Annotated in this window: 52 protein-coding genes, 2 tRNA genes and 3 pseudogenes (1 of these 57 running past the window's edge); 27 read left to right on the top strand and 30 right to left on the bottom strand. The window is 35.7% G+C overall.

What is annotated here, in order from left to right; translation table 11 throughout:
- Positions 1-127: 127 nt before the first annotated feature.
- The 4 genes from ACFILY_RS05120 to ACFILY_RS05135 form a co-directional block, all read right to left on the bottom strand.
- Positions 128-203 (bottom strand) — tRNA-Thr (locus tag ACFILY_RS05120).
- A gap of 203 nt (positions 204-406) precedes the next feature.
- A complete protein-coding gene (accC, locus tag ACFILY_RS05125) occupies positions 407-1,765 on the bottom strand; it encodes an acetyl-CoA carboxylase biotin carboxylase subunit (protein WP_273791007.1) in 1,359 nt (452 codons plus the stop codon).
- A gap of 14 nt (positions 1,766-1,779) precedes the next feature.
- Positions 1,780-2,277: an acetyl-CoA carboxylase biotin carboxyl carrier protein gene (accB, locus tag ACFILY_RS05130; protein ID WP_375631109.1), complete on the bottom strand. Its 498-nt coding sequence runs from the start codon at positions 2,275-2,277 to the stop codon at positions 1,780-1,782.
- A 242-nt stretch (positions 2,278-2,519) separates the two neighbouring features.
- Positions 2,520-3,392 carry a DsbA family protein gene (locus tag ACFILY_RS05135; RefSeq protein WP_273791009.1) on the bottom strand — a complete coding sequence of 291 codons (873 nt, stop codon included), beginning with the start codon at positions 3,390-3,392 and terminating at the stop codon, positions 2,520-2,522.
- Between the two features lie 344 nt (positions 3,393-3,736).
- On the opposite strand from ACFILY_RS05135, the gene glpD reads away from it, so the two are divergent.
- From glpD to cobT, 3 genes are all read left to right on the top strand, one after another.
- Positions 3,737-5,266, top strand: coding sequence for a glycerol-3-phosphate dehydrogenase (gene glpD, locus ACFILY_RS05140; RefSeq protein ID WP_273791010.1), 1,530 nt, complete (start codon positions 3,737-3,739; stop codon positions 5,264-5,266).
- A 700-nt stretch (positions 5,267-5,966) separates the two neighbouring features.
- The gene (gene dusA, locus ACFILY_RS05145; protein ID WP_375637611.1) at positions 5,967-6,947 is read left to right on the top strand and encodes a tRNA dihydrouridine(20/20a) synthase DusA; all 981 of its coding nucleotides are present in this window, start codon (positions 5,967-5,969) and stop codon (positions 6,945-6,947) included.
- A 395-nt stretch (positions 6,948-7,342) separates the two neighbouring features.
- The gene (cobT, locus tag ACFILY_RS05150; RefSeq protein ID WP_375637612.1) at positions 7,343-8,350 is read left to right on the top strand and encodes a nicotinate-nucleotide--dimethylbenzimidazole phosphoribosyltransferase; all 1,008 of its coding nucleotides are present in this window, start codon (positions 7,343-7,345) and stop codon (positions 8,348-8,350) included.
- Between the two features lie 26 nt (positions 8,351-8,376).
- Here cobT and ACFILY_RS05155 read toward each other — a convergent pair whose 3' ends face one another.
- The 7 genes from ACFILY_RS05155 to topA all read right to left on the bottom strand — a co-directional run bounded on the left by ACFILY_RS05155 (position 8,377) and on the right by topA (position 17,005).
- Positions 8,377-8,868, bottom strand: coding sequence for an Lrp/AsnC family transcriptional regulator (locus ACFILY_RS05155; protein ID WP_015856433.1), 492 nt, complete (start codon positions 8,866-8,868; stop codon positions 8,377-8,379).
- A 21-nt stretch (positions 8,869-8,889) separates the two neighbouring features.
- Complete coding sequence (locus ACFILY_RS05160) at positions 8,890-9,519, bottom strand: uracil-DNA glycosylase family protein (RefSeq protein WP_375637613.1); 630 nt, start codon at positions 9,517-9,519, stop codon at positions 8,890-8,892.
- Positions 9,520-9,547: 28 nt separating this feature from the next.
- Positions 9,548-10,111 (bottom strand): thermonuclease family protein, encoded by a 564-nt coding sequence (locus ACFILY_RS05165; protein WP_375611942.1) that lies wholly within the window; start codon positions 10,109-10,111, stop codon positions 9,548-9,550.
- A gap of 331 nt (positions 10,112-10,442) precedes the next feature.
- On the bottom strand, positions 10,443-10,610 hold the full coding sequence (rpmG, locus tag ACFILY_RS05170; RefSeq protein ID WP_004864083.1) for a 50S ribosomal protein L33: 168 nt from the start codon (positions 10,608-10,610) through the stop codon (positions 10,443-10,445).
- Positions 10,611-10,712: 102 nt separating this feature from the next.
- Entirely contained in the window at positions 10,713-11,885 is a 1,173-nt protein-coding gene (locus ACFILY_RS05175; protein ID WP_375637614.1) for an MFS transporter, read from the bottom strand.
- 266 nt (positions 11,886-12,151) lie between these two features.
- Entirely contained in the window at positions 12,152-14,428 is a 2,277-nt protein-coding gene (rnr, locus tag ACFILY_RS05180; protein ID WP_375631115.1) for a ribonuclease R, read from the bottom strand.
- A 3-nt stretch (positions 14,429-14,431) separates the two neighbouring features.
- Complete coding sequence (gene topA, locus ACFILY_RS05185; RefSeq protein WP_273791017.1) at positions 14,432-17,005, bottom strand: type I DNA topoisomerase; 2,574 nt, start codon at positions 17,003-17,005, stop codon at positions 14,432-14,434.
- A 261-nt stretch (positions 17,006-17,266) separates the two neighbouring features.
- Here topA and ACFILY_RS05190 point away from each other — a divergent pair, with 261 nt between their 5' ends.
- Positions 17,267-17,473, top strand: a complete 207-nt coding sequence (locus ACFILY_RS05190) for a hypothetical protein (RefSeq protein ID WP_005773510.1) — start codon at positions 17,267-17,269, stop codon at positions 17,471-17,473.
- Here the strand turns inward: ACFILY_RS05190 and dprA are convergent.
- From dprA to ACFILY_RS05210, 4 genes are read right to left on the bottom strand one after another with little or no spacing between them, the layout of a single operon-like run.
- Positions 17,403-18,635, bottom strand: a complete 1,233-nt coding sequence (gene dprA / locus ACFILY_RS05195; RefSeq protein ID WP_375637615.1) for a DNA-processing protein DprA — start codon at positions 18,633-18,635, stop codon at positions 17,403-17,405. The two genes, ACFILY_RS05190 and dprA, sit on opposite strands and share 71 nt — an antisense overlap.
- Positions 18,592-19,224 carry a glycerol-3-phosphate 1-O-acyltransferase PlsY gene (gene plsY / locus ACFILY_RS05200; protein ID WP_273791019.1) on the bottom strand — a complete coding sequence of 211 codons (633 nt, stop codon included), beginning with the start codon at positions 19,222-19,224 and terminating at the stop codon, positions 18,592-18,594. Before plsY ends, dprA begins: the two co-directional genes overlap by 44 nt.
- Before the next feature lie 11 nt (positions 19,225-19,235).
- The gene (locus ACFILY_RS05205; protein ID WP_375637616.1) at positions 19,236-20,537 is read right to left on the bottom strand and encodes a dihydroorotase; all 1,302 of its coding nucleotides are present in this window, start codon (positions 20,535-20,537) and stop codon (positions 19,236-19,238) included.
- The gene (locus ACFILY_RS05210) at positions 20,534-21,499 is read right to left on the bottom strand and encodes an aspartate carbamoyltransferase catalytic subunit (protein ID WP_375631119.1); all 966 of its coding nucleotides are present in this window, start codon (positions 21,497-21,499) and stop codon (positions 20,534-20,536) included. Before ACFILY_RS05210 ends, ACFILY_RS05205 begins: the two co-directional genes overlap by 4 nt.
- 125 nt (positions 21,500-21,624) lie before the next feature.
- Between ACFILY_RS05210 and ACFILY_RS05215 the strand changes: the two genes are divergently transcribed.
- A complete protein-coding gene (locus ACFILY_RS05215) occupies positions 21,625-23,244 on the top strand; it encodes an acyl-CoA dehydrogenase family protein (RefSeq protein ID WP_375631120.1) in 1,620 nt (539 codons plus the stop codon).
- Here ACFILY_RS05215 and ruvX read toward each other — a convergent pair.
- Positions 23,229-23,708 (bottom strand): Holliday junction resolvase RuvX, encoded by a 480-nt coding sequence (gene ruvX / locus ACFILY_RS05220; protein WP_273791023.1) that lies wholly within the window; start codon positions 23,706-23,708, stop codon positions 23,229-23,231. The genes ACFILY_RS05215 and ruvX overlap by 16 nt on opposite strands.
- A gap of 147 nt (positions 23,709-23,855) precedes the next feature.
- Between ruvX and gatC the strand changes: the two genes are divergently transcribed.
- Positions 23,856-24,143 carry an Asp-tRNA(Asn)/Glu-tRNA(Gln) amidotransferase subunit GatC gene (gene gatC, locus ACFILY_RS05225; RefSeq protein WP_273791024.1) on the top strand — a complete coding sequence of 96 codons (288 nt, stop codon included), beginning with the start codon at positions 23,856-23,858 and terminating at the stop codon, positions 24,141-24,143.
- Between the two features lie 31 nt (positions 24,144-24,174).
- Complete coding sequence (gene gatA / locus ACFILY_RS05230; protein WP_375631121.1) at positions 24,175-25,659, top strand: Asp-tRNA(Asn)/Glu-tRNA(Gln) amidotransferase subunit GatA; 1,485 nt, start codon at positions 24,175-24,177, stop codon at positions 25,657-25,659.
- Positions 25,660-25,754: 95 nt separating this feature from the next.
- Here gatA and ACFILY_RS05235 read toward each other — a convergent pair whose 3' ends face one another.
- From ACFILY_RS05235 to ACFILY_RS05255, 5 genes are all read right to left on the bottom strand, one after another.
- Positions 25,755-26,465, bottom strand: coding sequence for an ABC transporter ATP-binding protein (locus ACFILY_RS05235; RefSeq protein ID WP_273791026.1), 711 nt, complete (start codon positions 26,463-26,465; stop codon positions 25,755-25,757).
- On the bottom strand, positions 26,452-27,234 hold the full coding sequence (locus ACFILY_RS05240; RefSeq protein WP_273791027.1) for an ABC transporter ATP-binding protein: 783 nt from the start codon (positions 27,232-27,234) through the stop codon (positions 26,452-26,454). The genes ACFILY_RS05235 and ACFILY_RS05240 overlap by 14 nt, the downstream gene beginning before the upstream one ends.
- Complete coding sequence (locus ACFILY_RS05245) at positions 27,231-28,289, bottom strand: branched-chain amino acid ABC transporter permease (RefSeq protein ID WP_375631122.1); 1,059 nt, start codon at positions 28,287-28,289, stop codon at positions 27,231-27,233. Before ACFILY_RS05245 ends, ACFILY_RS05240 begins: the two co-directional genes overlap by 4 nt.
- Positions 28,289-29,365 (bottom strand): branched-chain amino acid ABC transporter permease, encoded by a 1,077-nt coding sequence (locus ACFILY_RS05250; protein ID WP_273791029.1) that lies wholly within the window; start codon positions 29,363-29,365, stop codon positions 28,289-28,291. Before ACFILY_RS05250 ends, ACFILY_RS05245 begins: the two co-directional genes overlap by 1 nt.
- A 114-nt stretch (positions 29,366-29,479) precedes the next feature.
- Positions 29,480-30,613: an ABC transporter substrate-binding protein gene (locus ACFILY_RS05255; protein ID WP_273791030.1), complete on the bottom strand. Its 1,134-nt coding sequence runs from the start codon at positions 30,611-30,613 to the stop codon at positions 29,480-29,482.
- A 324-nt stretch (positions 30,614-30,937) separates the two neighbouring features.
- Here ACFILY_RS05255 and ACFILY_RS05260 point away from each other — a divergent pair, with 324 nt between their 5' ends.
- The 4 genes from ACFILY_RS05260 to ACFILY_RS05275 all read left to right on the top strand — a co-directional run bounded on the left by ACFILY_RS05260 (position 30,938) and on the right by ACFILY_RS05275 (position 33,876).
- Positions 30,938-31,513, top strand: coding sequence for a cold-shock protein (locus ACFILY_RS05260; protein WP_273791031.1), 576 nt, complete (start codon positions 30,938-30,940; stop codon positions 31,511-31,513).
- A gap of 251 nt (positions 31,514-31,764) precedes the next feature.
- Entirely contained in the window at positions 31,765-32,277 is a 513-nt protein-coding gene (locus ACFILY_RS05265; protein WP_375637617.1) for a DUF192 domain-containing protein, read from the top strand.
- Positions 32,274-33,047 carry an alpha/beta fold hydrolase gene (locus tag ACFILY_RS05270; protein WP_375637618.1) on the top strand — a complete coding sequence of 258 codons (774 nt, stop codon included), beginning with the start codon at positions 32,274-32,276 and terminating at the stop codon, positions 33,045-33,047. The genes ACFILY_RS05265 and ACFILY_RS05270 overlap by 4 nt, the downstream gene beginning before the upstream one ends.
- Positions 33,048-33,663: 616 nt before the next feature.
- Entirely contained in the window at positions 33,664-33,876 is a 213-nt protein-coding gene (locus ACFILY_RS05275) for a DUF3126 family protein (RefSeq protein WP_375637619.1), read from the top strand.
- A gap of 43 nt (positions 33,877-33,919) precedes the next feature.
- On the opposite strand, the gene radC is transcribed toward ACFILY_RS05275, so the two are convergent.
- The 3 genes from radC to sfsA are packed head-to-tail and all read right to left on the bottom strand — an operon-like array spanning position 33,920 to position 36,271.
- Entirely contained in the window at positions 33,920-34,714 is a 795-nt protein-coding gene (gene radC / locus ACFILY_RS05280; RefSeq protein WP_273791035.1) for a DNA repair protein RadC, read from the bottom strand.
- A 17-nt stretch (positions 34,715-34,731) separates the two neighbouring features.
- Complete coding sequence (gene map, locus ACFILY_RS05285; RefSeq protein ID WP_375637620.1) at positions 34,732-35,562, bottom strand: type I methionyl aminopeptidase; 831 nt, start codon at positions 35,560-35,562, stop codon at positions 34,732-34,734.
- Positions 35,555-36,271 carry a DNA/RNA nuclease SfsA gene (sfsA, locus tag ACFILY_RS05290; RefSeq protein WP_273791037.1) on the bottom strand — a complete coding sequence of 239 codons (717 nt, stop codon included), beginning with the start codon at positions 36,269-36,271 and terminating at the stop codon, positions 35,555-35,557. The genes map and sfsA overlap by 8 nt, the downstream gene beginning before the upstream one ends.
- A gap of 278 nt (positions 36,272-36,549) precedes the next feature.
- On the opposite strand from sfsA, the pseudogene ACFILY_RS05295 reads away from it, so the two are divergent.
- The 4 genes and pseudogenes from ACFILY_RS05295 (at position 36,550) to ttcA (ending at position 40,136) form a co-directional block, all read left to right on the top strand.
- Positions 36,550-37,387: pseudogene (locus ACFILY_RS05295) on the top strand (RNA methyltransferase).
- The gene (murI, locus tag ACFILY_RS05300; protein WP_273791039.1) at positions 37,380-38,207 is read left to right on the top strand and encodes a glutamate racemase; all 828 of its coding nucleotides are present in this window, start codon (positions 37,380-37,382) and stop codon (positions 38,205-38,207) included. Before ACFILY_RS05295 ends, murI begins: the two are co-directional and overlap by 8 nt.
- Before the next feature lie 170 nt (positions 38,208-38,377).
- Complete coding sequence (rpsD, locus tag ACFILY_RS05305; RefSeq protein WP_273722651.1) at positions 38,378-38,995, top strand: 30S ribosomal protein S4; 618 nt, start codon at positions 38,378-38,380, stop codon at positions 38,993-38,995.
- 265 nt (positions 38,996-39,260) lie between these two features.
- Positions 39,261-40,136, top strand: coding sequence for a tRNA 2-thiocytidine(32) synthetase TtcA (gene ttcA / locus ACFILY_RS05310; protein ID WP_273791040.1), 876 nt, complete (start codon positions 39,261-39,263; stop codon positions 40,134-40,136).
- Positions 40,137-40,668: 532 nt separating this feature from the next.
- On the opposite strand, the gene rimO is transcribed toward ttcA, so the two are convergent.
- Together rimO and lexA are read right to left on the bottom strand one after the other, a co-directional pair.
- Entirely contained in the window at positions 40,669-41,982 is a 1,314-nt protein-coding gene (gene rimO / locus ACFILY_RS05315) for a 30S ribosomal protein S12 methylthiotransferase RimO (RefSeq protein WP_375637621.1), read from the bottom strand.
- A gap of 461 nt (positions 41,983-42,443) precedes the next feature.
- On the bottom strand, positions 42,444-43,148 hold the full coding sequence (lexA, locus tag ACFILY_RS05320; RefSeq protein ID WP_273791042.1) for a transcriptional repressor LexA: 705 nt from the start codon (positions 43,146-43,148) through the stop codon (positions 42,444-42,446).
- Between the two features lie 1,215 nt (positions 43,149-44,363).
- On the opposite strand from lexA, the gene ACFILY_RS05325 reads away from it, so the two are divergent.
- A tRNA-Lys gene (locus ACFILY_RS05325) sits at positions 44,364-44,439 on the top strand.
- Positions 44,440-44,529: 90 nt separating this feature from the next.
- Here ACFILY_RS05325 and ACFILY_RS05330 read toward each other — a convergent pair.
- A pseudogene (locus ACFILY_RS05330) lies at positions 44,530-44,716 on the bottom strand (hypothetical protein); the annotation flags it as partial.
- 277 nt (positions 44,717-44,993) lie between these two features.
- Between ACFILY_RS05330 and ACFILY_RS05335 the strand changes: the two are divergent.
- The 10 genes and pseudogenes from ACFILY_RS05335 (at position 44,994) to ACFILY_RS05380 (ending at position 54,354) form a co-directional block, all read left to right on the top strand.
- Positions 44,994-45,893: a septal ring lytic transglycosylase RlpA family protein gene (locus tag ACFILY_RS05335; protein WP_375631127.1), complete on the top strand. Its 900-nt coding sequence runs from the start codon at positions 44,994-44,996 to the stop codon at positions 45,891-45,893.
- Positions 45,894-46,976: 1,083 nt separating this feature from the next.
- Positions 46,977-48,140, top strand: coding sequence for a D-alanyl-D-alanine carboxypeptidase family protein (locus tag ACFILY_RS05340; protein ID WP_375637622.1), 1,164 nt, complete (start codon positions 46,977-46,979; stop codon positions 48,138-48,140).
- A gap of 28 nt (positions 48,141-48,168) precedes the next feature.
- Positions 48,169-48,813 (top strand): dTMP kinase, encoded by a 645-nt coding sequence (gene tmk / locus ACFILY_RS05345; protein ID WP_273791046.1) that lies wholly within the window; start codon positions 48,169-48,171, stop codon positions 48,811-48,813.
- The gene (locus tag ACFILY_RS05350; protein WP_375637623.1) at positions 48,810-49,853 is read left to right on the top strand and encodes a DNA polymerase III subunit delta'; all 1,044 of its coding nucleotides are present in this window, start codon (positions 48,810-48,812) and stop codon (positions 49,851-49,853) included. The genes tmk and ACFILY_RS05350 overlap by 4 nt, the downstream gene beginning before the upstream one ends.
- 76 nt (positions 49,854-49,929) lie before the next feature.
- On the top strand, positions 49,930-51,489 hold the full coding sequence (gene metG, locus ACFILY_RS05355; protein ID WP_375637624.1) for a methionine--tRNA ligase: 1,560 nt from the start codon (positions 49,930-49,932) through the stop codon (positions 51,487-51,489).
- A complete protein-coding gene (locus tag ACFILY_RS05360; RefSeq protein WP_273791049.1) occupies positions 51,479-52,252 on the top strand; it encodes a TatD family hydrolase in 774 nt (257 codons plus the stop codon). The genes metG and ACFILY_RS05360 overlap by 11 nt, the downstream gene beginning before the upstream one ends.
- A gap of 10 nt (positions 52,253-52,262) precedes the next feature.
- Positions 52,263-53,072: an MBL fold metallo-hydrolase gene (locus ACFILY_RS05365; protein WP_375631133.1), complete on the top strand. Its 810-nt coding sequence runs from the start codon at positions 52,263-52,265 to the stop codon at positions 53,070-53,072.
- Positions 53,073-53,182: 110 nt separating this feature from the next.
- The gene (locus ACFILY_RS05370) at positions 53,183-53,542 is read left to right on the top strand and encodes a hypothetical protein (protein ID WP_375613428.1); all 360 of its coding nucleotides are present in this window, start codon (positions 53,183-53,185) and stop codon (positions 53,540-53,542) included.
- A 74-nt stretch (positions 53,543-53,616) separates the two neighbouring features.
- Positions 53,617-53,868, top strand: a pseudogene (locus tag ACFILY_RS05375) (MBL fold metallo-hydrolase); the annotation flags it as partial.
- A 123-nt stretch (positions 53,869-53,991) separates the two neighbouring features.
- On the top strand, positions 53,992-54,354 hold the full coding sequence (locus ACFILY_RS05380; protein WP_375637625.1) for a hypothetical protein: 363 nt from the start codon (positions 53,992-53,994) through the stop codon (positions 54,352-54,354).
- A gap of 301 nt (positions 54,355-54,655) precedes the next feature.
- Here the strand turns inward: ACFILY_RS05380 and ACFILY_RS05385 are convergent, their stop codons facing one another.
- Genes ACFILY_RS05385 through pcsA form a run of 3 tightly spaced genes read right to left on the bottom strand, consistent with a single transcriptional unit; the run spans position 54,656 to position 56,951 of the window.
- Positions 54,656-55,069, bottom strand: a complete 414-nt coding sequence (locus ACFILY_RS05385) for a DUF6163 family protein (RefSeq protein WP_375631134.1) — start codon at positions 55,067-55,069, stop codon at positions 54,656-54,658.
- Complete coding sequence (locus ACFILY_RS05390; protein ID WP_375637626.1) at positions 55,066-56,112, bottom strand: enoyl-CoA hydratase/isomerase family protein; 1,047 nt, start codon at positions 56,110-56,112, stop codon at positions 55,066-55,068. Before ACFILY_RS05390 ends, ACFILY_RS05385 begins: the two co-directional genes overlap by 4 nt.
- Before the next feature lie 26 nt (positions 56,113-56,138).
- A complete protein-coding gene (pcsA, locus tag ACFILY_RS05395) occupies positions 56,139-56,951 on the bottom strand; it encodes a phosphatidylcholine synthase (RefSeq protein WP_375637627.1) in 813 nt (270 codons plus the stop codon).
- A gap of 182 nt (positions 56,952-57,133) precedes the next feature.
- Here pcsA and ACFILY_RS05400 point away from each other — a divergent pair, with 182 nt between their 5' ends.
- Positions 57,134-57,671, top strand: partial view of a UbiH/UbiF family hydroxylase gene (locus tag ACFILY_RS05400; protein ID WP_375637628.1) — the 5' portion only. 689 nt of this gene lie beyond the right edge of the window; 538 of the gene's 1,227 nt are visible here — the first part of the coding sequence; it begins with the start codon at positions 57,134-57,136; its stop codon lies off the right edge, out of view.

The following is a 57,671-nucleotide window of genomic DNA, read 5'->3' on the forward strand; positions in this document are numbered from 1 at the left end:
AAATAAGGAGCAAATAAGAACAAATTAGGTAAAATTATATAAACTGTAGAAGGTGGTCTAAAAGGTGGTCTGAAAATGGCTATTTAAAGAAAAAATCTATATATTTCAATATGTTTAAGAAATAAAATGGTGCCCCCAGAGAGACTCGAACTCCCGACCCCCTGATTACAAATCAGGTGCTCTACCAACTGAGCTATAAGGGCGTAACCATGTAGGGATTAGCACAAACTCACAAAAAGGAAAACAGAAAATTATCAAATTTTGTGCATATTAAGTGAAAACTATATAATAAATAAAAATAACTAACTTATTTCCTCTTTTACCACTTTTTACAGCAAGGTTGGCACTATCCTTATGTTGATATCTTATAGAATCTTTTATAAGAATGCACTATTTTGCTATCAAATTACGAATCTGAAGACTTTGATTGATGAGAAAGGTATTTTTCAAGCCAGTGAATATTATAATTACCATCAGCAACATCTTGATTATTAATAAGATCGCGAAAAAGAGGTAGTGTAGTTTTTATCCCATCGACGACAAATTCATCTAAAGCACGCCGTAAACGCATCATACATTCTAAACGGGTACGTCCATGAACAATCAGCTTTCCAATCATGCTATCATAGTAAGGAGGGATACGATAACCTGAATAAGCGCCTGAATCAACACGAATCCCTAAACCTCCAGGTGTATGAAAATGTGTAATGGTTCCAGGTGATGGCGTAAAGTTAATAGGATCTTCTGCATTAATACGGCATTCAATGGCATGACCAGAAAAACAGACTTCATCTTGTGTCACTGAAAGCTTACAGCCTGATGCAATATGGATTTGTTCATGGACTAAATCTATACCTGTAATTGCTTCAGTTACAGGATGTTCTACTTGTAAACGTGTATTCATTTCAATAAAATAAAATTCGCCATTTTCATAAAGAAATTCAATAGTACCAGCTCCACGATATCCAAGTTTGGCACAGGCATTTGCAACAATACTTCCAATTTTTTTCCGTTCTGTTTCATTAAGTGCAGGTGATGTAGCTTCTTCCCATACTTTTTGATGCCGTCGTTGAAGTGAACAATCGCGTTCTCCTAAATGAATAGCATTTCCCGCACCATCACCTATGACTTGAATTTCAATATGACGGGGTTTTTCTAAATATTTTTCTATGTAAACAGCGTCATCACCAAAAGCAGCTTTCGCTTCTGAACGTGTTGTTTTGAGAGCTATAGAAAATTCTTGTTCAGAATGAACAACCTTCATACCACGTCCACCACCACCGGCAGAAGCTTTGATAATAACTGGATAACCAATTTCACGAGCCGTGCGTAAAGCATCTGATTCTTCAGTGACGGCCCCATCTGAACCGGGAACTACAGGAATACCAAGTTTTTGGGCGGTTTTCTTTGCTTCGATTTTATCGCCCATGATTCGGATATGAGTAGCTGTTGGACCGATGAATGTAATATCATGGGCTTCTAGAACATCCGCAAATTTTGCATTTTCAGAAAGAAAGCCATAACCTGGATGAACAGCATCAGCTCCTGTAATTTCACAAGCAGCAATAATTTGCTGAATACTCAAATAAGAATCGCGAGCGGGAGGAGGTCCAATACAAACACTTTCGTCAGCAAGACGAACATGCATTGCATCTGCATCAGCGGTAGAGTGAACAGCCACGGTTTTTATGCCAAGTTCTTTACATGCACGTAAAACGCGAAGAGCAATTTCTCCCCGATTAGCAATGAGGATTTTTCGAATCATGGTTGCCCCTCGCTTTATTCAACAATAATAAGTGGTTCACCAAATTCAACAGGTTGACCATCTTTGACAAGAACAGTGGTTACTGTGCCTGAGCGTGGTGATGAAATTTGATTCATTGTTTTCATGGCTTCAATAATAAGTAATGTCTCCCCTTCAGAAACATTTTGTCCTACTTCTACAAAAGGTTGCGCGCCTGGTGAAGGTGCAAGATAAGCTGTTCCAACCATGGGAGAGGTTATTGTGTTTTTTGATTTATCTTCTTGGATAGATTGTATAGGAGATTCAACTGTTGGAACTGGAGAAGATGTTACAGAAAAAGTAGGAGTAGAAACAGGAGCATAGATTGCTTGCTCAGAAGAAATTAAGGTATTTTGGCGTGAGACACAAATACGAAGCTCCCCTTGTTCAACTTCAATGTTCGTTAAATTTGTATCATTCAAAATTTCAGCAAGATCACGAATAATTTTCGTATCAATTGCGGTTTTTGCCGAATCCATTTTTTTTGTTGTCATTTTATTTCTAACTCCTTGATCAATGAAGATCGTCATTATCTCATTTTATGACCGAATATCTCTAGATTAGGGATGACATCTTTTGAGGCTTTAAAGATTTTTATTTCCTTTAAATTATTATACTTTGCAATTTAAAACTCGTATCTGCTTTACGCAAAATTGCACTTATAAGCCTGTTGTCAAAAAAGAGAAAGCATAAAATTACCTCATTTACAGTATTCTTTCTAAAATGGATCAGGAATTCACTGTGTATTGTCTATCGCTTGTTTTAGAATATCTTGTTTGGCTGCGCCAATGAATATTTTATTACCAATGATGTAAGAAGGTGTTCCCGTAATATGAAGTGTAGAGGCAATTTGAATATTTTCTTTAAAAGCGTTTTGCAGAGTGGGATCTTTTATTGCATTACGTAGTTTTTTTTCATCTGCTCCTAATGAAACAGCTACTTTAATAGCTTTAGCTTCATTTGCACGACCCTGATACATTAAAAGCGTTTTGTGAAACTGAGGATATTTCTCTGGAAATTGTTTTCGAAATGCGTAGGCAACAGTATGGGCTGCCATAGAATCAGAGCTTAAAATTGGTAAATCCTTGATAATAACCTTTAAATCTGGGTATTCTTTTATCAAGTCTTCTATATTTGAATAGGAAATTTTACAATATCCACAGTTGTAATCAAAAAAATTGACAAGCACTCTTTTACCATTTGGGTTTCCCAAAACAGCGTCATGAGGAGAATGAAAAATTTCTTTTTCTAATAAATGAATGACAGAAGTTTGTTTTTGGTTTTCGTATTCATTCTGTTTTTCCAGCTTATCTTGAAGAATAAGCTGCATTTCAATCATAATTTCTGGATGAGTAAGAAGGTACTCTCTGACAATTTGTTGAATATGATGAGAATCAGTATGTGGTATCATTTTTTCTTTAAGCTTAGATAAAAAGCTAGAATCTTCCAAAAGTTGTGTTTTAAGCTTTTCTAAGCTTAAATTATTTGCTGTTTTTGAGTGTGATGTTGCGTTTGATAAAGAAGGTAAAAAGATTAAAATACTCGACATAACTGGGACTAAAATTTTTGAAAGAAGTGTTATTTTCGAGTTTTGAGAGTGATAATTCATCTGTATACCTTCACATTTTCTAGGGTGTCATTGAGTGAACTATATGAAAAGCGCTCTCTATGTGCAATAAGCATTTAGCTATAGTGTGTCTTTAAGAATGAGAAAAAACATCAATTTTTCTCTAAAAAGATTTCATATCGATGAACCTTGGTTTGGCGAGGATTATGTTTTGTAAAAGATAAAAAAAATCTCTTTAATTTGTCAAATGTTGTTTTGATGTATAAGGGTATCAAAAGCTTTTTGTGCGTGTTTATTTTAGGGAAAAGTACGTTGATAATACAATGAAGAACACTTGTATTATTTTTTCCTGTTGCTTTATTGAGTACTGAGAAAAAAATTAAATAATGAAAAGTGAAATTATGAAAACCACAACACATTATGAGCTGTTTATCATTGGGGGAGGGATAAACGGGTGTGGATTGGCAAGAGATGCAGCAGGACGCGGTTTTAAAGTGGGATTGGCTGAAATGAACGATCTTGCATCTGGGACCTCAAGTGCGTCAACAAAGCTTATTCATGGTGGGCTTCGTTATCTTGAACACTATGAGTTCAAACTTGTTCGTGAAGCATTGAAAGAACGCGAGATCATTTTACGCATGGCTCCACATATTGTGCGTCCTTTGCGTTTTCTCCTTCCTTATCATAAAGAATTGCGCCCTGCTTGGATGTTGCGTTTTGGACTTTTTATTTATGATTATTTAGGGAATTGGAATCAGAAATTGTGGCGCAGTAAAACGATTAATTTTTCACAAAAATTTTGCTCTACACTGAAGAAAGAATATCAGAGAGGTTTTGAATATTCTGATGCAAGAGTAGATGATGCGCGTTTAGTTATTGGCAATGCGCGTGATGCAGAAAAGAGGGGAGCTGATATAAAAGTACGAACAGAAGTTCTCTCTTTAAAAAAAGAAGACAATAAATGGCGTATCTTTCTTCAAGACAAGTTAAGTAGCAAAGAATATAGTGTCACAGCTTCTTATGTCGCGAATATGACAGGACCTTGGATTGATCATGTTTTGGCAAGCATATTAGATTGTAAAGAACATCCACCAGTACGGCTTGTTAGAGGTTCTCATATTTTGGTTCCCAAGCTTTATACTCATGATCGTGCTTATATTTTTCAAAATGGTGATGGGCGTATTATATTTGCTATTCCGTATCAAGAAGAGTTTACCTTGCTTGGAACAACAGATTGTAATTATCAAGGAGATCCGGCTGACGTTCATATTACTGATACAGAAATTGATTATATTTGTGCAGCAGCCAGTGAATATTTCATACAACCAGTGTTGCCTGAAACGATTGTCTGGTCTTACTCTGGAGTTCGTCCACTCTATGATGATGGAGCTTCAAAAGCACAAGAAATTACGCGCGATTATGTTTTAAAAGAAATGGGAACAGGAACAACACCAAAGATTCTTAATCTTTATGGTGGAAAGATTACAACTTATCGTAAGTTGGCTGAAGATGCGATGAAATTTGTTGAAAAAGAGCTTGGTAAAAAGGGAGCATCATGGACGGCTAAGGCAGTGCTTCCTGGGGGTGATTTTCCCTATAACAAATTAGATACAATCGAAAATAGGATTGCTCTTTTGATGCCAGATTTAGATGCTTTTACACATCGCAGGCTTGCACGCTCCTACGGTACGGAAGCATTGGTGATCTTTGCACATGGTAAGGCAAATAAAGGAAAAAATTTTGGACATGGGCTTTATGAAGTAGAAGTAAAATGGTTGATGGAAAAAGAATGGGCTAAAGTATGTGAAGATGTGTTATGGCGTCGTTCAAAACTGGGTCTCCTATTTAATGAACAAGAGGTTGATACTCTTTCTTCCTATATGCAAAGCCAACAAGAGATTGAACAACTTTTATGATCATTTCATTTTACAGATTTTATCTGCAATATTGTAAAATATTTTTCTTAAAGAGGTACTGATATCAGTCATAGATATTAAAAAGGCAATGGCTGTCTATACCCTGATTTTAGTTTTTTTTGCAAGAATCATAAAATGGCAAAATTAGATAGAATATTTAGGATGAAATTTGTCTATCTTATAAAGTAAAATTCAAGAATGTTACCAAGAATAACTCATTGAAAAAAAATGATTTATAATTAGATTCATGTGAAATAAGGATTTTTATTCTTTCTTTAGGAGAAGATAAAGATACTTTCTGTAGCATTTATTTGCACAATAAGTTAAAAAAATCTAAAGAAAATTAAATCTATTATAAAAAATTGTATAATGTGTTAGTTTAGCATTTATTATCTTAAATTCTGTGCTAAATCATGTAAGGATGGAGGCTTGATGAGCGTAAGAAGAACTTGTAAATGAGTTTTTTATATTATGGTGAAAATCTTCTTTTTTCATGTTTATATACCTGAACACTAATCTATGAGAAATGCAAAATTGTGTTTTATCATGATTGATTGTAGTAAACCTTGATATCAATTGAAAATAATGAACTGTTATTATACTCATGATAGTATAAGAGAATAAAATTTTCCGTAAACTAAAAGTAAGTATTTTTCTATGTATAAAGAGAGAGCTATAGGGACATGAGAGTAATACCCTCATGATATTTTACAACCTTCCATCGACTATAAAATTTGCAGTAGCACCAATGTTGGACTGGACAGACCGACATTGCAGGTTTTTTTATCGTCTTTTAACGAAAAAAGCTCTCCTTTATACGGAAATGATGGTAGCAGATGCTGTCATTCATGGTGTTCGCGAACAATTGTTGGCTTTTAGCGATAAAGAACGTCCAGTTGCATTACAACTAGGGGGGGCTGATCCGAAAAAGTTAGCAGAAGCTGCACGAATTGCTGAGGATTTTGGCTACAACGAAATAAATCTTAATGTCGGGTGCCCATCAAATCGTGTTCAAGCAGGTGTCTTTGGGGCTTGTTTGATGTTACATCCAGACATTGTGGCAAATGCCGTGGAAGCGATGAAACGAGAGGTTACTATACCTGTAACTGTCAAATGTCGGATTGGAGTGGACGAACAAGATGAAGAGTTAGCGTTAGATCTTTTGGCTAATCAGGTTTGGAATGCTGGATGTGATGCGCTCTGGATACATGCACGCAAGGCATGGCTGCAAGGATTGAGTCCGAAAGAAAACCGTAATATTCCGCCCCTTAATTATGAAAGAGTTTACAAATTAAAACGTAAATATCCCCATAAATTCATTGGGATAAATGGTGGAATTAAATCGATTGATGAGATCAAAGAACACTTAACTTTCTGTGATTCTGTCATGGTTGGTCGCCAAGTTTATCATAATCCAGCTTTGTTAAAACATATTGATTTTGAACTCTATGGTGAGACGCAAAATAATCTGAGTGAGAGTGATCTTATTGAGGTTATGTGTGATTATGCAGCTCGACATATTGCATCGGGGGGGCGGCTTTCTCATGTGACACGTCACATGATTGGTTTATTTCATGGGCGGGGTGGGGCACGTCGATGGAGGCAAATATTATCAAATGATGCGACAAAACCACATGCAGATATATGTATTTTAAAAGAAGCTTTTTATGCTCTCATTTAATAATAGCCTAATAATTAACATATATTAAAGTTGAGATCCTTTGCGTTTGGATGTCTTTGCGATAATTTTGATCTCTTCAATTTTATAAGTTTTTGAAAGTTTATAACTTTTATTATGCATAAGAATTGTTGGAATGTATATATTAAACGGCATGCTGATTATGCCTATTAAATAAAAATAGGTTAAGGGTATCACTGTAAAGGTAATCATAAGATATTAATAACATTTTGAATCTTGCACGTTTGTTATTATTAGGGTTGAAAATAGAATGTAGAAATTATTGCTTTCATAGTATTTAACATTTTTAAAGCACTGTTAAAAAAACAATAAATTATTCATATCCTGTATATATGACGGGATTTTCATAAACATTGTAGATTTTAAAAGGTATCCTTATGACCGCTAGTCCATTTGATGATTTTCGTGCTTTGCTTACAAATTTACCTGTTGCTGATGAGTTTTCTATAATTTTGGCAAAAAAACGGCAAAAAGACTTAACAAAAGAGCAAGGAACATTAGGAAAACTAGGAGATATTGCTGTTTGGTATGCGGGGTGGAGGGGTACAGAAAAACCTATCGTAACGAGACCTTTGGTCGCTATTTTTTCTGGAAATCATGGTATTGTAGAGGAGAATATTACACCATTTCCACAATCTATGACACAAAAAATGGTAGAAAATTTTGCCTCTGGTGGAGCTGCTATCAATCAAATTTGTATTGCTTATGATCTTGGATTAAAAATATTCGATTTAGCATTAGAATATCCAACAATGAATATTACGAAGGATGCCGCAATGGATGAGCGGAGTGCGGCTGCTACAATGGCATTTGGAATGGAATCCATTGCGGGTGGAACAGATCTTTTATGTATTGGAGAAATGGGAATTGGAAACACAGCAATAGCTTCAGCTTTATGCTTAGCATTGTTTGGAGGGGAAGTGGAAGAATGGACAGGAAATGCTATGGAATCAGAAGGTGATTTTTATCAGCGTAAAATTGCAGCGGTTAAGACAGCTATTTCTTTGCACAAGGATTATTTCAATGATCCTTTTGAGATAATGCGTCGCTTAGGAGGACGTGAAATTGCTGCTATGGTTGGTGCTATTTTAGCAGCAAGAATAGAAAAAATACCCGTTATTTTAGATGGTTTTGTGGCAACAGCAGCTGCAGCGGTCCTTTATAAAATGCATCCAAAAGCTCTTGATCATACCCTTGTTGGACATGTTTCTTCTGAGACAGCTCATCGTAAACTTTTAAAAAAAATTGGCAAAGAACCACTTCTAGATTTGGGGATGCGTCTTGGTGAAGGGACAGGAGCAGCTATGGCAGCTGGTATTGTCAAAGCTGCTGTTTTAACACATGCACAAATGGTCGTTTTTCAACAAGAAAGTTTGAATGCCTAAAAGATCATGAGACGGATATAAAAATCTTAAGAGTTTTGTTCATGCGTCTTGTCGTGTAATTTAATATAATTAAGTGGAAGTTCCGTTGTATATTTAATCTGTTCCATTGCGAAAGAAGATGAGACATCACGGATGTCAATTTTAGAAATTAATTTTTTATAAAAAAGATCATAAGCTTCAATGTTGGGCACAACAACACGCAATAAATAGTCAATATCTCCACTCATTCGATAAAATTCAATGACTTCACGGAATTCTTGCACAATTTTTGAAAAACGCTTAAACCATTCATGACTATGTGTGTTTGTGCGAATAGACACAAAAACAGTGACGTGTGCGTTTACTTTTTCAGGAGAAAGAACAGCAACACGACGCTGAATGACGCCATCTTCTTCAAGTTTTTGAATTCTACGCCAGCAAGGAGTGGTCGAAAGTCCCACTTTTTTAGCAATATCAGCAACAGAAAGTGTCGCATTTTCTTGCAAAAGATGTAAAATTTTTCGGTCAAGACGATCCATATTTATTCTCAATATTTTAATTTATAAAAATTTACGCACTAAACAACGCAGATATACAATAAGCTCATCATTAAACCATGGATTTTTCTGTAACCAAGAAGTATTTCGCCATGATGGATGAGGCAAAGGCATAACATTATAGCCTCGAGGTTGGGGAATGGAAAGAATATTTCTCCAATCACCAACAGTTGCAGAAACGGTTTTATATTTTAATTCTGTAATGTGCCACTTTTGCGCATAACTGCCAATAGCAAGAACAAGCTTTATTTGAGGCATCGCTTGAAATATCTTTTCATGCCATATTTCTCGACATTCACGTCTTGGTGGTAAATCAGCTTTATTTTTGTCATAGCCTGGAAAACAAAATCCCATAGGAACAATAGCAAAAAGAGATCTATTATAAAATTCTTCTTTCGTGACACCCAGCCAATTACGCAATTTTTCGCCAGAACGATCATTAAAAGGGATAGAAGTTTCATGGACACGCAACCCTGGTGCTTGGCCTGCAATTGCAATCGAAGCGGTATCGGATAAATAAACGACAGGGTTTGGTTCATGAGGAAGAGGAGGAAAATAATGGGGTTGTTGGACGCAAACACGACAGGAATAGATCTCTTTTTCAAGTTTGATAATTTGGCTACATTGTTTCATTGGTAAATAAAATTAAAAAATATTTTTCTTATTCTGTGCGAGGATTTGCTTTGCGCCATTCTTTTGGTCGTTGAAAACTTGATGCCCATATTCCTTTCTTTTTCTTTCTAGCTTCTTGCTCTTCTTTAGGATATTCATAATAATTTACAGCCCAACCATTATGTACAAGTGTTGCGTTGATATTGCTAACTTGTTTTGTTTTACATGTTGCAAGAATACGGCGATATTTATCTGTTTTTTGCCAGTGACATGTAACAGTTTGATTTTTTAATAGTTTTTCTAAATATTTTTTTGCCTCAAGCCCACAAGGGTAGCGCGCTTCTTTTTTTCCACAAAATTGGTGGAGTTCAGGAGCATCAATTCCAGCTAGTCGAATCTTAATTGAAGAAATCATAATGGTATCGCCATCAATGATTAATGCATTTCCTTCAACAGTGTTTTGAGAAGAAAATTTTTCTTTTTGAGGCAACAGCTGAGTTTTCTTAAAATAAGTTGACATAATGATAAGAATGCTAGCAGCGACAAAAATACTGAAACCGATAACTTTTAGATTAAAGCTTCTTAGATTAAAATGAGAAAAAGATTTTTTCATGAAATAAAGAAACTGCTAACATTATTATAACTCTATTTTAGTATTGTTTATAATTGACCCGAGAAACTTTATTCATATGACGAAACAGTGTTTCGTTTTAATGACAAAATTTTCATTAGATATCACAATAATCAAATACTCATACAGAATATATGTAAGCAACTTAAATAATAAATCAACTTATCCAAATCCGTACAAAACATACAAAGTTTAAAGTAAACTTTTTAAACTTAAGGAAATAAAAAAACACCCCTCAAAAAATAACTTTGAAGAGCAATACTCCAACATTTCTTTTGGAGTATAAAATCTATCAATTTAATAATAATTTTATTTATTTAATTTTTGTTTCTTTAAATTCAACGTGCTTTTTTACAACTGGATCATATTTACGCTTGCTCATTTTATCTGTCATTGTACGGCTGTTTTTCTTTGTTACATAGAAAAAACCAGTATCTGCAGTTGATAAAAGCTTGATCTTAATGGTTGCTGCTTTAGCCATAATGTAAATACCCTATTTATACTGAAAAAATATTATTTCTGTCAAAACTTATTTCCGACATCATCAGATTTTCCGGCAACACTACGGATGTTCTCAAAAAAGTCAAGAGCTGATTAATTTTCTCATAAGTTGGACAAACACCAAAATGACATATAAACCGAAAAAAACAGCCATGGCTATTGAAAAACCAAAGTGTTTAAAGATATCCATGGATTTTCCGATAAAGGTCGGTCCGATGAGCATACCAATTCCATAACAAAAAATAAAAGCAGAATTAGCAGCAGCAAGCTCTTGCCCCTTGAGACGGGCTCCTAAATGTGCAAGACTAATTGTATAAAGGCTCGCTGATACACCACCCAGAAAAAACAAATCAAGCATCAGAATCCATGGATATTGAAGAATCCATGGTACTATAAAAGTTCCTAAAAAACCTAAAATAGCGCAACTCATCAGCGGGTAGCGTCGATCTTTGGCGTAGTCGCTTATAATGCTGATAGGAATTAAGAGGAAAATATTCCCAAGTGCAAGGGTTGCCATAAAATGTGCTGCTTCATTCTCATTATAACCAATGGATAAACTAAAGGGTATTATAAGAGTTAATACGCCCATTTGAATGGCCCCGTAAACAAGGACCGCCATCATTGCACTTGGAACGTGAAAAAGATAACGAAAAAATGGCATATATTGATTTTTTTGAAATTCTGGACTTAATTTCCAAGCGGTAAGAATTGGTATAGTAGCAAGTATAATAAGGCTATATCCAACAGCAAAAGGAATAAATCCTTGTGTTCCCACTTTTGCTAGCAGCGTTAGACCTATTATAAACCCTAATCCTAAGACAATAGCATAAATAGAAAGGATCAAACCGCGTTTTTTTGGGGGAGCATAACTGTTGATCCAAAACTCTGATAGGATAAACATAACTGTCATGCTGAAATGTAATATAAACTTTAAAATAAACCAAATCCATATGGGATCAAAAAAATAGAATCCTAAAAAACTTAAAGATCCTATCGCCATCATAAGCAATATTGTTTGAGCGATTCCTAAGCATAAGGCAATTCGAGACGTAAAAATAGCTGCAATAATTGTGGCGATTCCACCAACTGTTCCACTATAGCCGATTGTACTGTTGGAAAGTCCTTTCTCTGCCATAAGAAGAGAGACAAGTTGTGTTCCCATTGCCAATGCTGTTCCAACAGTGCCAATGGTTGCAATAGCGGCAATAATTGCACGCAAAGAATTATTTTGAGAGTCAAAAGGTTTTTTTTTCATGAGAATGGCTTAAGGTACTCTTGTTTATTTAAACAATGAAAAGATGAGCTGAAATGAAAGGGAGCCAAAACTATCCTTTGCAGTTTCTCTCATTTTCTAAGTATAAAAAACTGCAAGATTTTTATATGGTTATTATAGACTTAACAATAAAATTTATCCTCTTGTATACTAAAGAAAGAAGATTGTACATATAAATATTATATAATATAAGTCATTTCTTAAATTGAATTTATTATTCATATTATATTCAATGAAGGGCAAGAAGCTTAATTTTTTCTTTTCCCATAAAAAGTATACTTTTGTTTTTTTAATTTGTTTTTATGGTAGGATGTCGGTGAAAATTTTATTGGACGAGGTTTTGTTAACAGTTCAAAGCATAAAGCGCCAGCAAAAGGTTGTACCGTTATAAGTTTTACTTCTACAACATCACTGAGCTGATAGCCTTTATGGCTACGCTGTCCTACAAGAACATGTTGTGCTTCATCAAAATGATAATAATCATTTTTAAGTGTAGAAATATGGACAAAACCATCTGTATTGAGTTTATCAAGTGAGATAAAAAGACCTGCTTTTGTAACTCCGGAAATGCGGCCTGTAAAAATACGACCGATTTTATTCGTTAAATAGTGAGCAACAAGCCGATCAATCGTTTCTCTTTCAGCCATCATTGCACGGCGTTCGTATAAAGAAACTTGCGTAGCAATTTCTGCAAGATTTTGTTCTTGTGTATCTGTTAATTGATCATTTCCTAATTTGAGAGCTTTAATGAGTGCTCGATGAATAATGAGATCAGCATAACGACGGATTGGTGATGTAAAATGTGTATAGTTCTGCAAATTCAAACCAAAATGGCCACTATTTTTAGGGTTGTACTCTGCTTGTGATTGTGAACGCAAAATAACTTGATTGACTAGTTCTTGTTGTTGAGTATGAGCGACCTTTTCTAAAATTCTATTAAGGCGCGCTGAGGTAAGTTCGCTTCCGCGGGAGAGTGGTATCCCCAAACTTTGAAGAAAGCTCCGAAGTATTTCTTGCTTAGCAAGAGAAGGTTTTTCATGAATACGATAAATGAGCGGCTGGTGATGTTGTTTTAATGTTTCAGAAGCTGCAATATTAGCTTGTATCATAAACTCTTCAATTAAACGATGCGCTTCTAATTGTGTTTCACTCACAACATCTTTTATGCATCCATTTTGATCAAGAATAATCTTTTTTTCTGCAATTTCTAATTCTAGTGGTTGGCGACGATTTCTCGCAGCTTTAAGGCATGCATAGGCTTCCCATAAGGGGTGCAAAATGCTCTCAAAAAGAGGGGTTATTTTTTCATTTATATTACCTTCAATTGCCAATTGTACTTCTTGATAAGAAAGTTTGGCTCTTACACGAATCATAATACGATGAAAACTATGTTTTCGTTTATTACCGTTTGCATCAAAAATCATACGAACGGCTAAAGCTGGTCTTTCTTTTCCTTCACGAAGAGAACATAAATCATGAGAAAGGCGTTCAGGTAACATTGGCACAACGGTATCGGGAAAATAAACAGAATTTCCACGTTTCAATGCTTCTTTATCTAAAGCGCTTCCTGTTTTGATATAGTAAGAAACATCTGCAATGGCCACAATAATAATCCAACCATCATTATTTGCTGGGTCTTTATCCTTGGTTGCATAAACTGCATCATCATGGTCTTTTGCATCTGGTGGATCAATTGTAATAAAGGGTAATTGTCGCCAATCTTCACGATTATCCATATTGGCAGCTTTGATATGTTTGGCTTGCTCAAGAACACTTTCAGGAAAAATATAAGGAATTCCTTTCGAAAGAAGCGCTATCATTGAGAGTGTTTTCTCACTCTTAATGTGCCCTAAAACATTCTTTATTTTTGCGCTCTTTAATCCGTAACCAGTATTTTTTTTTATTTCGACTTCAACGAGATCACCAATTTGAATCTTCATTTCTGGAGACATTTCAACAATGAGTTCATTGGTTTTGCGGTCTATAGGATCAAGGCGCCATTGATTATTTTCCAATTTTCGTACAATAGCAAATGCGCTTTTGGGAGATACATCAATTTTACGAATAATTCGTCCCGTATAAGGATGGCTTGAGCTTTCAGAATTTTTATTTCGAAAAACTTTTACAAGAATATGATCTCCAACACCAATATTACTTCCTGTTATGTGATGAAAAGAGTGTATTTCAATATTGGGCTTTGGAGAATCTTCCCATTCAAGAGGTTGTGCAATAAAACTTCCATCTTTATCACGTCCGCTAATTTTTACTAAAGAAACAGGGGGTAATTTTCCTTTGTTTATTGCTCTTTTGTGGTGTTTAGATATGAGATTTTGATCCTTTAACTCACGTAACATATCTCTAAGCCAGATACGAGAATCGCCTTTTAAGTTAAAAGCTTTAGCGATTTCTCGTTTACTTGAGTGGTTAGGATTCTCAATTATAAAGGAAAGGATTGCTTCCTTATTGGGAAAAGTTTTCCCCTTGAATGAAGAGAGATATTTTATGTTTTTTTCACCTTTAGCCAAAATTTATGTCTCTTTTATTTTTGCTTTTGTTTTAGAAGAAGCTCTTTTTGAAGTTGTTTTTTTACTCGATGCTTTAGCCGATATAAGTTCTAGTGCCTCTGGAAGTGTTACACTAATGGGATCTTTATCTTTTGGCAATGTTGCATTAATTTTACCCCAATTGACATAAGGACCATAACGCCCGTTGCGCACGGTAATGGTTCCTCCTTCTGGATGCTCTCCTAATGTTGCCAATGCTTCAGGTGTTGTTCTGCTTTGCTTGGTTTTGTTTTCTTGTTGTTCTGCCAATACTGTAACAGCGCGATTGATACCAATATCAAAAACTTCATCTGCATGAAGAAGGCGCGCAGATTTTCCGTTATGGCTAAGATAGGGACCATATCGTCCAATCGTAGCCGTGATTATTTTTCCAGTTTCAGGATGAATGCCAATTTCACGGGGAAGGGATAGTAAAGCCAAGGCTTTATCAAGGGTTACATTTTCTGCCTGCCACTCTTTTGGTAGTCCTGCACGCTTAACTTCTTTGCTTTCACCAAGTTGAATATAGGGTCCAAACCGGCCATTGCGAAGAGAGATATCTTTTCCTGTTTCAGGGTCAATACCAAGTATAACAGGTTCATCATTGCGTACAGCTTCATTATCTTCTCCAGTATCTGTACCAAGTTGGCGTGTGTATTTACATTCGGGATAATTGGAACAGCCAACAAAAGCACCATAACGACCGAGTTTTAATGATAATTGACCATTTTTACAAAGAGGACAGGAACGCACATCACTTCCATCTTCGCGTTCAGGAAAGGCGAGAGGTGCTAATGTTACATTTAAAACATCAAGGACATTGGTTATACGGAGTTCTTGGATATTGCTAATAGATGCATTAAATCCATCCCAAAAATCCCTTAAGACGTCTTTCCAAGAAAGTTTGCCGTCAGATATAAGATCCAGCTTTTCTTCAAGATCTGCTGTGAAACCATATTCTACATAGCGATTAAAGAAATTTTCAAGAAAGGCCGTAACAATACGTCCCTTAGCATCGGGAATAAGCTTTCGTTTATCAATGACAATATATCCACGGTCACACAATGTCGCCAATGTGGAGGCATAAGTCGAAGGACGACCAATTCCTAACTCCTCAAGCTTTTTAATTAATGAAGCTTCAGAATAACGAGAAGGGGGCTCTGTGGTATGTTGTACGGATTCAACTTTTTCTTTTGTAAGTGCTTCACCAGTGTTTATTTGTGGTAAACGTGTTGTTTCATTTTCTTCATTATTTTCTTCGTCTCGTTGATCCGTGTAGACGGAAATAAAGCCATCAAAGCGAATAACAGATCCTGTTGCTCGTAGATTTGCACGGTTTTCTCCTTGCTGTGCTTCAATTTCAACGGTTGTACGTTCAATGTCAGCAGAACGCATTTGGCTGGCAATAGCACGCTTCCATATCAGCTCATAGAGCTTTGCTTGATCGCTATCGAGAAAATTACGGACTTGACTAGGATTGCGTTGAAAATCTGTTGGACGGATCGCTTCGTGTGCTTCTTGTGCATTTTTTGCCTTTGTTGAATAAAAACGTGGTTTTTCAGGAATATAGTCTTTACCGAAAGTTTCATGAATAACTTTTCGTGCTGAATCAATAGCTTCTGGTGCTATTTGCACACCATCGGTACGCATATAAGTAATCAGCCCTGCCGTTTCACCATTAATTTCAATGCCTTCATAAAGCTTTTGGGCAATTTGCATAGTGCGAGAAGCTGAAAATCCTAATTTTGAAGAAGCTGCTTGTTGTAGTGTGGAGGTTGTAAATGGAGGAAAAGGATTTCTCTTTGTAGGTTTTGCTTCAACACTGAGTGTATGATATTGGGCTTGCTCCAACATAAGGCGAATTTGGTCTGCTTGTTCTTGAGATTGAATATCAAGCTTGCCTATTTTTCTTTGATTAAACATTGTCAATCTTGCTTGGAAACTATCATTTCGGATGGTTTTTAACTGTGTTGTAATGGACCAATAATCTTCTTTGATAAAATGTTCTATTTCTGATTCACGATCACAAATAATACGCAAAGCAACCGATTGAACGCGTCCTGCTGAACGGGCACCAGGAAGTTTCCGCCATAAAACAGGTGAAAGTGTAAAACCAACGAGATAATCAAGAGCGCGACGTGCAAGATAAGCATCTACAAGTGATGTATCAATATCACGTGGATTGTTCATAGCATCAAGCACAGACTTTTTGGTGATGGCATTGAAGACAACTCTTTTAATAGGTTTATCTTTTAAAACTTTTTTTTGACGGAGAACATCCAGAATATGCCATGAAATAGCTTCCCCTTCACGATCAGGGTCTGTTGCTAATATAAGGCTATCGGCTTCTTTAACGGCTTTTGCTATTTCATTTAAACGTTTAGCGGCAGCAGAATCTATATCCCATTTCATAGAAAAATCTTGATCCGGTAAAACAGAACCATCTTTTGCAGGCAAATCACGAACATGTCCAAATGATGCGACAACTTTGTATTGAGATCCAAGATATTTATTAATTGTTTTTGCTTTTGCTGGAGATTCAACGATAACGATATTCATAATTTTACCCAAATATTGAAATAAAAATTTTTTTATAAACGCCTTTTACGCGAATAGCTAATGCCAATTGCTTAAGAGCACATAAAAAAATATTAGCCATATAAAAAACATGAATATTGTACAACTTATGATTGTCATTATTAGAATACACCCTATATAGAATTACACGATTTATTTTCCACTGTTATTACAAAAACATACGGCGAAATACTAAGACGTCTATTGAGAGGTAGGAGGGGAAATGCTCAAGGATAGAGGATTATGTTTATAAATCATTTAAAAGTTATCCAATATATTACAGACATGTCAAAGCAAATGAATCAGATGGCGCGTCAGGCGCATAGTCCGCTTTTAGCATTGCTTTTGGATATGGTTGCCAAAGAAGGGCAAAGCATTATTAATAGTGCTGAGGCTCTTGGGGAAGATCAAGATTCGACAATGACACACAACCACCAGAGTGTCGAATAAGCTTTCCAGCAAGGTCGAGTTCTACCAACAAGAGGTAGAGAGCTGGGAGTGAAACACCTGAGTGGATACTAAGTGTGTCTAAATCGATTGGCGTTGTTGAAAGAGCGGAGAGAACTGCTGCGCGTGCTGCATTGTCATCTGCTGAAGAGAGACCGCTGTTTTTTTCATCTGCTAAATTAAAATTCTCCTTTTCAAGTTGTAAAGAGGATGGTTCCTCAAAAAAATTGAGTTGCGAATTTGGAAGCGGTGAAATTAATGGCGTAAGTGTTTCTATAATGTCAGAAGGATGTGTGGTGAGTAGAGCACCGTCTTTGATAAGATTGTTTGTACCAACAGATCTTGGATCAAGTGGAGAACCGGGAATGGCAAAAATTAACCGTCCCATTTCAGCTGCTTGACGTGCGGTAATTAAGGACCCTGAGCGCAGGGCTGCCTCTACAACCAAGAGACCAAGTGATAGAGCTGCAATAATACGGTTTCTTCTTGGAAAATCGATAGCACGCGGCTTCCAAGAAATGGGCATTTCGCTGATGATGGCTCCACCGTTGGCGATAATATCTTCGTGCAACTTTTTATTTTCAGGAGGATAGATATGATCAATTCCTCCAGCCATGACTGCAACAGTTCCTGTTTTTAAACTTGCTTGATGCGCAACGCTATCAATTCCACGAGCGAGACCAGAAATTGTTACAAAGTCTGCTTCTCCGAGAAAACGCGCAAATTGAGCCGTAAGCTTTTTCCCAGCAGCTGAAGCATTTCGAGAACCTATAATTCCAATAGAAGTTTTTTGAAAAATTGAAATATTACCTTTGATAGCAATAAGCGGCGGAGGGGCTTCTGTAACCTTAAGAAAAGCTGGATAGTCTGGTTCGCCCATACCGATGAACCGAATATCTAATCTTTCAGCTTCTTGCATTTCTTTTTCTGCATCTTCTAAGCTTGCTATTTTTATAGATACAGAACCACCACCTTTTCTACTAAGCTCTGGCAGCGCTGCCAGAGCATTTTCTGCTGTTTTATAATGATCAATGAGATTGCGAAAACTAACAGCTCCAATATTTTCACTGCGCAACAACCGTAACCAGCTTAGACGTTGACGATCAGTAAGCAGGATTCCTTTATTTATCTCCGTGTTGCGTACCAATCTTACTTTCTTCCCCAATTAATAATCTACTGATATTTGCAGAATGTTTTATAAACACAAATACGCTCATCACAATCAGCATACAATAGAAATAAGAAGCGGAAAAATAAAAAACAAATATCGGTGTGATCGTAACAGCAATAAGCGCAGATAATGAAGAATAACGCATGAGAAGAAAAATCGCACTCCATACAATAATAAAAATAATTGCTGCGGGCCAATAGATTCCTAAACAGACCCCTAGATAGGTAGCAACACCTTTGCCACCTTTAAATTTAAGCCATACGGGGAAAAGATGTCCTAAGAAAGTAAAAAAACCCGCTAGAGAAACAAGTATACTATTGTCTAGCGGATTACTAAAAAACTTTATAATCAAAACAACGATAGTTCCTTTTAACATATCACAAAGAAGTGTTAGAGCAGCAAGCTTTTTATTTCCTGTTCGTAAAACATTTGTTGCTCCAATATTGCCGGAACCGATTGTTCTTATATCACCAATTTTGAACAATCTCGTAAAAAGAAGACCAAATGGAATCGAGCCAATGAGATAAGATATGAGGAAAATAAACCATGGAGTGGACTGAAAAAATATTTCTGCTTCATTCATTAAGAATCTCATTAAGTTTGTTGATCAAGTTTAAAAACGGATTTCCCTTTCACAAAGGTCTGGAGCACACGTCCTTGAAAACGTGCATTATCAAAAGGGGTATTTTTTGAACGTGAATAGAGCTTCTCTTTCGAAACAACCCATGGTTCTTCAAGATCAACCACAATAAAGTCTGCATGAGCACCTTTTTTGAGTGTTCCTGCATTGAGTCCAAAGAGCTTTGCAGGCGCCGTTGACAAAAGTTCCGTTATCCGTAGAAGAGATAGGCTCTCATCATGATAAAGGCGTAAGGCTGCGCTCAATAAGGTCTCCATACCAATAGCGCCAACTGCCGCGTCATTAAATGGTAAATGTTTTTTGTCGATACTCTGAGGATCATGAGAAGAGACAATAACATCTACAGTCCCATCCTTTATTGCTTCAATCATTGCTATACGGTCTTCTTCTGTACGCAATGGGGGCATTAAGCGAAAAGAGGTGCGATATTCACCAATGTCATTTTCATTGAAAGATAAATGATTAATAGATACACCCGCTGAAATTTTCTCACTGTGTTTTTTACCTAAACGAAATGCATCAGCAGAGAGTGCTGTCGATATTTGAGCGGCATGATAGCGTGTTTGCGTTAATACTGCTAATCGCAGATCTCTTTCAAGTGGAATAACTTCTGCTTCGCGAGGGATGCCAGAAAGACCAAGCCAACTGGCAAGCAGTCCTTCATTCATCACACCTTGCCCTGTAAGATCTTTATCTTGCGTTTCATGCATCAATGGAACATCAAAATCGCGTGCATAAGTCATTGCACGCCGCATAACAGATGAATTTTGAAGTGTTTTTTTGCCTTCACTAAAAGCAACGGCTCCTGCATCTTTGAGCAAACCAAATTCGGTTATTTCTTGTCCGTTGAAACCTTGTGTGATTGAAGCAACGGGATAAATATTGACCAATGAGATTTCCTGTGCTGTATGCGTAATAAATTTAATCAGAGCAATATTATCAATAACTGGATGCGTGTTTGGCATCATAAGAAAGGAAGTAATACCACCTGCTGCGGCCGCTTGACTTGCTGATGCAATTGTTTCACAATGCTCATTCCCTAATTCTCCAACAAAAACGCGCGCATCAACGAGTCCAGGGAGAATTGCTTTGTTTTGTGCGTTAATAACTTCTGCTTCTTCAGGGAATCCCTGATTCAGAGCTTCTTTTCCAGCGGCTATAATTCGTCCATTTTCAACAATAACTGTACCAATTTCATCGATTGTGCGCGAAGGATCAATAATACGAGCATTTTGAAAAACAATTGGTTTTATCATTTTTTTTCTCCACTGATCTTTGCGCGTGAATCTAATAAAGCCTCCATGACAGCCATACGCACTGCAATTCCCATTTCTACTTGTGTATGAATCATACTTTGTGGTCCATCTGCTATGTCGGATGCAATCTCTACACCACGGTTTAATGGGCCAGGATGCAGAATAATAGAATCATTTTTGGCATAGGCTAAATTTTCTTTATGTAAGCCAAAATAATGGAAATATTCACGCGTAGAGGGAATAAAAGAGCCTGTCATCCGTTCATGCTGTAAGCGCAACATCATGATAACGTCAGCATTTTTAAGACCTTCTTTCATCGTGTTAAAAACCTCAACACTCATATGAGCGATTTCTGCGGGTAAGAGTGTTGAGGGAGCAACAGCACGAACACGAGCACCCAAAGCATTAAGACACAAGATATTGGAACGGGCAACACGTGAGTGTAAGATATCTCCGCAAATCGCAACAGTTAATCCTTCAATACGACCTTTTGCCCTTTTAATGGTTAGAGCATCTAATAAAGCTTGGGTTGGATGTTCATGAGCACCATCACCTGCATTAATAACACAACAATCAACTTTTTGCGCTAATAAAGCTGCCGCTCCTGCACTGTTATGGCGAAAAACCAGTATATCTGGCTTCATTGCATTGAGAGTTGTAGCTGTATCAAGTAATGTTTCTCCCTTTTTTACAGATGAGTTGCCGATCGCAAGACTCATCACATGTGCACCTAGCCTTTTACCCGCTAATTCAAAAGAAGATTGTGTTCGCGTAGAGGCTTCAAAAAAGAGATTAATTTGAGTCCGTCCATGCAAAGTAGATTTTATTTTATCAATTTTGTTAGAAAGGATAACATTTGCTTCTGCACGATCAAGCAATGTATTAAGATCTTGTACACTCAGATCTTTAATAGCTAAAAGATGTTGATGAGGGAAAAGTGGAAAAAAATTATCTTGAATCATAGCATTCTTCTTTATCTCTCTCTAAACAGGTTAAACAAGCATTTGTTTGAATATGATAAATGTTTCTTAACTCTAAAAAGACAAATAGTCTATGATATGAATGATTTGAATGTAGGAATATACCTATGAGTGCTGTATCTGCGCAAAATACTCGTCGAAAAAATACATTTCTTAGCGATACGCTTATGTTTCGTATTGCTTCTACTTTGCCTAAGTTTTTGTTAGCAAGTTTTGAAGAAATAGGGGATTTTGCCGCGAGTCGAGAAGCATGGAAACTTTCTTGCTTAGCGAATCGTTATAAGCCTTTATTATGCTATAATGATGAATGGGGGCAACCAACGGAAAAATTAGAGATCCATTCTTCCTATCAAGCTCTTCAACAATATTCTAGACAAGCAGGTTTGGTTACCTCACTTTGGGAAAATGCGAGTTCAGAAAATGGAGTACGCTATCAAGCGCGTGCGATTCGTTTAGCTTTATCTGCTGGTTTAGAAACAGGACATTTGAATGAAGTTATCATAACGAGTGCAGCTATTGCTGTTTTAATTAGTGATATTGAGCTCTTCAAAAAATGGCAAAATGTACTTTTATCACGCCAATATGATTCTTCATCAAAGCCTATTCATCATAAAAAGGCTGCTTCTCTAACTTGTGCATTTGACGATATTGAAAAATACGCTTTCAATTTTCCAAGTGTTAAGAAAATTTCTTTCGATGAAAGTATGGAACGTGATCTATATCGTTTAAATGTTGTAAAAACCAATGTTATTAATCCTACCGCTGACGGATATCTTGTTAGTGCAGATTTAAATGGTCATTTAAGTTGTTTTTTTATTCCACGCATACAAGAAAATGGCGCATTAAATGGATCTATATCGATTCGTCATTTAATTCAGCGTTCTGGAGAACTTTTAACACCAGAGGGGGTTGTCGATTTCCAAGGCAGTTATGGCTGGCTTTTGGGAAATGCTGGAGAAGGGCTTAAAGTTATTAAAGATATCGAGACGATGATGCGTTTCGATCAATCTGTCATATCGGCAGGTGTTTTACGAGCGGCTCTTCAATTTGGTATAGATTTTTTCCGGAAAAAAATGCCCAATCAGCCGTTACCTCCACTGACAGAACGTATTTTTGCAGATATTGCATTAGATATAGCTGCCTCACAAGCATTGGTTTTGCGTTTAGCGAGAGCATTTGACAATGCAGCAAATGACCGTTCTGAAGCAGCTTTTGCCCGTATTATGACACCTATTATTGCTTATCATGTAAGTCAATTGGTTGTGCCTATTATTGGTGAAATTATTGCACAACTTGGTATTGAAAGTTTTATAGAGAATAATCCATTATCACAAATGTTGCATAATGGGCCTGCGCGAATTGTGAGAAATAGTTCTGCTAATCAATTGGTAAAGGATGCCATTCTTATTGCTGAAAAAGCACCGGGATTGTTTCAGAAATTGTTGGAAAAAATTGCTCTTGATATTGGGCCAGCGGGACCCCGAGCAATTGAAATCATTAAGTCAGCAGGTGATATGGCATCAGCAAATGAAGGTGCAGGAAGGTTTTTTGTTGAACAGGTAGCTTATGCAGCAGCAGCAGCAGCATTACGTTCTACAGACATAGAACATGTTGCAAATGCCTATATGGAAAGCCGCCTTGGGGGACAATGGAGATCTTCTTACGGGATGCTCATCGCACGATATAATGCAGGGCATTTGCTCAATGTCCTCTATCCTTCCATATGATGAAAGTGTTGAATTCTATTGAGAGCACCTTGCAATATAAAAGCGGCGGCTGCCGAATCAATACGGCTTGCTCTTTTAGCGCGCGATACATTCATTTCTAAAAGAGACCGTTCCGCAGCAATTGTTGATAAACGTTCGTCCCAAAAAACAAATGGAATTTTTGTATAAGCTTTCATATTGCTCACAAAAGCTCTGGTTGCTTGAACACGAGAGCCACTACTTCCATTCATGTTAAGAGGTAAGCCAATGATAATAACGCCTACATTTTCACGGTCAAAAATTTTAATAAGTGTGTAAGCATCTTCTGTAAATTTTTTTCGCTGTAGTACAGGACGCGGATTTGAGACAGTCAGCCCCATATCAGAAATGGCAATTCCGATAGTTTTTGTCCCTAAATCTAAGCCTGCTATTGTTTGTCTAGGCAAAAGATGTGTTATAACTTCATCTATATTAATAACAGTCATAAGGGGATAATACGTTTTTTAATGTTTCAGATCTATAGTTATATTCTTTATTCATGTTATCTAATATTCTTGCACTTACAAGTGCAGCCTTGTATAGCCAGAATAAAGATCAATAAATAAACAAAAAAGCAGAAAGGCGCAAAGAGTATGTCTGTTGATCAAGAGACAGTCAAGCGGATAGCACATTTAGCAAGGATTGCCCTCCACGATGATGAGATAGAACCTGTGACAAAAAAATTCAATGCTATTTTAGGTTTTGTAGAACAATTGAATGAAGTTGATGTCAGTGGAATTGAGCCATTAACATCTGTGATGCCAATGACTCTACGAATGCGTGAAGATAGTGTTACAGATGGTGATAAAGCAGCAGATATTGTAGCCAATGCTCCTGTTACAGAAGAAAATTTTTTTCTTGTCTCAAAAATTGTTGAGTAATTTTTTATATTTTTGAAATTTGAGAACCAATATGACTGATTTAACAACCCTCACAATTGCGCAAGCTCGTGATGCTTTAACAAAGAAGAATCTCAAAGCAACAGAATTAACGGAAGCTTATTTACAAGCAATAGAATTAGCTAATCCAATTTTGAATGCTTATGTAACAATAACAGCAGAACAGGCAATGAAAATGGCTGCTGAATCAGACAGTCGCTTAGCGAAAGGGCAGGGAGGGCTTTTAGAAGGAATCCCCTTGGGGATTAAAGATCTTTTTGCAACCTATGGTGTTCATACTCAAGCCTGTTCACATATCCTTGATGGTTTTAAACCGCACTATGAATCAACTGTCACAGCTAATTTATGGCAAGACGGTGCTGTGATGTTAGGAAAACTTAATATGGATGAGTTTGCTATGGGCTCATCCAACGAAACATCATATTATGGCCCCGTTATTAGTCCATGGAGAAAAAAAGGCTCGAATGAAAAACTCGTACCCGGTGGTTCATCGGGAGGATCTTCTGCCGCTGTTGCTGCACAAATTTGTGCTGGGGCAACAGCAACAGATACAGGTGGCTCAATACGTCAACCAGCAGCTTTTACTGGAACTGTAGGAATAAAGCCAACTTATGGACGTTGTTCGCGATGGGGCGTTGTCGCGTTTGCTTCATCTCTTGATCAAGCTGGACCTGTTGCCAGAGATGTTCGTGATTGTGCTATCTTACTCAGATCAATGGCCTCTTTTGATGAAAAAGATTCTACTTCCGTCAATTTACCAGTTCCTGATTATGAAAGTTATCTTGGTCAATCAATCAAAGGAATGAAAATAGGTATTCCAAAAGAATATCATGTGGATGGAATGTCTCCAGAAATTATTGAGCTTTGGCAAAAAGGAATAAATTGGTTAAAAGAAGCAGGTGCTGAGATTAAGGATATTTCTTTGCCTCATACAAAATATGCTCTACCTTCTTATTACATTATAGCTCCTGCAGAAGCCTCTTCTAATTTAGCGCGTTATGATGGTGTGCGTTTTGGTTTGCGCATGCCTGGAAAAGACATCATTGAGATGTATGAAAATACACGTTCTGTTGGTTTTGGTAATGAAGTTAAGCGGCGTATTTTGGTGGGGACTTATGTCCTTTCATCTGGTTATTATGATGCCTGTTATCTAAGAGCTCAAAAAGTAAGAACACTCGTAAAACGTGATTTTGATCAATGTTTTGCTTCAGGCATTGATGCTATTTTGACACCAGCAACACCAACACCTGCTTTTGGTATTGCTGATGAAAAAATAAAAACTGATGCTGTAGCAATGTATCTTAATGATATTTTTACGGTACCAGTCAATATGGCTGGTTTACCAGGAATTTCTGTTCCTGCTGGTCTGTCATCAAATGGTTTACCTCTAGGATTGCAATTGATTGGTAAACCTTTTTCTGAAGAAGTCATTTTTCAGATAGCGCATATTATTGAACAAGAAGCAGGAATATTCAGTGCAGAAAAATGGTGGATGTAATAGTCAAAATTCACAAAGGAGCATTTCTCATCCTTATGAGAAATGCTTTTTTAGAAGGTGGAGGGAATGAGCTCTATTTCCTTAATTCGTAGTCTTTATCCACCAAGATAGGCTTCTTTAACACGCGAATCAGAGAGCATAGTTTTTCCTTCACCGTGAAATAAAATATGTCCTACCTCTAAAATATAAGCATAGTCAGCTATGGAAAGTGCAGCAAATGCATTTTGTTCAATAAGAAGAACAGTTTTTCCCATATCATTAATTTTTCGAATAATAGAAAAAATTTCTCGAACGAGAAGTGGCGCTAACCCCAACGAGGGTTCATCTAATATGACCATATCAGGATTGCTCATGAGTGCACGGCCCACAGCAACCATCTGTTGTTCACCACCTGACATTGTTCCTCCCAACTGTTTTGCTCTTTCACGTAGGCGCGGAAAAAGGTCAAATATCCATTCAATATCACGGGAAATTCCCTGCTTATCGTGACGAATATAAGCACCTAGATGAAGATTCTCTAAAACAGTGAGATGGGGCATGATACGTCGTCCTTCAGGACTTAGAGCAATCCCTAATCGCAAAATCTCTTCTGGTGATTTTTTAATAATAGATTTGCCATTATAGGTAATTTCTCCATAAACAGAGCGATTAAGTCCTGTAATAGAACGTACAATACTGCTTTTTCCTGCACCATTGGCTCCAATTAAAGTGACAATACTGCCCCGCTTTATGGACATAGAAAGATTTTGGACAGCTTTAATGGCGCCATAATGAACGTAAAGATTTTTTATTTTAAGAATATCCATAAACATCTCCGCCAAGATAAGCTTCAATAACTTTAGGGTTATTACGAATTTCATCTGGTGTACCATTGGCAATGCAACAGCCATATTCCATAACCAAAATATGTTGGCAAAGCCCCATAACCACTTTCATATCGTGCTCAATAAGAAGAATTGTAAGATCAAAGTCTTTTTGCACTTTTGCGATGAATTTTCTAAGATCTTCACTTTCTTGTGGATTCATGCCAGCAACAGGTTCATCAAGAAGAAGCAATTTGGGCTTTGTGGCTAACGCGCGTGCAATTTCTAGACGTCGTTGCACACCATAAGGTAAAGCTGTTGCCGATTGATTGGCAAGGTGATCAAGTTGTAGCTGTTCAAGGAGCTCCAAGGAATTTTTATAAACTTCCTTCTTTTCTTTCATTGCTTTTGAAAAAAATAGAGCTGAAGAAAACCAAGGATATTTTTGTCGAACATGCGCTCCTACCATAACATTCTGCAAAACCGTTAACCCTGAAAAAAGACGAATATTTTGAAATGTTCTGGCAATATGGCTTCTACAGATAATATAAGGAGACGCTCCAGAAATTTTTTTCTCATCAAAAAGAATGATGCCGCTTGTAGGAGCATAAAATCCAGAAATCATATTGAAAACTGTTGTTTTTCCAGCACCATTGGGACCAATTAACCCAGTAATACTTCCTCGTTTAATTGCCATATTAACATTATTTACAGCAACTAATCCGCCAAAACGCATTACAATATTATTGAGTGAAAGGATGTTGTCGTTCATAGCTTTCCCTCAGTATTAGAAAGCTTTTTGCGTTTCAAAAAGCTATAAATTCCATTCCATGAGAATTCTCGTTGTCCCATTAACCCTTTTCTCCAAAACAAGATAATTACCAGCAATAAAAGAGAAAAAACAACCATACGAAGTCCTGGGGTTTCTGGAATATGTATAAAACCTAAGTCAAATGGACTTTCAATAATACGAAGCCATTCAAGCATTACTGTAATAATAATGCTGCCAATAATGCTCCCTGTAATTGAACCGAGACCACCAGCAACAACAATCATCAAAATATTAAAAGTCAAAAGAAAATTAAACATTTTTGGATCAATGGTTGAAATAAGAGCCGCCATTAATGCGCCACCTATACCTGCAAAAAACGCTCCAACAGTAAAAGAAAAACTACGGTAGAAAAAAGCGTTAATTCCCATAGTTTTCGCAGCTATTTCATCATCACGGATAGCACGTAATACGTTACCAGTATTGCTTTGCAGTAAGAGGACAATAAAGAGAACAGTAAATGCTAGCCAACCGTAGTTCCACCATAATGTTGCATTTTGAGGTATTCCTTTGATTCCCAAAGAGCCATTTGTGAGCGATGTTGCGTTCGTAATGACAATGCGAATAATTTCTGCAAAACCTAATGTTGCAATTCCAAGATAATCACCACCAAGACGCAATATTGGTAAAGCAATCAATAAACCTACAACTGCAGCACACAAACCACTTACAACAACAGCGATAAAAAAAGGTAACTGTAAATGGTATAATGGTTCAGCAATAGGATCAAGAATCCACATCATTTCTTTTTGTTCAGGGGAAAGAAGTAAAATTGCGCAAACATAAGCACCAATAGCCATAAATCCAGCATGTCCAAGAGAAAACATACCTGTGAAACCGTAAATCAAATTAAGCGAAATTGCCAATATCGCATTAATAGCAATCAGATTTATGATACGAAGCGTATAGTCATTAAAATGGCTATCAGCATAAAATAAAAAACCTATAAAAACGAAAATACTTATACACGATAAAACAGTTGTCGCTGACTTCGCCATTAGATTTTCTCCTGACTTCTTTTACCCATTAATCCTGTGGGCAATATCAATAAAATCAGAATCAATAAAATGAAAGCGAAGGCATCTCGATATCCAGATAGCGCGGGAAAAAATGCGATAATCATAATTTCAATAAACCCTAATAACAATCCTCCCAACATTGCACCTGGTATCGAACCAATACCTCCGATAACAGCAGCGATAAATGCTTTGAGACCAGGAAGAACACCCATATAAGGCTGAATTTGAGGATAACGTAAAGACCACATAATGCCTGCTATGGCGGCAAGAGCTGAGCCTATTCCAAATGTAAACGCAATAACTTTATTGACAGACACACCCATCAAACGTGTTGTTTCAATATCATGGGAGATTGCGCGCATAGCAAGACCCGGTTTTGTTTTATGGATAATCCATAATAGTAATAAAATAAGAATTAATGACACAAAGGGAACGATCAAAGACATGGGAGCAATTCTGATGATACCATCTGCTCCTGATCCTAGATGCCATAAAAATGGTGTTACAAGAAAATCTGGCTGTTGTACACCTTTCGGAACACCACTAAAGAGTACAGTAGCAAGATTTTCAATAAAAAAAGAAACACCGATTGCACCGATAAGTGCCGAAATACGCGGAGCATGGCGTAGAGGTTTATAAGCAAATTGATCAACAGCAACACCCACAGCACTTGTAATAAAAATGGAAAAACAAAGAGCTAAAACCCAAATCGGTGTAAAATCTTGTGGGGAAATTTTAAAATAATAAACAAATCCTAGCGCAAGAATTAAAAAAGTAGCAATCCAATAAATTGGAGGACGCCTTTTAAAGCCTATAAAGACCGAATAATAAACAAGAGCAGCAAGGAACAAAAGAAGAAAAGCTGCCCAAGCAGGCATAAAGCCAATTGTGGAAAAGAAAACAAAATATGCTCCCAGCATAAAGATATCACCGTGAGCAAAATTAATGAGTCTCAGTATACCGTAGACCATGGTGTAGCCAATAGCAATAAGCCCATAAAGAGATCCCAATGCCAGTGCATTAAAAAAGTACTGGATGAACATTTCAGTGCTCATCTCTCATCCTTCCACATTTGTTAATTTACATAGGACAATAAGAAATTTCTAAGTTTTTGGTTGAGAAAAAGATCCTCAACCAATTCTTGCATTTTAATAAGTACAACTTTTTAATTAAAAAGCAGGTTTAACTTCTTCTAAATAAACACGTTTTCCATCCTGTATTTTAATGATACCAATAGGAATTTTAGGATTATGATTTTCATCCATTGACATATCCCCAAAGGGGGTAGGAAAATCTTTTAATTGGCTAAGTGCGATAGTAATTTTTTCACGATCAGTGCTACCAGCATTTTCAATAGCCTTCATGAACATCATATAACTCGTGTATCCCAAAACAGAATTGATATTTGGTTCTTTGTCAGGGTAAGCTTTTTTCCATTCTTTTGTGAATTCTTGCGCAGCTACTGACATATTTGGCATATCCTCACTATAGGGAAGTGTCGTATGTAAGAAACCTTCTGCAGCTTTTCCTGCAATCGTAATGGTTTCTGGATTATCCATAGCATCTCCACCCATAATTTGAAACTTAGCCCCTAATTCTCGTGCTTGTTTCATGATGATAGCACCTTCAGAAAAGTAAGATGGAATGAATAAGATATCAGGTTTCTGGGCGATAATTTGCGTGAGAACAGCTGAAAAGTCCTGATCTCCAGAATTATAATTTAAATTTGAGATAACTTCACCACCTAATTTTTTGAAAGCACGCGTAAAATAACTTGCAAGACCAATAGCATAATCGCTTGAAATATCTTTAAGGATAGCAGCCTTTTTTGCGTGTAAAGTTTGGCTTACATAAGTTGCGATTCCTACTCCTTGATAGGAATCAATAAAGCAAGCACGAAAGTAATATTTTTTACCCTGTGTAACAAGGGGACTTGTTGAGGACGTTGCAATGGTTGGAGTCTTTGCCTTTTCAGATATTTCACCACCTGCTAACGAGAGCGAAGAACCATAGCTACCAATGATTCCACTCACTTTTTCACTTGCTGTTAAACGCATAACAGCATTAGCCGCTTCTACTTTATCAGACTTATTATCAATAATAACAAGTTCTACTTTACGTCCTAAAATTTCTGGAACTTTTTTATGGGCTAATTCTATACCTCTAATTTCAAGCTGACCTCCAAATGCATTTTGACCACTTAATGGAAGATAAACACCAATCTTAATAGGTTCACTCGCATAAACATTTGCTGTAAATGCCATAAATGCTGCGATTATCGTAAGGATTTTCTTCAATTGCATTGCGCATTTTCCTTAATTGAATTGTCGTTTTTTCACCTTATATTGAACTTCTTCATCATGCAAGTTACACATTAATCAAAATATCATTATGTAAAAAAACTTTATATATGACCTCTTTTGTAGGGCACTTCTTGTAAGGTATGTAAAGTGTACAATCAAATAGTTTTATAAATATTCATGTTGATATTCTCTGACATTAACATAGAAGATACGACAATGTGGGGAAATCTTATCTTGGGGCTTGCGTGTTGATACAAGAGCAATGTTTACTTAAACCTAGAGAATCAATATCGTACAATTTATAAGCTACAGGATCACGTTATTATGACGAGTAAGGATGCATTAAAGGATTGTTCCCCATCTGAGGATAGTATAGGTGCTTGTGGGGAGATTATCGAAATCAGTGGTGTCATTAAGTGGTTTGATGGTAGTAAGGGGTATGGATTTATTGTACCTGATTTACCTCATTTCCCCGATATATTATTGCATGTTACAGTAATGCGAAGGGATGGTTTTCAAACAGCTTTGGAGGGAGCTAAAGTCATTTGTGCTGTGGAAAAAACTGAACGAGGATTAAAGTGCGTTCAGGTGAAATCCATAGATTGTTCTTCAGCAATTCATCCATCAGAAGTTCCAGCCCGTACCCATGTTGTTGTTACTCCAGAAAGTGGACTAGAACGAGCAATTGTTAAATGGTTTAATCGTGACAAAGGATACGGTTTTCTTAGCCGTGGGCAAGGAACAGAAGATATTTTTATTCATATGGAAACATTGCGCCGTTTTGGTTTAGCAGAGCTTCGTTCCGGTCAAGTTGTTCTTGTACGTTTTGGTAAAGGAGAAAAAGGTTTAATGACAGCAGAGATTTATCCGGATATAGGCATTCCTTTAGCTACGCATTAAATTTCACGAGTGAAATCAGTATGTTTCCTGTATTTTTAAAGGTTATTGTTTCATAAATTGCTATAGAAGTAGATTTTTAAAGAAAATATAGCTCTCGTGAATCTATAAACCAAATGAAGGAAATTGTGCATATTACGTTGAAAGAAACTAGAAAATAACAAGGAAGCAATTCTCTTGTTTTTTGACTTTTAAACTCTGGTACTTTTTATTTTATAAACAAAATTTAAAATTTTTCTGTGGTGGAGACAAGAATGTTAAGGCCTTTTAAAAAGGGGCATGTTGTTTTATTGGTGATGCTTTTTATGCTAGATATGCGTGTTGTTGTAGCAAAGGAGCCCATAGAGATTCCTGTGCATCCGATTCCTTTAGAAATACATACAAAGCAAGGTCCGGTTTTTTATAAGGTAGAGATTGCTTTTACGCCAGCTCAAGCAGCAGCTGGTTTAATGTATCGAACTGATTTTCCACGCGATCGTGCAATGCTCTTTAAGCAGCTAAAAAGTTCTCAATCGGGAGATGAGCAGAAAATTTTTATGTGGATGGCAAATACCCCTTTACCTTTAGATATGATTTTTTTAAACTCTGAGGGAATTATTGTATCGATTGTTGAAAATACTTCTCCATTTTCAACAAAGACCATTTCATCAGAAGTTCCTGCAGCTTTTGCACTTGAGATTAACGCTGGTGAAGTTTCTGAAAAAAAGATACAAAAAGGGCAACGTGTTATTCATCCTGTACTTTGTGGAAAGTGCAATAAAAAATGACCGCTGAAGATATTCGTTTTTTTGAATATAATGGTTTGCGATTTGCTTATCGAGAAGAAGGGCAGGGCGCGCCTATTTTGTTGATCCATGGTTTTGGATCTTCTGCACGGGTGAATTGGTATGCAACGGGTTGGTTCCGTATTCTCACTGAAGCAGGATATCGTGTTATTGCTCTTGATAATCGCGGTCACGGAGATTCAGTTAAAAGTTATGATCCTGTCTTTTATACACCTCAAGCTATGGCTGGCGACGCTGTAAAGTTACTACAGCATTTAGAGTTATCTAAAGCTCATGTTATGGGATATTCTATGGGGGCTCGTATTAGTGCTTTTATGGCTCTTTTGCATCCAACATATGTACACAGTGTTATTTTTGGTGGTTTAGGTATTGGTATGGTGACGGGAGCAGGAAATTGGGAGCCCGTTGCTGAGGCCCTTTTAGCAGAAGATATTTCCACCATTACCAATGCACGCGGTTTAATGTTCCGTAAATTTGCAGATCAAACGAAAAGCGATAGACGTGCTCTTGCTGCTTGTATCATCACATCAAAACAGGAGTTAACGGCGTCTGAAGTTTACAAAATCAAACAACCAGCACTTGTTGTTGTTGGTTCATTAGATGAAATTGGCGGTGCTGCAGAGCCATTGGCAGCCTTGTTGCCTTGTGGTGAAGCTATATCAATTCCTGATCGAGATCATATGCTTGCTGTAGGCGATAAAGTTTATAAAAAAGGTGTTATCGATTTTCTTTCTCGTTATCCTATAAAATAAGAATTCTTCATAGCTTTTAGAATTTACAGAAATACCCAATATTTTTATCTCGTATAAATTAAAAAAGCTTATTTAAAAATCTTTCTTTTGTGACATAAGTTTTTATAAAGAATGAAAAGAAAAATAAACTCTTATTAGCTTATTTTGTATATTTTTCAGAGATGTAACTCTTCTAAGATTAGATAATTATACTTTAAAAGTTATTAAAAAGAATTATTTTTGAATGATGTAATAAATATTTTTTGCTAAAAAATGTAGTTTTAAATAAAAAAATATTGTTATTTATATTTTTTATAAAAGGAACAAAATTATAAATTATTGATCAATTTATTCTTACGAATATGCATTCTAAATACAGATGCTAAAATTGGAGATAAAGTAAAATTATTAAAAATATACAGTTTTTTTGCCATTTTTTAATCTATACGGGTATATTTAATAATGATAGACTCTTTTTGTAAACGTTCTTTATGAATTTATAAAGAACGTTGTAAATATATGTAACATTAAGTAAATATTCAGATTATGCTTTTTTACTGACTTTACAGAATCATAAGAGTGTCTTATTTGCGCGACACGCAATTATTTTAATCGTTTCAAAAAACAGGAGAGCATAGTGAATGCTGATGAAATAAAAAAACTTGATAATTATTTTAAAAATATATTCCAAAACTCAGCATTGCAAGTCAGAGCACGGCCTAAAAAGAGTGATTCTTGTGAGGTTTATATGGGAGATGAGTTTTTAGGCATTATCTATCGAGATGATGATGAAGAAGAGCTCTCCTATAATTTTTCAATGGCTATATTAGATATTGATTTAGAAAATTGATTTGTTATTCATAGTTGAATGAAGTCTTTTTATCCCATAAGATTTATATAAGTTTTAACGCTTTAAAGCTCGTATGGTTATTTCGTGCAATAATAAGATGGTCATGGATAATAATGCCTAATGCATTTGCTGCATCTTTTAATCTATATGTCATTGTTATATCTGCATCAGAGGGGGTGGAATCGCCAGAAGGGTGATTGTGGACTAAGATAAGTCCTGAGGCGGATAACTCTAAAGCGCGAGAAATAACTTCACGAGGATAAACAGGGGTATGATCAATGGTTCCAGTTTGTTGCACCTCATCAGCAAGCAAGCCGTTTTTCTTATCAAGAAATAAAATACGAAATTGTTCACGTGTTTCGTGAGCCATAACAGCTTTACAATAAGCTAAAACTTTATCCCATGATGAAAAAATATCGCGTTTAAACAATTGCGCACGAGCAAGACGTCCAGCAACATCTGAAATAATTTTTAAATCAATTGCAGTGGCGGGACCACATCCTGGAATTTCTTGAAGTCGGTGAATGTCCGCTCCCAACACATCAGCTAATGAACCAAAACGCGCTATCAAATTTTTAGCTATGGGTTTTGTGTTTGCACGGGGTATTGTGCGAAAAAGCAATAATTCAAGATACTCATAATCTTCAATTGCATTTCCTTTTGACTTTAAATAGCGCTTCCGAAGACGTTCACGATGTCCTTGATAATGTTTATGAAGCTGTGCGTTTTTCTGAGGCTCTTCACTTTTTCTTTCTGATACTGGGGTGAGTGGAGAACTCGATGTTAATGCAAAGTGATTACTTTGAGTACCTTCCTTTTGATTTAATTTTTTAGCCATAACATCTCTACGTTGCGTTAGGTATGCGAATTTGGAATATAAAAAATATTTTTAGGAGATTGCGTAAATATTTCATATCCTTCATTTGTCACACCAATTGTATGTTCATATTGTGCTGTCAGAGAACGGTCACGGGTAACAGCAGTCCAACCGTCAGATAAAATCTTAACTTGTGGTTTACCAAGGTTAATCATAGGCTCAATTGTAAACATCATACCTTGTTTTAATTCGACTCCTTCTCCAAGGTTTCCATAATGGAGGATATTGGGAGCATCATGAAAAAGCTGGCCGATACCATGTCCGCAAAAGTCTCTCACAATTGAACAGCGTTCAGATTCTGCATACTGTTGAATGGCTGCCCCGATATCACCTGTCGTTGCTCCAGGCTTAACGACAGCGATTCCTTTCATAAGACTTTCATAGGTTATTTTTAGCAAGCGTTCTGCTGCACGCCTAATTTTTCCAACAGGATACATTCGGCTTGAATCCCCATGCCAACCATCAAGGATAAAGGTTACATCAACATTTACAATATCACCTTCTTGCAAAGGTCTTTTATTGGGAATGCCATGGCAGACAACGTGATTGATAGATGTACAGCATGAATGGCTGTATCCATGATAATTTAGATCAGCAGGAAGTGCTCCTCGCTTAGCTCCAAAAACGAATACAAAATCATCAATTTCTTGCGTAGTAACGCCCGGCTTAATAATATCCGTAAGCGCATCAAGGCATTCTGCAGCAATACGACCAACTTCACGCATTTTAGCAAAAGCATAATCATCGAAAATGCGGATTTTTCCATTAAATTTTAAAGGGATTTTATTATATTCGATATACTCAGTCATTGTTTCTTCTATTTTCTATTTTTACTCTCTGAATCGGAAAAATGCCTTCTACACTTACATGACACTTTACAGCATAACATTCTACCCCTGATTTTAATGCTAAATCAAACTTACGTCCATAGAGTGGATCAAGATCATGACAAATTGTAAAAGCTGTGCAATCTTCTCGTTGAATAATATAAAGCATAGCAGCTCGTTTTCCTTGTTGTACAACTCCTATGAGCTCATCAAGGTGACGTGCACCACGTTTTGTTTCGCTATCAGGAAATTCTGCTAATCCTTTCTGACGAATAAAATGAACATTTTTGACTTCTAGGTAACAATCAGGAAGAATGTCATCTTGTAAAAGAAAGTCAATTCGTGATTGTGTCCCATAGCGTTGTTCTTTTAAAATTGTTTTATATCCACTTAATTCTGGTAGTAATCCGTTTTGAATTGCCTCTAACGCAAGCTTATTGGGTAAAGAAGTATTAATGCCAACCAAAGTATTATCGGCTTCAATAATTTCTAATTGATAGGCATATTTTCGTTTGATGTCGTTATGATAAGAAAGCCAAATATTGGAGTTGAAAGCTGTTAATCCAAGCATTGATCCTGTATTAGGTACAGACACGGTGAGGACATGCTGATCATCTTGTTGAACATCTGCAAGGAAACGTTTATAACGACGGATAAGCTTTGCAGGAAAAAGTTTGGGAATAAAGTGCATATCCCTTTTTAGGATTTATGATTTCATAATTCAACTGAGATTATGATTTGCAGGGGCTGTTTCCTATTAAAAGTAGATAAAATTGATGTAAAAAACGCTACGATATTGTTCACTTTAATGGCTTTTAAAATTTATTATTAGGTTTAGAAACTATTATCTTTGAATGAAAAGATAACATTGTCTATAATTTATTATTAAACAGCATTAGAGTATTGTGAAAAAGGTTTCGTAAAAAATAGTGGAGAGGGAGATAGTTTAAGTGAAACTAGGTAAGATTGATGGCAGGAACGAATAAGAATCGTGAAAATTTAACAAATGGTCCCATTATTATTTTAGTTGAACCGCAGCTTCCTGAAAACATTGGTATGGTCGCAAGGGCAATGGCGAATTTTGGGCTTTCTAAGCTTCGATTAGTCAAACCTCGAGAAATGTTTCCAAATGAAAAAGCTAGAGCTGCTGCAAGTAAAGCTGATCATGTCATTAACAATGCTGTGATTTTTAACACATTGCGTAATTCAATTGCAGATTTACACTATGTTTTTGCCACAACAGCACGTGAAAGATGTGGATTTAAAACTGTAAAAAGTGCTGTCGAAGCAGCAAGCGTATTACGTCAGCGTGAAAGTATCGGACATAAGACAGGTATTGTCTTTGGAAGAGAGAGATGGGGACTAGAAAATGATGAAATCAGCCTTGTTGATGAAATTATTACTTTTCCAGTTAATCCTGCTTTTGCGTCACTTAATATTGCGCAAGCGGTTCTTTTAATGTCTTACGAATGGATGAAAACTGGTTTAGAGAATGTCAGCGATACGGCATTTCGTGCCGCAGAGATGGAACCTGCAAATAAAACAATATTTCATGGTTTTTTATCTCAGTTAGAAGAGGCTTTGAATATCCGTGGGTATTTTAGACCCCCAGAACGCAAAGAAGTAATGATTGCAAATTTGCGCTCTGTTTTTACGCGCGCTAACTTTAGTGAACCTGAGGTTCGTTTATTGCGAGGCATTATATCTTCTTTGGATCATTTTTCGCCACAATATCCACGGGGGAGTAGAGCACCTGAAGAACGTGATCGTAAAAAAATTAAAAATAAGTGTGAAAACTAATGGATGAACGACCTGTTCTTTTTTTTGATAGCGGTATTGGTGGTTTAACAGTGTTTAGGGAAGCGCGTATTCTTATTCCTGAAATGCAATTTATCTATGTTGCTGATGATGCAGGATTTCCTTATGGAAATTGGAAAGAAAATATTTTGAAAGAGCGTATTTTGAAGATTTTTACAAATCTTTTAACACGCTACAATCCAGCTTTATGTGTGATTGCTTGCAACACTGTTTCTACACTGATGATAGCAGATTTACGACAGAATTTTCCTCATGTCCCTTTTGTAGGAACGGTTCCTGCAATTAAATCAGCTGCAGAACAAACAAAATCTGGTTTTATTTCCGTATTAGCGACTCCAGGAACAGTTAAACGTGCTTATACAAATGAATTAATTAACTCTTTTGCTGGACAGTGTCATGTTCAGCTTGTGGGAAGTAAAAAGCTGGCTGGACTTGCTGAAGATTATTTACGGGGAAAATCTATCGATTCAGAAGAGTTAAGAAAAGAAATCCTGCCATGTTTTGTGGAAAAAAATGGACAATATACGGATGTTATTGTTTTAGCCTGCACACATTATCCTTTTTTGATTAATTTCTTTCGTGAACATGCTTTATGGTCCGTTGAGTGGATTGATCCGGCGAAAGCGATCGCCAAACATATCAGATCTTTATTACCATTGTCGGGAGAAATACACCATCAATATATAAAGAAATATCAAGATTTTGCGTTGTTGACATCGAAAAATATCACTTCTTTAACGGAGAATTTGTTTAAAGGATTTGGCTTAAAACTCATGAAAGGAGTTGACTTTGGGTTACGAGACCAATAATGATGATCTGGCTATTTTTTCAAGAAAATAGCATTAATTGACGTGTCCCGTGGATAACTTTGCATATTGATATGTTAAGGTATTCTGTCAGTCTTTAGTATTTAAAGGCAGAGGAGGGCGCGTTTCCTTGGGATCTTAAGATCTCGTGTTTTATTTTATAAGGAAATGCGATGAGTAAACGCGAAACAACAAAGTATAAAATTGACCGTCGTATGGGAGAAAATATTTGGGGGCGTCCAAAATCTCCTGTCAATCGTCGTGATTATGGTCCAGGTCAGCATGGACAGCGTCGTAAAGGAAAACTTTCTGACTATGGGGTGCAGTTGCGCGCTAAACAGAAATTGAAAGGGTTTTATGGAGATATTTCAGAAAAACAATTTCATAAAACCTATGAAGAGGCAGCTCGTCGACGGGGCGATACTGGCGAAAATCTTATCGGTCTGTTAGAATCACGTTTGGATGCTGTTGTTTATCGTGCAAAATTCGTACCTACGATTTTTGCTTCTCGCCAATTTATCAATCACGGTCATGTTAATGTCAATGGGCGGCGCACAAACATTCAATCTTATCGTTGTAAACCAGGTGATGTTATTGAGGTTCGGGAAAAATCGAAACAACTTGTTTTAGTGTTAGAATCAGTGCAATTGGCAGAACGTGATGTCCCTGATTATATTGAAGCAGATCATAAACAGATGAAAGCAACCTTTACGCGTATTCCTGCTTTTGCAGATGTTCCTTATGCTGTGCAAATGGAACCTAATTTGGTTGTTGAATTTTATTCTCGATAATTTTTCTGTAAGAGAAATTGTTTCTCTCTTCTAGTATGATAACTTCAAAATATTGTGTTATTCTTACAATATTTGAAGTTAATAAGTTCTTTTTGTAAATGGTTCTATATTAAGTTTATTGCTATGTTTTATAGTCATAAATTTGTATAGTTCCATTTCTTTTTTGTGTATCTAATTTATAAATTCAAAAAACATAAATGTAAGCTTGCTTTAATATTTTTTTATCTTTGCAAAACGAGCTGTTTATTGTGCAGGATATGGTATTATGAATGATGTTCCAGTTGAATATCAAGTAATAGAAGAAAACGAAGGGAGAGATGATCCTTTAATAAGCGAAGCAGATAATTGTCATCCAATGTTTCGTGTTGCTCCTTCAAGCGTAGAATTTAATAAATTACGCAAACGACTTTTACGTCATATGCGACAAGCTTTGGATGATTTTTCTATGCTCTCTACAGGAGAAAAATGGCTTGTTGCTTTATCGGGTGGAAAAGACTCTTATGGTTTATTAGCGCTTCTTTTAGACTTAAAGTGGCGAGGTCTTTTATCCGTTGAAATTCTTGCCTGTAATCTTGATCAAGGGCAACCAGGATTCCCTAAGCATATTCTTCCAGACTTTTTAAGTTCTTATAAAATTCCATATCGTATTGAATATCAGGATACTTATTCCATTGTTACAGATAAATTGGCAGAGTCGCAGACATATTGTTCACTTTGTTCTCGATTACGACGTGGTAATCTCTATCGTATTGCACGTGAAGAGGGATGTTCTGCATTAGTTTTAGGTCATCATCGTGATGATGTTTTAGAAACATTTTTTATGAATTTGTTTCACGGTGGCCGATTAGCTGCCATGCCTGGAAAACTTAAAAATGATGAAGGAGATCTTTTTGTGTTACGTCCTCTTGTTTATGCTGCTGAGGAAGATATGGAAAAATTTTCTCAAGCAATGCAATTTCCGATTATTCCTTGTAATCTTTGCGGTAGTCAAGATGGTTTGCAACGTAATGCCATGAAAGAAATGCTGAAAAATATAGAAAGACAAATGCCAGGACGTAAAGATACGATGATTCGCGCTTTAACAAATGTACGCCCAAGTCATTTGCTTGATAAGAAATTCTTTGATTTTAAAACGTGTTAATAATAATTAGATATTTAAAAAAAATAAGTTCAAAGAGTTTAAGATAAGATACTTATTTATAATGATAATTTATTGTTTTTTTAATTTAGATACGTCAGATTGTTTTGTTTCAAATTCTCTTATATTGCATCTATAAAAAACATCTGCCTGCATATCACAAAGGAAATTCTCGTGTGCATCAAACTCTCTTGAAAAAATTTTTCTTTCACTAACCAATGACTGTCGCAATATCAAAAATAGGAAAATAGTACGATTGTTGATTTGCTCTTTTGTTAATTAAAAATAGTGAACCTTGTGGATTTTATTTTATTCTGTTGCGCCGCCATCACCGTCATTTAAGGTATTAAATTAAGAGAATATATAACTGCTTGATATTTTGGGAGTGTATAGCAACACTCAGGGCAAGAATTGCTCGTAAATTCTCATGAAGTGAGTTACATAAGTGATCAAGTTCGATTGTGAGTAACCGACCTTTTATAAACCAATGCTGATAGAAATCTTCATCATTGAGGACAGAGAAGGAGTTAAATTTTTAAACGGCTATACCATAAAGGTCATAGGCATCCGATTGTTCGATTTTAACGGTGACAAATTCACCAACACGCAGTGGGCGTCGTGATGATATATGGACAACACCATCTATTTCTGGAGCATCGTACTGACTCCGTCCTTTGGCAACTTTTCCTTGACTTTCATCAATAAGAACTTGGAGTCTTTTTCCAATTTTTTTCTTTAAAAGATATGTAGAAATTTGTTGTTGTTTTGCCATAAAACGATGCCAGCGGTTTTCTTTCACCTCTTCAGGAATATTTTCTAATCCCAAATTATTTGCGGCAGCTCCTTTTACTTCTTCATATTTAAAGCACCCAGCGCGTTCAATTTTTGCTTCTTCTAGCCATTCTAGAAGTATATTAAAATCTTCATTCGTTTCACCAGGAAAACCAACAATAAATGTTGATCGCAAAGTAAGATCTGGACAGATTTTCCGCCATTTTTCAATTCTACGGTTTGTTTTTTCCATAAGTGCGGGACGCTTCATGTGACGCAAAACAGCCGGTGATGCATGCTGAAAAGGAATATCCAGATAAGGAAGAATTTTTTTTGCAGCCATAAGTTCGATAACTTCATCAACATGGGGATAAGGATAAACGTAATGCATACGTATCCAAATACCCATATCGCCTAGTTCGCGACAAAGATCAAAGAATTTCGTTTTGATTGTACGATCTTTCCAAGAATTTTCGAGATATTTAAGATCAACACCATAAGCACTCGTATCTTGTGAAATAACCAAAAGTTCTTTTACACCCGCTTGCACGAGTTTTTCAGCTTCACGAAGAACATCGCTGATGGGACGTGAAGTGAGATCACCACGCAGAGTAGGGATGATACAAAAACTACACTGGTTAGAGCATCCTTCAGAAATCTTTAAGTAGGCGTAATGGCGAGGTGTTAAACGAATACCTTGGGGAGGAACTAAATCAAGAAAAGGATCATGAATTGGAGGAATTGCTGTATGAACAGCTTCTATAACGCTTTCATAAGCTTGCGGTCTTGTAATAGCCAATACATTAGGATATGTTTGGCGAATAGCATCAGGATCAGCACCAAGACACCCTGTTACAATAACTTTTCCATTTTTTTTAAGAGCTTCATCAATATTGGCTAATGATTCTTTCCTTGCCGAGTCAAGAAAACCACAGGTATTCACAATAACGACATCAGCTCCTTGATGTTGACGTGAAATTTCATACCCTTCAGAGCGAAGGCGTGTAATAATTCGCTCAGAATCTACGAGTGCTTTTGGGCATCCGAGGGAGACAAAACTAATACGAGGTGCTACCATGATGATCCTACAATTACTATGAATGATTCAGTTACGTTTTTATTAACTTAAAAATAATGTTCTTTATTTTTATACCTATGCAATACAGTCTGTTACAAAGTTATTTGATTTTTTTCTACAAAATTTTATGTGTTTTTATGCATGCATACAATTTTGTTTTATTATATCGTAAAATTCCATCATTGAGGACGAGGATATAAGGCTGCTTTCTTAAAAGCATTCAAGTTCTTTTCAAAGTACGTGGTGAATATTTTAAAGCTTACTTGCCAAGCCTTGACATAAGTGAAGAACAATGGAGGGAAGGGAAAGTGAAATCCGCTCGATAAGGATCTGGATTGTTTATAAACCGAATTGGGGGCATCCTTTGGCTGTGGAGAAGAAGTCAATTGCGTGTGGCACAATAAAAAAATACTCAACAGCTTCTTATTGCGATATATATCGCGTACTATAAGGTTTATTTTTTAATATTTGCGAATAAGTCCGGTAAGTTTGCCTTGTATTTCTACACGCTCAGATTCGTATGTCCGTACTTCATAATGAGGATTTGCAGCTTCTAATGCAATAGAAGCTCCTTTGCGTCGATAACGTTTTAATGTTGCTTCTTTTTTATCAATAAACGCAACAATAATTTCACCTGTTATTGCTGTATTTTGACGTTTCACAATGATCGTATCTTTATCAAAGATACCAGCCTCCATCATAGAATCATCTTTAACTTCTAATGCGTAGTGCTCACCTGTATTAACCATATCGAGTGGAAGAGAAAGGCTGTTTATTTGCTGCAGTATAGCAGAGGCGGGTACGCTTGCAGAAATACGTCCCATAATAGGAATGGTGATATTTTTTTTTTCTTCTTCATCAAAGGGACTCAAGCTTTTTGATATTTCCCTTTTATTTCTTTCTATTATACTGGGAGAAATTTTACGTGCTAAAGAAAGGTTAAATGTTATTTTCTCAGGAAGTCGAATTACCTCCACAGCACGAGCACGATTAGGCAAACGACGTATAAAACCTCTTTGTTCTAAGGCTATAATGAGCTTATGAATACCAGACTTTGAAGAAAGTTCTAATGCATTTTTCATTTCTTCAAAAGAAGGAGGAACACCAGTTTCTTTTATATGGTTATGAATAAACAAGAGTAGCTCATACTGTTTACATGTTAGCATTCAATATTCCAATCAAAATAATAAAAATTAGTAAAGTAAAAATACATGTATATATAACACTTTTACAATTTTTATCGCCAAATCAAAATTATTTTCTTTGTTTTTGATCTTATATTTTAATAAAGCAATATGTTTATTTATAGATATATTTAAATTATTATTTATATACTATATAGCTACATTAATATTAAATAATGTATAAAATACTTTATAGTTCTGACTGAATTATCTAACACCAAATTTTATGACCAGTATTATCCTTTTCTTCTAAAAATATATCTACATGTTTTGTAATTTCTGATATAAAAAAGTTAAATAGAAGGCATTCTATATATTTAGAACTCTCTATGGGTATTTAAAATCATTTTACATACTGCATATTATTTCTGCTTTTTTATTCTTAGTAAAATTATCTACAGCTCTAATAGTGAACACAATTTATAGTCATTCGAGATATTTTCAATGAGACTAAATTTTTGCTTCATATCTACTTTATTCTATAAGATAAACTGGCTTTCGTTATATATTCATTATGCATAAATAAAATTATACTCTCAAAATGCCATTGTTGCTCATTGTTCCATTTTCAAGTCTAACGTGTCAACTGCTATATACTATTTTCATGAACCCTAATGTTACGATAAATTTTGATTATTGAAAGGAGGCATAAAAGGTATTTTCATTTCTTTTTTATAGTTTTATTCTCTCACTTATATTGGTCAAGAAAATGCTTTTTATTGTTTCAATATAAAAAAGATTTGAAATGAGATAAGCTTACAGTATTTGAGACTTATCACTCAAGTGAAAAAATGATAAATTATTATAAATCAATATATTATCTTATAAATCTGTATTTATATTTGAAAATTGAACACTAAGATATAAAAAATAATATTATAATAAAAGGTATTTTTTCTTCTCTACCCATTATGCTCAACAACCCATGTGAGGGGAAGGGGTAATTTCTCATAATTTTAACGCTTCGAATCTATGCAATATTTTGCAGTGAAATTTTTCCTTTATTGAAACTTCAAAAATAAGATTAAAGAGTACTTATACAATGATGAAGTAAAGGGGTGAAAACGAAAAATTATTGATAATTGAAGAAAATAATAATATTTTTCTCCAAAAGGTGTTGACCAAATGGAAAGTCAACCGTATGTTCCCTTCACTTTCTACAAATTAGATAGTGTGCAAACTAGATAGCTTGTATGAGAGCGCGTAGCTCAGCTGGTAGAGCAACTGACTTTTAATCAGTAGGTCCAGGGTTCGAATCCCTGCGCGCTCACCAAATTTAAATTAATATCAATAGGCTATAAAAAATTTAAGAATCTTTCTTGTTTTTATTCTTTTTGAAGTTTTTTGTTGATTCTATAACCTGTCATTTTCTATCAGCTGTTTTGAAATAGAGCGATGCTATGCTGTCTCCTGTCCAACAAAAAAGAGCTTTAAGATTACGATAGGATTGTACCTGCGTTGGCAGCACATGTGGTTTCTAATTTTCTCAATCTATAGGTTGATTTTTTAATACCCACTGCATTACATGATTCGCAAAACAAGTTGCTAAAATCACCACTTATTCACACTTTATATTATGAAATGACTTTTCTATAAGATGTTGATTTATTTAATTTTTACTCTTTTTAACATCTACTATAGTACATTTATTTCTTATGAAGATCATAAAAAGGTTAACAATACGTTAATTTCTTGATAGAAGGGGCCAATTCAAGAGTGGTATATGCGCGAGGGGAATCATTTAAAAACGTAAATTCTTCCGTTGCGTACAAAAAGCGTGACGTGGTTTTTACAGTAGTACTTAACAGAAATAAGTGGACTGAATAGATGCCTTCAAATAGAAAAAAGAAATTTACTTTTATGATTAAACCAACACTTCAATTGTTTTCTATGATCGTCATTTCTCAGTCACTGGTATCTTGTTGCGCAAGCCAAACTATGAATTTTTCAATAAAAGATTCCTATCATAATAAACCAATTAACGTAAACACTTCTGTACTACCTCAACAAGTATCTAATAAGAAGAATCAATCGGAAGAAAAAAAGCGTGGACGAGCGATTGTTGGTAAACCTTATCAAATAAAAGGAAAGTGGTATTATCCTCAAAGTGATCCAACTTATAAACGTGTTGGCGAAGCATCATGGTATGGTTCAGATTTTCATGGACGTTTAACTGCCAACGGTGAAATTTATGACATGAATCTTTTGACTGCTGCTCATCCTACAATGCCTTTACCTAGCTATGCTCGTGTCACTAATTTGAAAAATGGATCTTCAATCGTTGTTAGAGTGAATGATCGCGGACCTTTTATGAAAGACAGAATCATTGATTTATCAAGGCAAGCTGCGACAATACTGGGGTATGTAGATAGGGGTGTTGCAGATGTTAAAGTAGAATATATTGCTGAAGCACCTGTTGGCTATTATGATGGTGCATATTTAATGTCCTCTTATACTCCTGGAAATGCTGCCCCATATTCATTAGCGTCGGAAAATATTGCGAAAAAAAGAGAAACTGTTTTGTTAAAAGAGCAGCGCAATACAGGAAACAAAAAAGAATTAGCTAAAGCAGCTGCTGTTGAACAAGAACAACGTAATAAAACTGTTGCAGTTAAATTGCCAGAAATTGGTCCTATCATGGTTGATAAGCCGATACCATTTGATCAAGTTGCTTCTATAAATAAGCTAAACAAAAAAACAAAGGTCAATTGGCTACAACTGTTTTAAGAAAAAATGCATTGATTTTTTATCTATATAATTTTCTAGTAAAAAAGGTAAGAACTTACGGATTTAGTGTAAGATTTTCATCTTAAAGCGCGTTGTCCTTTTCAAAAAGCGTGGTGGGGTGCTATTATTATAAATTCAGTACGGCCTTTCTACTCCATTGCTGGTCTATTCGTCGTTTTATGATATTGCTTGCTTAATAAAGCGCGTACTTTTCTTACTGTAATAGCTTTTGCTAGACGAAGGTAGATTATTGTATCAGTCTGTTTGTGTAATCTCCAAAACAACTGTACAATCAATTTGAGAGGAACAAAAAGCTTAACAAGTAAAAAAATATTTTATTTTGATTCGGCCTTGCATCTTTCCAAAGTATCCACGGTAATATCTTATGAAGAGATTATATATTACCTCATGCTTTTGTTTATCATGTTCTTTAATGGAGTAAGTTCCCTCACGAAAAACAGAGCGTCTCAAACAAAATACGCTTACATTGCCAATTCACGGACTTATTTAAAAGAGACATACTTCAACACGCTACAGGTCTATTTTACGACAGCGCCTGTGAATGGCATAACTGTAACGCCTTTAGATATCACCATCTTCACACTTATGAAGATATAAACCGACACCGTCATACACTTTGCAAGCCCCAATGTTTTATGCGATAATTCTTAACACTTGAGAGGTTGATAAGAAGTATTTTTACTCTCTTTTTTAATAATTTTTATCTATATACGAACCCTACTTATGATGCGTAAGCAAGCGATTTTATTGAATTCAATATGAGAGGAAATATAACGAAAGAATCTTACAGTATTTTGAATCAGATCCACGTTAAAAGATTATAATTTATCATAATAAATCAATCTACTATCAATATAAAACAACAAATAAAAAATTTTTTTTGTCTCTCATGCTTTAAAAATCTAGGTGGAAGATAAGAAGTGCATCATTTTACTTTTACTAACGCTGAATAAAAATAAAATCTTTTCTTGAGTCATCAATAATTCCTCAATTTGCGGAAATAAAAAAGTTTTTTCCTATATAAGATTCTTTATGTTGATCTTTGGGATGGGAGGAGCAGCTATGTACACAATATTAAGGATCTTATTGACCTTATGGGGGGTATTGGTATTTGTCACGTGGGGGAAAGCAGAAGATTTTCAAATTTCTGCTTCACAATTGTTATTACTCGATGATGATACAGAGACAATACTTTATGAAAAACAAAGTGATATTCCTTTTTTTCCTGCTTCATTAGCAAAATTGATGACAGTGGAAGTCGTATTTCATCACTTAAAGGAGGGACTGTTAAAGAGTACGCAGAAATTCAAGGTCAGTGAAAATGCTTGGCGCAAAGGTGGAGCACCTTCCGGTACAACCACTATGTTTGCAAAGATAAAGACAGAAATCAGTGTTTCTGATCTTTTACGTGGTTTAATTATTGTGAATGGAAATGATGCTGCTATTATTCTTGCTGAAGGAATATCAGGACATGAAGATCATTTTGTAAAACTGATGAATCAGCGCGCAAAAATAATCGGGTTATCTCAGAGTCATTTTGTTAATGCAACAGGGTTACCCGAAGAGGGACAATTTGTAACTGTGCGTGATATGATTATATTAGCACGTCATATTGTTCAGGAATATCCGGACTATTATGCACTTTATTGTGAGCCTCATTTTACATGGAATAATATTTTTCAACGTAATAAAAATCCTCTTATTTCTAAGGAAATTGGTGTAGAAGGATTTGGTTTTGGCTACAGTGAAAAAGAAGGTTTTTCAATGGTTGCCACCATTTCTAAAAATCATCGACGTCTTTTTTTAGCAATCAATGGTTTGCAAGATGGTAAAAAATATACAAAAGAAATAGAACGCATTCTTCAATGGGGAATGACGGCTTTTGATCTCAAAACGATTTTTACAAAAGAAGAAACGGTTGGTCGTGCTTCTGTTTATGGTGGTAAACAAAATTTTGTTCCACTCATTGTTAAAACACCAATAAGTTTTATGCTTTCGAATGAAAAAAAAGTAAATGTTAAAGCAAAAATTAAATATCATGGTCCATTGAAAGCTCCCATCGTTTCTGGGCAATCAGTTGGCGTTATTCAAATTTTAGAAGATAAAAAGGTTCTTCTGGAAAAACCAGTTTTTGCCGGAATGAATGTTCAGGAAGGAAGTTTCTTTGCAAAAGTAAAAAATGCATTCTATGAAATAACAATTGGATGGTTACGAAAATATTTGTAGTTACGCGCTAATAAGGTTAAGATCATACGTGTCAGGTTATTTTATTACATTTGAAGGAGGGGACGGGGTAGGGAAAACGGTGCAGATTTCTTTACTTGCTGAGTCTCTCTCACACCAAGGTTATGATGTTGTCACAACACGAGAACCAGGAGGAACACCAGGAGCAGAAGCAATCCGGCATATTTTGTTGTCGGGGCAGGCGCGACAGTATGGACCGTTGATTGAAGCTGTTTTGTTTACAGCTGCACGTGTCGACCATGTTACTGAGGTTATCGCACCTTCTTTGCAAAAAGGTAAAATCGTTTTATGTGACCGCTTTATTGATTCTACACGCGTTTATCAAGGACTCAATGATACCGTCAGTTCTTCTCTTCTTTCTGTTTTAGAGTGTATTGCGCTCAATGGTATTTTGCCTCATTTAACATTTTTATTAGATATGCCTGCAATGTGTGGTATGAAGCGTGCAAATTTGCGAAGAAAAAAAACAGAAGAAATTGATTATTTTGAAAAAGATCTGTTGGAAATTCAAGAACAAAGGCGTCAGGCTTTTCTTCAATTGGCCAAACAGGAACCCCATAGATTTCGAGTTATTGATGCCACTGGCTCAGTGGAAGCCATTGCTCATCAAATAAAAAATATTTGTCATCAGGTATTGTTGGATCAGCTTTCATGAGTAATGTAAATACCTTACGCCAATATGATGATATTGATACAATTTTATCACCATCCCAGAACAATGTTATCTTTGGTCATGAGGATGTGCGTCATTTTTTGACACAAATGCTTAAAGAAGAGCGTTTACATCATGCATTATTATTTGAAGGAGAATATGGGATTGGAAAGGCTACATTAGCCTTTCATCTTGCTTGGAACATTTTAAGTTTTCAACAGAGTGCTTTCTTGAAACCCGATCCTTATTCTACCCCATGGCGCCAAATTACACAAGGAAGTCACCCTGGTCTTTTGTATATTTCACGTCGATTTGATGTGAAAACGCAAAAGTTTAAAACAGGAATACTCGTTGATGATATCCGTGATATTATGCATTTTTTAAGCCGAACATCACAAGAAAATGGATGGCGTATAGTTATTGTTGATTCTGCAGATGATATGAATAGAAATGCAGCAAATGCAATTCTTAAAATACTTGAAGAACCACCTACAAAAACGTTATTTGTTATTATCGCGCATTCTTCTGGCAAATTGCTTCCAACAATCCATTCACGGTGTCAAAAAATCTCTTTTCGTCCCTTGAATAACGATGAAATGAAAAAAGTTATTACACATATTTTCGCCAATCAGGATTTACCTGATGAGAAAACAATTGAAATGATTATTGAAAAATCTAAAGGAAGTCCTCGAAAAGCTGCTTTACTTGTTTGCCATAGCGGTTTTGAAATTATTAAAACAATTGATGCTCTCCTAGAGAAACCTGTTTGTAACGCAATGATTGTACATACTCTTGCACAAACATTTTCATCTGTTTCTTCTACATTCCAATTTCAACAATTTTGTGATGAAATTCTTAATAAAATTCAAAAAAAAGCTATCATGCTCGTTGAAAAGGGAGACTTATTTCTCTCAAAAAAATATGCGGAAAAATGGCGGGAGATTCATCAAGAAATAGAGGAAATACAACTGTTTAATCTCGATAAAAAGCAGTTTGTTATTAACTTGCTTTTTAAAGTTCATAAGATCATTCATGAGGATTAGTTTTTCCGTGACAATGCGATAAACAAACGTTATGTCATAATATCTTTTATTTATAGCGTTTTACAACGAGTATGACATGCGTGACACATATTACATAACAACTCCCATTTTTTATCCTAATGGTGCTCCACATATTGGACATGCTTATAGTGCAATTGCAAGCGATGTTTTAGCCCGCTTTCAACGGTTAAACGGAAAAAATGTATTTTTTCTTTCTGGTACAGATGAGCATGGTCTCAAGATGCAACAAACCGCAGCTGCATTAGGCATGACACCTCAGCAGCTTGCAGATCGTAATAGTGCGGTGTTTCAAAAAATGCTTGCAGTATTAAATTGTTCTAACGATGATTTTATCCGTACGACAGAAGAACGCCATTATCAAGCTTGTCAAGAAATTTGGAAAAAGATGGAAGCAAATGGCGATATTTATCTCGGTCGTTATACGGGGTGGTATTCGGTTCGCCAAGAAGCCTATTATGAAGAAAAAGATACGGAAGTTGGACCAGACAACATCCGTCGTGAGAAGGAATTAGGCTCTCCAGTTGAATGGAATGAAGAAGAAAGTTATTTTTTTAGACTTTCTCATTATGAAAAGGCTCTTCTTGAATATTATGAAAAACATCCTGATTTTATTGCTCCATTTGAGCGGCGTAATGAAATTATAAGTTTTATCAAATCAGGTTTAAAAGATATCTCTATTTCACGTGCAAGTTTTAACTGGGGAATTGCTGTTCCTGAGAATCCAAAGCACGTGATGTATGTCTGGGTTGATGCGCTTACAAATTATCTATCAGCAATAGGTTTTTTCAATGAAAATTCAAAAAAACGTGATTTTTGGCCTGCAAATACGCATATTATTGGTAAGGATATTATTCGTTTTCATGCAGTCTATTGGCCGGCATTTTTAATGTCTGCTGGAATTGAATTGCCTAAAAATATTTTTGCACATGGTTTTTTACTTAATCGTGGTGCAAAAATGTCAAAATCTATTGGAAATGTCGTTGATCCTTTTGAAATGGTTGAACACTATGGTCTTGATCAGGTCCGTTATTTCCTTCTCCGTGAAGTGCCATTCGGACAAGATGGTAGTTATAGTCATGAAAGCCTTGTGAACCGTATTAATGCTGATCTTGCTAATGATCTTGGTAATTTAGCACAGCGCTGTTTGTCTATGATTGCCAAAAATTGTAATGCACAAGTCCCGAAACCAGCTTCATTTTCAGCTCAAGATAAACAGCTTTTAGAACAATCTCTTCAAGTACTTGAAACTGTACACCAAGCTATGTCTTCTTATAGTATGCATTTAGCACTTTCAGCTATTTTTTCAATTGTAGCAGATGCCAATCGCTATTTTGCCAACGAACAACCTTGGAGTTTACGTAAAAATGATCGAGAGCGATTTTCTACAGTTCTTTATATAACTGTAGAAATCTTGCGGAGAATAGGAATTATGCTTTTGCCTTTCATACCCCAATCAGCAGCGAAACTTCTTGATAGCCTTGCGGTTGCTGAAGATGATCGGTTATTGTATCATATAAGTCATTCAAAAATTCAAGAAGGGCTTGATCTTCCACCACCAGAACCAATTTTTCCTCGTTATATCTTGAAGAAAGAAGATACTCATCATGTTGATTGATACACATTGTCATCTTGATTTTGAAGATTTTTCACAAGATTTGGATAATGTTATCCAACGGGCTTTAGATGCTGACGTTAAACGTATGATAACAATTTCAACCCATGTTTATAAGTTAGATAAGCTGTTAGCCATTGCGCAAAGCTATGATCAAGTCTTTTGTTCCGTTGGAACACACCCCAATCATGCGCATGAAGAACAAAATATTACAGCGGAAGAGCTTATACAGCTCTCGAATCACCCTAAAATTGTTGCGTTTGGGGAAGGGGGGCTTGATTATCATTATGATTATTCTACTCCAGAAGAGCAAAAGAAAGTTTTTCATGAACATATCATTGCTTCTCGAGAAACACAGATTCCTCTTGTTATACATTCACGCAATGCCGATATCGATATGGAGAAAATATTACGTGAACAGACAAAAGAAGGAGCTTTTCCCTTTATCCTTCATTGTTATTCGTCTGGAATGCAACTTGCTCGTGCTGGAATTGAACTTGGTGGTTATATTTCTTTTTCAGGTATTCTTACTTTTAAAAACGCATTTGAAATCCGTGAAATAGCAAAAATTGTGCCCCATGAGCATTTGTTAGTGGAAACAGATGCTCCATTTTTAGCCCCTAGTCCCCATCGGGGCAAAACAAATGAACCATCTTTTGTATGTTATACAGCAGCTGTTTTGGCTGAAACAATTGGCTTAAGCATTGAAGAAACAGCTCAAATAACAACGCGTAATGCTTTTCGTTTATTTAGCAAAATGAAATAAGGCAAAAGATATGTGTGATCAATACCGATTTACAATATTAGGTTGTGGTCCTTCTCCAGGAGTGCCAAGACCTAATGGTGATTGGGGAACATGTGATCCGAATAACCCTAAAAATAAACGCTACAGAAGTTCTTTATTAGTTGAACGTATTAAACCTTCAGGAGGCAAAACAACGATCGTTATTGATACAGGTCCAGATTTTCGCTCACAAATGATCGATGCGCGTGTAAGCCATCTTGATGCTGCTCTTTACACGCATTCTCATGCAGACCATATCCACGGTATTGATGATTTACGCAGCTATGCACTTGCACAAAAATGTTTAATAGATATCTATGCCGACAGATTTACACTAGAGCATCTCAAAAGTGCTTTCGGATATTGTTTTCAAACTCCAAAAGATTCATCTTATTCTCCCATTTTAAAAGAGCATCTTATCAATGAAGATAGCCAATTTATTATTCAGGGGCAGGGCGGAGAAATAAGCGTCAATACACATTTACAACACCACGGAAACATTCATTCCTTAGGTTTTCGGATTGGGAATGTTGCCTATTGTACGGATGTTAGTAAATTTCCTGAAAAAACTTTATCCAAATTAATGGATTTGGATGTTCTCATCATTGAAGCTCTTCAATTTAAATCCCATCCGAGTCACTTTTCTGTTGATCAAGCATTACAGTGGATAGAATATTTAAAGCCAAAACAAGCAATACTCACACATATGGACAGATCGCTGGATTACAATAAGGTTATAAATTACGTTCCATCCTATGTAAAACCTGCATATCAAGGTCTTACTTTTGAAACAGATGCATAAGCTTATTATGTGCAATATTTTAAGTTAAATAAAATACTTTTAAATTTATCCTTTATTTTATTTCATTTTTGACATATTTAGTACTTTTTTATGTCAAAAATGAGGCTTTTATGTATAAGAATTTTAAGCGGGGTGTATGTATTGTGGTTTTAGCGGTTTCCTTAACAGCATGTGGGGGGCGTTTAGAAAAAAATATTGCAACGACAACATTACATGACGGATCAATGAGTTGTGCCGATATTCAACGGGAGTTTTTTGCTAATAAACGTCAGATTAATGATACAATTGCAGAGCGTTCTAAAGCAAGAAATAAAAACGTGGCTTTAGCAGCGGCAAGTGTTGTATTTGTACCTGCTTTGTTTTTTATGGATACTAAATCCAGTGAAAGTAATGAAATTTCGGCTTTAAACAATCGTAATGCTGTTTTGAGTGATCTTGCACGTATGAAACGTTGTAAAATAATGCAATAATTTTCCTTATTTTATTATACGTAATTTCACTATCACTATTTTTGGTCTTTAAGGAATGTACTTTAAAGACCAATTGCACAGATGTTAGTGAGTTTCCTGAAAAAACGTTATCCAAATTAATGGGTTTGGATGTTCTCATCATTGAAGCTCTTCAATTTAAATCTCACCCAAGTCATTTTTCTGTTGATCAAGCATTACAATGGATAGAATATTTAAAGCCAAAACAAGCAATACTCACACATATGGATAGATCGCTGGATTACAATGTGGTCGCAAATTACGTCCCATCCTATGTAAAACCTGCATATCAAGGTCTTACTTTTTAAACAGATGCGTGAACTTATTAACGAAATATATTTTTGTTGATAGTATATTTGTTAAAATTTTAATCTTACTTTTGCTCTATTTAAATCTCATTAAAAACATTTTGTGTTAAAAGTGAGGTTTTTATGTATAAAGAAAATTTTAAATGGGGTGTATGTATTGTCGTTTTAGCGTTTTTTTTGACAGCATGTGGGGGGCGTTTAGAAAAAAATATTCCAGTTACCACATTACATGATGGAACAATGAGTTGTTCTGATATTCAACGGGAATTTTTTGCTAATAAGCGCCAAATCGATGCTACAATTAGAGAGCGTTATAAAGCAAGAAATAAAAATGCGGCTTTAGCAGCAACAAGTCTTGTATTTCTTCCTGCTTTGTTTTTTATAGATCCTAAATCCAGTGAAAGTAATGAAATTTCAGCTTTAAATAACCGTAATGCTGTTTTGAATGATCTTGCACGTACGAAACGTTGTCAAATAGCACAATAATTTTTCTTAGTTTTATTATACGTAATTTCATTTTTTGGTCTTTAAGGAATGTACTTTAAAGACCAAATTTTATTTTAAAAGTAAATTGTATGATATAAATATGATGATGTTTTAAAGGAGGGTTTTCTTTTGGGATAAAGGATTTATCTTCTGTATCATGTTATCGCATAATATATATTATGGAACTTTATAGAAATAGTATATCTAGCATCAGCGCTTTGAAGAATGAATCTTTAAAATGAGCTACTTAAATTAGCTAAGATTGAAAATCGAGCCTGTTATTCTGGCTCGAAAATTTCAATCACAATGTTTTTTTATTTTTTACTCTTTTAAAAAAAATCATCACAATTTGTAGTGCTATAAAAGCTAAAAACAATATTCCATGAAATAATGGTACAAATGGCTGATAAATAAAATCGGAATAATACATTGTTATTGCTTCAATCAATGCTGCAATACACCACACAATGATGCCCCATAGTGAATACATCCAAAGTCCAACTAAGGCAATAGGATAGAGAATAGCCAATATAACTGATGCAAATTGCCACTGCCAAGGCATAAGATCAAAACGCCATAGAATACCTGGAAAAACACCAACAAGGCGTATCCAATAACAAATACCTAGAACTAAGCAAATAAGTGCCAAAAACCGTAAGTAACAGTTATAGATTAAATTGATTTTTGAAATCTGTTTGTGAGAATTATTTTTCACAATAATAACTCTTGTTCAACAGGTTGGAAGTAAGAATCTACCATTTCATCTGTCACATTTGAAAGTTTATCTGGCTGCCATTGAGGTCTTTTATCCTTATCGATTAACATAGCACGTATACCTTCATAAAAATCATGTGAATGAATCATATGATGCGCTATGCGGTTTTCAATTTTCATACAATCTTCCAACGTTTGAGATGAATTTTGTTTCATTTGTTTCCAGATAACTTTTAAACTTGTCGGAGAACGTGACTGCAAAATATCATAACATTCTTTAGCAAATAAAACATCTTCATTGCTTTTTTTATGTAGTAACTCAAGACATTCTTCTAAGCTATGGGCACTAAAACAACTGTTAATAATACAACGTATTTCATAACTTGTTTCATAGTCTTTTGTAATTGCTCGCTCGTTTAAAGCTAAAGTGGGATCTCCTTGCTCAATAACAGCTTTTCTAATCATATCGAATTCAGTTTCAGCAACGGCGTGTGTTGCTAATCCTAAATTTAAGCAATCTCCCCACTTTATGCGTGCGCCCGTTAATGCAAGATAGATGCCAAAATGATTGGGAAGAGATGGTAAGAAAAAACTTGCACCTACATCTGGGAAAAATCCAATCGCACCTTCTGGCATAGCAAAAACTGTATTTTCTGTAACAATTCGATGCGAACCATAGAGAGAAATACCTACCCCTCCTCCCATCCAAATACCGTTTAAGAAAGAAATGTAGGGCTTTGAAAAATGTTTAATATAAGCATTTAAGCTATATTCATCCCTAAAGTATTGACAAGCAGCAACACTTTTCCCCATATGATAGATTTCTACAACATCTCCACCAGCACAAAAAGCACGCCCCTCCCCTTCAATTAAGACACAAGAAACATTATCATCTGTTTCCCATGTTCTGAGAGTTTTTTTTAAAGCTGAAACCATTCGTTGATTAAGAGCATTTAATGCTGAAGGACGTGTGAGCTTTATAATACCAGCCCGCCCTTCTTTCGTAAAAGAAATATCATCATCTGCTCCAAAATTAATTTGCATCTCACACCCTTCTTAAAACAACTATTTCATTGTTTTTTTATATTTTTTGCCCCAAGTTGAGGAAATATTTGCATGATTGCACCAATACAATATATATAAATTCCTGTTACCGAAATTCCTATTTTAACCCAATAGGGAGCCTCTAGTTGATAAAAGAAGGCAGAAATACCAAAAAAACACCATAAGAGAAAAATGGGAAAATTAACCCTACGTAAACGAAGGACTCTTACTGGATGAATAAAATAAATTGGCAAAAAAGATATAATCGCCGATAAAACAATAATGATAAAAGTAATCCACTCTCCTGGTCTGACGACAAAAAGCGTAAAAATCATCATATTCCAAACAACAGGAAATCCTTTAAAAAAATTTTCTTTGGTTTTCATACTAGTATCTGCATAATAAATAGCAGATGAAATAACAATAATTGCACTCAATGAAAATGATAACCCTACCCCCATAAAACCACTTTGATAGAGTGCAAAGGCAGGAATTAAGACATAAGTCACGTAATCAATAATATTATCTAACAGCTCTCCAGACCATGTTGGAAGAACGTATTTAACATCAAGTTTACGTGCAATTGGTCCATCTATACCATCAACGAGAAGAGCAAGCCCAAGCCAACAGAACATAGCTGTCCATTCTTTTTGAGAGGCTGATATAAGAGAAAGAAACGCTAAAAATGATCCCGAAGCTGTTAGTAAATGAACAGAAAAGGCCTTTGCTTGTGGCATTGTTACTTTTTTATGGCGTAATAATTTAGCATTTGTTTTGATTTTCTTTGTTAGTTTACGTTTCAAGTTTTTCTTATCCTCGTTTTTAAAGTCTTCAACCATCTATCAATACGCCATTTTTTACCGATGATATAACTCAGCATTTTAAAAAATCATAAAAAGGTTACTTTTTTATATCGCATTATTTATTACATACTATAATAGAAGAGCTTCATATAATAAAAAGAGAGCGATCATTTGGAAATGTTAAAATATTTTCTCAATGGAGAAAGGTTCAAGTCATTGTGATATTTGAAAAGGAAGAGCATAAAGATATTGCTGTTATTGGTGCAGGCCCTGTCGGAATGTTAGCGGCGCTGAGTCTTGCACATGAGGGGCTTTCTGTTTTTCTTGTTGGGCCCCCTGCTCATACAGATGAGTTACGGACAACTGCTCTTATGATGCCTGCAATACGCATGCTTCAAAAACTCAATATTTGGGATAATCTTCAAAAACATGCAGCAGCTTTATCTTCCATGAGAATTATAGATATAACTTCTAGAATTGTGCATGCTCCTACGGTGCATTTTTCTTCTGCTGAAATTGGTGAAAAAGCTTTTGGCTATAATATACCTAATGTAAAATTGAACAGTGCTTTAGTCGATGCTGTTACACATACGCCTAATATTACAAGATTTGTTTCTGCAGCCAAATCTGTTCATCACACAAAAAAACATGTATGTATTACTCTTGCTGATTGTAGAGTCATTCAAGCACCACTTGTTATTGCAGCTGATGGACGTCACTCTCTTACACGTGCCGCAGCAGGGATAAGTGTCAAAC

Source organism: Bartonella sp. CL25QHWL, assembly GCF_042195335.1.
Taxonomy (GTDB): domain Bacteria; phylum Pseudomonadota; class Alphaproteobacteria; order Rhizobiales; family Rhizobiaceae; genus Bartonella.

Bases quoted from the DNA above. Each gene is read 5' to 3' on its own strand.
- topA (WP_273791017.1), bottom strand. From the start codon at position 17,005: ATGAATATCGTTATCGTTGAATCTCCAGCAAAAGCAAAAACAATTAAT.
- ACFILY_RS05390 (WP_375637626.1), bottom strand. From the start codon at position 56,112: ATGCAAATTAATTTTGGAGCAGATGATGATATTTCTTTTACGAAAGAA.
- ACFILY_RS05270 (WP_375637618.1), top strand. From the start codon at position 32,274: ATGACCGCTGAAGATATTCGTTTTTTTGAATATAATGGTTTGCGATTT.
- lexA (WP_273791042.1), bottom strand. From the start codon at position 43,148: ATGCTAACATGTAAACAGTATGAGCTACTCTTGTTTATTCATAACCAT.
- ACFILY_RS05160 (WP_375637613.1), bottom strand. From the start codon at position 9,519: ATGAAACAATGTAGCCAAATTATCAAACTTGAAAAAGAGATCTATTCC.
- dusA (WP_375637611.1), top strand. From the start codon at position 5,967: ATGATATTTTACAACCTTCCATCGACTATAAAATTTGCAGTAGCACCA.
- cobT (WP_375637612.1), top strand. From the start codon at position 7,343: ATGACCGCTAGTCCATTTGATGATTTTCGTGCTTTGCTTACAAATTTA.
- plsY (WP_273791019.1), bottom strand. From the start codon at position 19,224: ATGAATGAAGCAGAAATATTTTTTCAGTCCACTCCATGGTTTATTTTC.
- ACFILY_RS05235 (WP_273791026.1), bottom strand. From the start codon at position 26,465: ATGGATATTCTTAAAATAAAAAATCTTTACGTTCATTATGGCGCCATT.
- ACFILY_RS05265 (WP_375637617.1), top strand. From the start codon at position 31,765: ATGTTAAGGCCTTTTAAAAAGGGGCATGTTGTTTTATTGGTGATGCTT.
- ACFILY_RS05135 (WP_273791009.1), bottom strand. From the start codon at position 3,392: ATGAATTATCACTCTCAAAACTCGAAAATAACACTTCTTTCAAAAATT.
- ACFILY_RS05365 (WP_375631133.1), top strand. From the start codon at position 52,263: ATGTGTGATCAATACCGATTTACAATATTAGGTTGTGGTCCTTCTCCA.
- radC (WP_273791035.1), bottom strand. From the start codon at position 34,714: ATGGCTAAAAAATTAAATCAAAAGGAAGGTACTCAAAGTAATCACTTT.
- ACFILY_RS05155 (WP_015856433.1), bottom strand. From the start codon at position 8,868: ATGGATCGTCTTGACCGAAAAATTTTACATCTTTTGCAAGAAAATGCG.
- glpD (WP_273791010.1), top strand. From the start codon at position 3,737: ATGAAAAGTGAAATTATGAAAACCACAACACATTATGAGCTGTTTATC.
- ruvX (WP_273791023.1), bottom strand. From the start codon at position 23,708: ATGACTGTTATTAATATAGATGAAGTTATAACACATCTTTTGCCTAGA.
- ACFILY_RS05340 (WP_375637622.1), top strand. From the start codon at position 46,977: ATGTACACAATATTAAGGATCTTATTGACCTTATGGGGGGTATTGGTA.
- ACFILY_RS05380 (WP_375637625.1), top strand. From the start codon at position 53,992: ATGTATAAAGAAAATTTTAAATGGGGTGTATGTATTGTCGTTTTAGCG.
- ACFILY_RS05245 (WP_375631122.1), bottom strand. From the start codon at position 28,289: ATGGCGAAGTCAGCGACAACTGTTTTATCGTGTATAAGTATTTTCGTT.
- ACFILY_RS05205 (WP_375637616.1), bottom strand. From the start codon at position 20,537: ATGATAAAACCAATTGTTTTTCAAAATGCTCGTATTATTGATCCTTCG.
- accC (WP_273791007.1), bottom strand. From the start codon at position 1,765: ATGATTCGAAAAATCCTCATTGCTAATCGGGGAGAAATTGCTCTTCGC.
- gatA (WP_375631121.1), top strand. From the start codon at position 24,175: ATGACTGATTTAACAACCCTCACAATTGCGCAAGCTCGTGATGCTTTA.
- ACFILY_RS05190 (WP_005773510.1), top strand. From the start codon at position 17,267: ATGTTTATAAATCATTTAAAAGTTATCCAATATATTACAGACATGTCA.
- accB (WP_375631109.1), bottom strand. From the start codon at position 2,277: ATGACAACAAAAAAAATGGATTCGGCAAAAACCGCAATTGATACGAAA.
- ACFILY_RS05360 (WP_273791049.1), top strand. From the start codon at position 51,479: ATGTTGATTGATACACATTGTCATCTTGATTTTGAAGATTTTTCACAA.
- ACFILY_RS05240 (WP_273791027.1), bottom strand. From the start codon at position 27,234: ATGAACGACAACATCCTTTCACTCAATAATATTGTAATGCGTTTTGGC.
- metG (WP_375637624.1), top strand. From the start codon at position 49,930: ATGCGTGACACATATTACATAACAACTCCCATTTTTTATCCTAATGGT.
- ACFILY_RS05260 (WP_273791031.1), top strand. From the start codon at position 30,938: ATGACGAGTAAGGATGCATTAAAGGATTGTTCCCCATCTGAGGATAGT.
- rpsD (WP_273722651.1), top strand. From the start codon at position 38,378: ATGAGTAAACGCGAAACAACAAAGTATAAAATTGACCGTCGTATGGGA.
- pcsA (WP_375637627.1), bottom strand. From the start codon at position 56,951: ATGGTTGAAGACTTTAAAAACGAGGATAAGAAAAACTTGAAACGTAAA.
- rimO (WP_375637621.1), bottom strand. From the start codon at position 41,982: ATGGTAGCACCTCGTATTAGTTTTGTCTCCCTCGGATGCCCAAAAGCA.
- ACFILY_RS05350 (WP_375637623.1), top strand. From the start codon at position 48,810: ATGAGTAATGTAAATACCTTACGCCAATATGATGATATTGATACAATT.
- ACFILY_RS05370 (WP_375613428.1), top strand. From the start codon at position 53,183: ATGTATAAGAATTTTAAGCGGGGTGTATGTATTGTGGTTTTAGCGGTT.
- ACFILY_RS05335 (WP_375631127.1), top strand. From the start codon at position 44,994: ATGCCTTCAAATAGAAAAAAGAAATTTACTTTTATGATTAAACCAACA.
- rpmG (WP_004864083.1), bottom strand. From the start codon at position 10,610: ATGGCTAAAGCAGCAACCATTAAGATCAAGCTTTTATCAACTGCAGAT.
- map (WP_375637620.1), bottom strand. From the start codon at position 35,562: ATGACTGAGTATATCGAATATAATAAAATCCCTTTAAAATTTAATGGA.
- ACFILY_RS05250 (WP_273791029.1), bottom strand. From the start codon at position 29,365: ATGAGCACTGAAATGTTCATCCAGTACTTTTTTAATGCACTGGCATTG.
- ACFILY_RS05215 (WP_375631120.1), top strand. From the start codon at position 21,625: ATGAGTGCTGTATCTGCGCAAAATACTCGTCGAAAAAATACATTTCTT.
- sfsA (WP_273791037.1), bottom strand. From the start codon at position 36,271: ATGCACTTTATTCCCAAACTTTTTCCTGCAAAGCTTATCCGTCGTTAT.
- ACFILY_RS05255 (WP_273791030.1), bottom strand. From the start codon at position 30,613: ATGCAATTGAAGAAAATCCTTACGATAATCGCAGCATTTATGGCATTT.
- ACFILY_RS05210 (WP_375631119.1), bottom strand. From the start codon at position 21,499: ATGATTCAAGATAATTTTTTTCCACTTTTCCCTCATCAACATCTTTTA.
- ACFILY_RS05165 (WP_375611942.1), bottom strand. From the start codon at position 10,111: ATGAAAAAATCTTTTTCTCATTTTAATCTAAGAAGCTTTAATCTAAAA.
- gatC (WP_273791024.1), top strand. From the start codon at position 23,856: ATGTCTGTTGATCAAGAGACAGTCAAGCGGATAGCACATTTAGCAAGG.
- ACFILY_RS05175 (WP_375637614.1), bottom strand. From the start codon at position 11,885: ATGAAAAAAAAACCTTTTGACTCTCAAAATAATTCTTTGCGTGCAATT.
- ttcA (WP_273791040.1), top strand. From the start codon at position 39,261: ATGAATGATGTTCCAGTTGAATATCAAGTAATAGAAGAAAACGAAGGG.
- murI (WP_273791039.1), top strand. From the start codon at position 37,380: ATGGATGAACGACCTGTTCTTTTTTTTGATAGCGGTATTGGTGGTTTA.